This is a genomic window from Desulfobacter curvatus DSM 3379, assembly GCF_000373985.1.
Lineage (GTDB): Bacteria > Desulfobacterota > Desulfobacteria > Desulfobacterales > Desulfobacteraceae > Desulfobacter > Desulfobacter curvatus.
In genome coordinates, this window is sequence record NZ_KB893052.1 from 1 (window position 1) to 57671 (window position 57671).

The 57671-nt window shown below is 48.5% G+C and carries 47 protein-coding genes, 1 pseudogene and 1 riboswitch (1 of these 49 running past the window's edge); of the genes and pseudogenes, 27 read left to right on the plus strand and 21 right to left on the minus strand.

All coding sequences use genetic code 11. The annotated features are described in order from the left end of the window. Positions 1 to 183 precede the first annotated feature (183 nt). Positions 184 to 453, minus strand: a complete 270-nt coding sequence (locus tag B147_RS0110885; RefSeq protein ID WP_020587231.1) for a hypothetical protein — start codon at positions 451 to 453, stop codon at positions 184 to 186. Between the two features lie 535 nt (positions 454 to 988). Continuing rightward, a complete protein-coding gene (locus tag B147_RS0110895; RefSeq protein WP_020587233.1) occupies positions 989 to 1678 on the minus strand; it encodes a superoxide dismutase in 690 nt (229 codons plus the stop codon). Positions 1679 to 1899: 221 nt separating this feature from the next. On the opposite strand from B147_RS0110895, the gene B147_RS0110905 reads away from it, so the two are divergent. Beyond that, entirely contained in the window at positions 1900 to 3768 is a 1869-nt protein-coding gene (locus B147_RS0110905; protein WP_020587235.1) for a cation:proton antiporter, read from the plus strand. A 25-nt stretch (positions 3769 to 3793) separates the two neighbouring features. Here the strand turns inward: B147_RS0110905 and B147_RS0110910 are convergent, their stop codons facing one another. Together B147_RS0110910 and B147_RS0110915 are read right to left on the minus strand one after the other, a co-directional pair. Beyond that, positions 3794 to 4108 carry a hypothetical protein gene (locus B147_RS0110910; protein ID WP_020587236.1) on the minus strand — a complete coding sequence of 105 codons (315 nt, stop codon included), beginning with the start codon at positions 4106 to 4108 and terminating at the stop codon, positions 3794 to 3796. Then, positions 4095 to 4484: a type II toxin-antitoxin system RelE/ParE family toxin gene (locus B147_RS0110915; protein WP_020587237.1), complete on the minus strand. Its 390-nt coding sequence runs from the start codon at positions 4482 to 4484 to the stop codon at positions 4095 to 4097. Before B147_RS0110915 ends, B147_RS0110910 begins: the two co-directional genes overlap by 14 nt. A 396-nt stretch (positions 4485 to 4880) precedes the next feature. Here B147_RS0110915 and B147_RS0110920 point away from each other — a divergent pair, with 396 nt between their 5' ends. The 10 genes from B147_RS0110920 (at position 4881) to B147_RS0110965 (ending at position 15544) form a co-directional block, all read left to right on the plus strand. Continuing rightward, positions 4881 to 5651 (plus strand): DUF3450 domain-containing protein, encoded by a 771-nt coding sequence (locus B147_RS0110920; protein ID WP_020587238.1) that lies wholly within the window; start codon positions 4881 to 4883, stop codon positions 5649 to 5651. Further along, a complete protein-coding gene (locus tag B147_RS0110925) occupies positions 5648 to 7087 on the plus strand; it encodes a MotA/TolQ/ExbB proton channel family protein (protein WP_020587239.1) in 1440 nt (479 codons plus the stop codon). Before B147_RS0110920 ends, B147_RS0110925 begins: the two co-directional genes overlap by 4 nt. Further along, entirely contained in the window at positions 7087 to 7698 is a 612-nt protein-coding gene (locus tag B147_RS0110930) for a MotA/TolQ/ExbB proton channel family protein (protein WP_020587240.1), read from the plus strand. Before B147_RS0110925 ends, B147_RS0110930 begins: the two co-directional genes overlap by 1 nt. Before the next feature lie 11 nt (positions 7699 to 7709). Further along, positions 7710 to 8129: an ExbD/TolR family protein gene (locus B147_RS0110935; protein WP_020587241.1), complete on the plus strand. Its 420-nt coding sequence runs from the start codon at positions 7710 to 7712 to the stop codon at positions 8127 to 8129. Further along, the gene (locus B147_RS0110940) at positions 8126 to 8809 is read left to right on the plus strand and encodes an energy transducer TonB (RefSeq protein WP_020587242.1); all 684 of its coding nucleotides are present in this window, start codon (positions 8126 to 8128) and stop codon (positions 8807 to 8809) included. Before B147_RS0110935 ends, B147_RS0110940 begins: the two co-directional genes overlap by 4 nt. Positions 8810 to 8897: 88 nt before the next feature. Continuing rightward, positions 8898 to 10229: a tetratricopeptide repeat protein gene (locus B147_RS0110945; RefSeq protein ID WP_020587243.1), complete on the plus strand. Its 1332-nt coding sequence runs from the start codon at positions 8898 to 8900 to the stop codon at positions 10227 to 10229. Between the two features lie 56 nt (positions 10230 to 10285). Next, positions 10286 to 12442: a TonB-dependent receptor gene (locus B147_RS0110950; RefSeq protein ID WP_020587244.1), complete on the plus strand. Its 2157-nt coding sequence runs from the start codon at positions 10286 to 10288 to the stop codon at positions 12440 to 12442. 111 nt (positions 12443 to 12553) lie between these two features. Further along, entirely contained in the window at positions 12554 to 13555 is a 1002-nt protein-coding gene (locus B147_RS0110955; RefSeq protein WP_020587245.1) for an FmdE family protein, read from the plus strand. Between the two features lie 326 nt (positions 13556 to 13881). Then, positions 13882 to 14643 (plus strand): ABC transporter ATP-binding protein, encoded by a 762-nt coding sequence (locus tag B147_RS0110960; RefSeq protein WP_020587246.1) that lies wholly within the window; start codon positions 13882 to 13884, stop codon positions 14641 to 14643. Next, on the plus strand, positions 14624 to 15544 hold the full coding sequence (locus B147_RS0110965; RefSeq protein WP_020587247.1) for a SufB/SufD family protein: 921 nt from the start codon (positions 14624 to 14626) through the stop codon (positions 15542 to 15544). The genes B147_RS0110960 and B147_RS0110965 overlap by 20 nt, the downstream gene beginning before the upstream one ends. Before the next feature lie 262 nt (positions 15545 to 15806). Here B147_RS0110965 and B147_RS0110970 read toward each other — a convergent pair whose 3' ends face one another. The 5 genes from B147_RS0110970 to B147_RS0110990 form a co-directional block, all read right to left on the minus strand. Further along, complete coding sequence (locus B147_RS0110970; protein ID WP_020587248.1) at positions 15807 to 16505, minus strand: cytidylate kinase-like family protein; 699 nt, start codon at positions 16503 to 16505, stop codon at positions 15807 to 15809. A 306-nt stretch (positions 16506 to 16811) separates the two neighbouring features. Continuing rightward, positions 16812 to 18458, minus strand: a complete 1647-nt coding sequence (locus tag B147_RS0110975; RefSeq protein ID WP_020587249.1) for a methyl-accepting chemotaxis protein — start codon at positions 18456 to 18458, stop codon at positions 16812 to 16814. Beyond that, positions 18455 to 19387 (minus strand): hydrogenase small subunit, encoded by a 933-nt coding sequence (locus B147_RS0110980; protein WP_020587250.1) that lies wholly within the window; start codon positions 19385 to 19387, stop codon positions 18455 to 18457. The genes B147_RS0110975 and B147_RS0110980 overlap by 4 nt, the downstream gene beginning before the upstream one ends. A gap of 25 nt (positions 19388 to 19412) precedes the next feature. After that, complete coding sequence (locus tag B147_RS0110985; protein ID WP_020587251.1) at positions 19413 to 20924, minus strand: nickel-dependent hydrogenase large subunit; 1512 nt, start codon at positions 20922 to 20924, stop codon at positions 19413 to 19415. Between the two features lie 187 nt (positions 20925 to 21111). Next, on the minus strand, positions 21112 to 21552 hold the full coding sequence (locus B147_RS0110990; RefSeq protein WP_020587252.1) for an MlaD family protein: 441 nt from the start codon (positions 21550 to 21552) through the stop codon (positions 21112 to 21114). Between the two features lie 227 nt (positions 21553 to 21779). Here B147_RS0110990 and B147_RS0110995 point away from each other — a divergent pair, with 227 nt between their 5' ends. The 6 genes from B147_RS0110995 to mltF all read left to right on the plus strand — a co-directional run bounded on the left by B147_RS0110995 (position 21780) and on the right by mltF (position 27121). Next, positions 21780 to 22205 (plus strand): ApeP family dehydratase, encoded by a 426-nt coding sequence (locus tag B147_RS0110995; RefSeq protein ID WP_020587253.1) that lies wholly within the window; start codon positions 21780 to 21782, stop codon positions 22203 to 22205. A gap of 74 nt (positions 22206 to 22279) precedes the next feature. Next, positions 22280 to 23017: a 3-oxoacyl-ACP reductase FabG gene (gene fabG, locus B147_RS0111000; protein WP_020587254.1), complete on the plus strand. Its 738-nt coding sequence runs from the start codon at positions 22280 to 22282 to the stop codon at positions 23015 to 23017. Next, entirely contained in the window at positions 23017 to 23646 is a 630-nt protein-coding gene (locus B147_RS0111005; RefSeq protein ID WP_020587255.1) for an outer membrane lipoprotein carrier protein LolA, read from the plus strand. The genes fabG and B147_RS0111005 overlap by 1 nt, the downstream gene beginning before the upstream one ends. Then, complete coding sequence (locus B147_RS0111010; RefSeq protein WP_020587256.1) at positions 23643 to 24374, plus strand: hypothetical protein; 732 nt, start codon at positions 23643 to 23645, stop codon at positions 24372 to 24374. The genes B147_RS0111005 and B147_RS0111010 overlap by 4 nt, the downstream gene beginning before the upstream one ends. Continuing rightward, positions 24371 to 25642: a B12-binding domain-containing radical SAM protein gene (locus B147_RS0111015; RefSeq protein WP_020587257.1), complete on the plus strand. Its 1272-nt coding sequence runs from the start codon at positions 24371 to 24373 to the stop codon at positions 25640 to 25642. Before B147_RS0111010 ends, B147_RS0111015 begins: the two co-directional genes overlap by 4 nt. A 144-nt stretch (positions 25643 to 25786) precedes the next feature. Next, complete coding sequence (gene mltF, locus B147_RS0111020; protein ID WP_157237860.1) at positions 25787 to 27121, plus strand: membrane-bound lytic murein transglycosylase MltF; 1335 nt, start codon at positions 25787 to 25789, stop codon at positions 27119 to 27121. Here mltF and B147_RS0111025 read toward each other — a convergent pair. From B147_RS0111025 to B147_RS32895, 9 genes and pseudogenes are all read right to left on the minus strand, one after another. After that, on the minus strand, positions 27118 to 27969 hold the full coding sequence (locus B147_RS0111025; protein ID WP_020587259.1) for a sirohydrochlorin cobaltochelatase: 852 nt from the start codon (positions 27967 to 27969) through the stop codon (positions 27118 to 27120). The genes mltF and B147_RS0111025 overlap by 4 nt on opposite strands. A 24-nt stretch (positions 27970 to 27993) precedes the next feature. Continuing rightward, positions 27994 to 31896: a cobaltochelatase subunit CobN gene (locus B147_RS0111030; RefSeq protein WP_020587260.1), complete on the minus strand. Its 3903-nt coding sequence runs from the start codon at positions 31894 to 31896 to the stop codon at positions 27994 to 27996. After that, on the minus strand, positions 31883 to 32242 hold the full coding sequence (locus tag B147_RS0111035) for a DUF2149 domain-containing protein (protein ID WP_020587261.1): 360 nt from the start codon (positions 32240 to 32242) through the stop codon (positions 31883 to 31885). Before B147_RS0111035 ends, B147_RS0111030 begins: the two co-directional genes overlap by 14 nt. Further along, positions 32239 to 32886 carry a MotA/TolQ/ExbB proton channel family protein gene (locus B147_RS0111040; protein ID WP_020587262.1) on the minus strand — a complete coding sequence of 216 codons (648 nt, stop codon included), beginning with the start codon at positions 32884 to 32886 and terminating at the stop codon, positions 32239 to 32241. Before B147_RS0111040 ends, B147_RS0111035 begins: the two co-directional genes overlap by 4 nt. A gap of 5 nt (positions 32887 to 32891) precedes the next feature. After that, the gene (locus B147_RS0111045; protein WP_245568996.1) at positions 32892 to 33659 is read right to left on the minus strand and encodes a DUF2162 family putative transporter; all 768 of its coding nucleotides are present in this window, start codon (positions 33657 to 33659) and stop codon (positions 32892 to 32894) included. Between the two features lie 93 nt (positions 33660 to 33752). Continuing rightward, positions 33753 to 35846, minus strand: a complete 2094-nt coding sequence (locus tag B147_RS0111050) for a TonB-dependent receptor (protein WP_020587264.1) — start codon at positions 35844 to 35846, stop codon at positions 33753 to 33755. Positions 35847 to 36055: 209 nt separating this feature from the next. Next, a riboswitch (cobalamin riboswitch) is annotated at positions 36056 to 36236 on the minus strand. Positions 36237 to 36347: 111 nt separating this feature from the next. Continuing rightward, positions 36348 to 38234 carry a response regulator gene (locus B147_RS28185; protein ID WP_020587265.1) on the minus strand — a complete coding sequence of 629 codons (1887 nt, stop codon included), beginning with the start codon at positions 38232 to 38234 and terminating at the stop codon, positions 36348 to 36350. 443 nt (positions 38235 to 38677) lie between these two features. Beyond that, a complete protein-coding gene (locus tag B147_RS28190) occupies positions 38678 to 40636 on the minus strand; it encodes a pyruvate kinase (RefSeq protein WP_085931434.1) in 1959 nt (652 codons plus the stop codon). A 693-nt stretch (positions 40637 to 41329) separates the two neighbouring features. Then, positions 41330 to 41446 (minus strand): annotated as a pseudogene (locus B147_RS32895) (IS200/IS605 family transposase); the annotation flags it as partial. A 482-nt stretch (positions 41447 to 41928) separates the two neighbouring features. Between B147_RS32895 and B147_RS0111090 the strand changes: the two are divergent. From B147_RS0111090 to B147_RS28195, 9 genes are all read left to right on the plus strand, one after another. After that, positions 41929 to 42585, plus strand: coding sequence for a hypothetical protein (locus B147_RS0111090; protein WP_020587272.1), 657 nt, complete (start codon positions 41929 to 41931; stop codon positions 42583 to 42585). After that, positions 42582 to 43124 carry a DUF2764 family protein gene (locus B147_RS0111095; RefSeq protein WP_020587273.1) on the plus strand — a complete coding sequence of 181 codons (543 nt, stop codon included), beginning with the start codon at positions 42582 to 42584 and terminating at the stop codon, positions 43122 to 43124. Before B147_RS0111090 ends, B147_RS0111095 begins: the two co-directional genes overlap by 4 nt. 14 nt (positions 43125 to 43138) lie before the next feature. After that, positions 43139 to 45013 (plus strand): V-type ATP synthase subunit A, encoded by a 1875-nt coding sequence (locus B147_RS0111100; RefSeq protein WP_020587274.1) that lies wholly within the window; start codon positions 43139 to 43141, stop codon positions 45011 to 45013. Continuing rightward, entirely contained in the window at positions 44994 to 46295 is a 1302-nt protein-coding gene (locus tag B147_RS0111105) for a V-type ATP synthase subunit B (protein ID WP_020587275.1), read from the plus strand. The genes B147_RS0111100 and B147_RS0111105 overlap by 20 nt, the downstream gene beginning before the upstream one ends. 70 nt (positions 46296 to 46365) lie before the next feature. Then, the gene (locus B147_RS0111110) at positions 46366 to 46968 is read left to right on the plus strand and encodes a V-type ATP synthase subunit D (protein WP_020587276.1); all 603 of its coding nucleotides are present in this window, start codon (positions 46366 to 46368) and stop codon (positions 46966 to 46968) included. Further along, positions 46965 to 48782, plus strand: a complete 1818-nt coding sequence (locus tag B147_RS0111115; RefSeq protein ID WP_020587277.1) for a V-type ATP synthase subunit I — start codon at positions 46965 to 46967, stop codon at positions 48780 to 48782. Before B147_RS0111110 ends, B147_RS0111115 begins: the two co-directional genes overlap by 4 nt. A gap of 26 nt (positions 48783 to 48808) precedes the next feature. Beyond that, the gene (locus tag B147_RS0111120; protein WP_020587278.1) at positions 48809 to 49252 is read left to right on the plus strand and encodes a V-type ATP synthase subunit K; all 444 of its coding nucleotides are present in this window, start codon (positions 48809 to 48811) and stop codon (positions 49250 to 49252) included. A 14-nt stretch (positions 49253 to 49266) separates the two neighbouring features. Continuing rightward, entirely contained in the window at positions 49267 to 50760 is a 1494-nt protein-coding gene (locus B147_RS0111125) for a glycogen synthase (RefSeq protein ID WP_020587279.1), read from the plus strand. Between the two features lie 137 nt (positions 50761 to 50897). Next, a complete protein-coding gene (locus tag B147_RS28195) occupies positions 50898 to 52079 on the plus strand; it encodes an HD-GYP domain-containing protein (protein ID WP_020587280.1) in 1182 nt (393 codons plus the stop codon). 386 nt (positions 52080 to 52465) lie between these two features. On the opposite strand, the gene B147_RS0111140 is transcribed toward B147_RS28195, so the two are convergent. Then, positions 52466 to 54034 (minus strand): sigma-54 interaction domain-containing protein, encoded by a 1569-nt coding sequence (locus tag B147_RS0111140; protein ID WP_020587282.1) that lies wholly within the window; start codon positions 54032 to 54034, stop codon positions 52466 to 52468. A gap of 236 nt (positions 54035 to 54270) precedes the next feature. On the opposite strand from B147_RS0111140, the gene B147_RS0111145 reads away from it, so the two are divergent. After that, positions 54271 to 54624, plus strand: a complete 354-nt coding sequence (locus tag B147_RS0111145) for a hypothetical protein (RefSeq protein ID WP_020587283.1) — start codon at positions 54271 to 54273, stop codon at positions 54622 to 54624. A 456-nt stretch (positions 54625 to 55080) separates the two neighbouring features. Here the strand turns inward: B147_RS0111145 and B147_RS0111155 are convergent, their stop codons facing one another. Next, positions 55081 to 55683 (minus strand): hypothetical protein, encoded by a 603-nt coding sequence (locus B147_RS0111155; RefSeq protein ID WP_020587285.1) that lies wholly within the window; start codon positions 55681 to 55683, stop codon positions 55081 to 55083. 140 nt (positions 55684 to 55823) lie between these two features. After that, a protein-coding gene (locus B147_RS0111160) for a protein-arginine deiminase family protein (RefSeq protein WP_020587286.1) crosses the window boundary here: on the minus strand, positions 55824 to 57671 show its 3' portion. 186 nt of this gene lie beyond the right edge of the window; only the last 1848 of its 2034 coding nucleotides appear in the window; the start codon falls outside the window, past its right edge — the gene reads right to left on this strand; it ends in the stop codon at positions 55824 to 55826.

A 57671-nucleotide genomic window follows, 5' to 3' on the forward strand; every position in this document is an offset into this window, starting at 1 on the left:
CTAAATAGTGATACCTTTGAACCAATTCGTCCCATAAAGGTTCCAGGTCACTCCCACAAACTTGCATCAGTTCTGCCGATGGCAATTCTTTCAATGACCCAATGAATAGATTTTTATTCTCCAAGATATCAAAATTGATCTTCACAGCTTCCTCCACAGTTCTTCATGTAGGCCGGAAGTGTATCAGATAAAAAAGACTCCGTCTATAATTTTATATGTCGCTGTCGTGTTAACAGGTTCACACAAAGCGCGTTTTTCAACGGCAGCGTTCCCGCATGTGCCGCAAAAATAAGAAGGTTTCATTTTGACGGGATTGCAAATACCTTCTGCCTGACTGCTCTTGCTACCGCAGTCGTGACACATATAAACTGCCCCTATTTTGTTCTGTGCGTTACAGATCTCGTTTTTGTCTGTGGATATTTTACCACCGGTCGTACACTGAAATTTTTTCATATCATCACCTTTTTCTTTTATCCGTCACTGACAGCCTGAATAACGGCCATGGGCCGACCTGGTCTATCAACACCCAGGCTTTAACCCACAACAAAATATGAAAGTAACTTAGCAACTTATTGGCACTTTATTATAATAAACTCTCTGTAACCCACAGAGATGTTTCAATATTCGTTGTGGGTCGAACCACGATGAAAAAATTGTTCAAACCGTGGCTCTTATAGATAAAGATATGACCAATTCAGGAGCAGTCAATATTATGAGTATATAAAAATGTCAATCAAAGCTAACAAGAATGATGAATATAAATCGTATAAGCAAAGAGTTTTAAATTCCCCAGGGAATTATCGTGGCGAACACGAAAAAAAAGAACCAGGTGCAGAGAAAGAACATTCTCTAAATGAAAATTTCAAATAGGTGTCCCCTATGTCAATGGCACCAACAAAGGGGTCCTGGAAGATGCTGCCGAAGATGGATGATACGCTTAGGAGAGATATGCCCTGCTTTATGTCGAAACAGGGCATGAATTTAGCCTCTACCCGGCCAGATTGGTTTCTGCAAATTCCCAGTTGACCAGATGTTCCAGATATGCGTCGACATAGTCCGCTCTGCGGTTCTGATAATCCAGATAATATGCATGTTCCCAGACATCAACGGTAAGGAGCGGAGTCAGCCCTTGGGCAATGGGTGTATCGGCGTTTGCAGTTTTGATGATTTTCAGCTTATCGCCGTCTTTGACCAGCCATGCCCATCCGCTGCCGAACTGGGAAAGCGCCGCAGATGCAAAGGCTTTTTTGAATTCATACAAACTTCCGAAGTCCGCTTGAATTTTTTCGGCGATGGCACCGGTAGGCTCACCGCCGCCACCCGGTTTCATACTGTGCCAATAGAAGGTGTGGTTAAAAGCCTGGGCGGCATTATTAAAAATACCCTTCTCGTCGGTGCTGCCGTAGGTTTTCTGAATAATTTCTTCGATGGGAAGATCAGCGTAGGCGGTGCCGTTAATCATACCGTTCAATTTTTTTACATAGCCGGCATGGTGCTTCCCATAATGAACAAGAACTGTCCGTTCAGAAATATATGGTTCAAGGGCATCGGCTTTGTAGGGCAAAGACTCCTGAATTTTCACCCCTCCCCCAAGGCCTTTACAGCTGACACCGGTCAGCTGAAACAGTGCAAGGGCACCCGCACCGGCTGAAAGTTTTAAAAATTTTCTTCTGTCCATTCACCCTCCTTTTCTAAGTTTTGAAATGAGTATTTCGATTTCTTTGGTGCTGTCTTTTCAGGCGTACGTTTCGGAATGCTGCGCATTGATTCTGCACATTGGGGTCAGTTTAGGCTCTCGGCTTTGGCCTTGTCAATGAAAACCTGTTGGGTTACATTGAGCGGCGAACCATATGGAGTTCAGATGGATACAAAGCAACTTATAATAACGGCTAAAAACAGATGAATGAACATACGCTCATACAGATTTCCGGGATACTGGTCGCAGCCACCGCCTGTCAATGGTTGGCCTGGCGCGTAAAAATTCCGGGAATTGTTTTTCTTCTGATCACCGGCATCCTGGCCGGCCCTGTGCTGGGACTTTTGAACCCCGAAAAAATGATGGGGGATCTTTTTTTCCCCTTTGTGTCCATGTCCGTGGCCCTGATTCTGTTTGAGGGCAGCCTGACATTGAATTTTGCAGAAATTCGAGGGCTTCATATCGTAGTTCGAAACATGGTATCCTACGGTATGCTGGTCACCTGGATCATCACGGCCCTGGCCGCCCGCCTGGGGTTGGGACTGTCCTGGCAAATCAGCGTGCTTCTGGGGGCCATCACATCTGTGAGCGGCCCCACTGTGATCGTACCCATGCTGCGAACGGTCCGGCCCAACCATAACATCGCCAATATCCTCAGGTGGGAAGGCATCATTGTGGATCCCATCGGTGCAGCCATGGCGGTTCTGGCCTATGAATTCATCATATCCGGATCAGCCCAGCAGGCCATGGGCCATACCACACTTGTGTTTGTCCGGCTGGTGGCCACGGGCTCGGCCATTGGCGTGGTCTGCGGCTACGGGTTTGGTATGGCCATACGCAAACATTGGATCCCAGAATTCATGCACAACCTGTTTGCCCTCTCCCTGGTTCTTGGCGCGTTTGTATTTTCCAATTATCTGCAGCATGAATCGGGCCTGGTAACAGTCACCGTCATGGGCATTTGGCTGGCCAACATGAAGGATGTGCCCATTGGGGATATTCTTGATTTCAAGGAAAACATCAGTATTCTGCTGATTTCCGTCCTCTTTATTATGCTGGCCGCAAGGCTCTGTATTGATGAACTCATGGCCCTGGGCTGGGGGATGAGTTTTCTATTCATCGCCATTCAATTTCTGGCCCGTCCCATGAACATCATGGTGTCCAGCATCGGCTCCAGCCTTACCTGGCCGGAACGGCATATGCTGGCCTGGATTGCCCCGCGTGGAATCGTGGCAGCAGCCATTTCGGCCTTGTTCGCCACCCAGCTACAGAAGGAAGGCTGCCCGGATGCCGGGGTCCTGGTGCCCCTGACCTTTTTTATTATTATTTCCACGGTCATCGTGCAAAGCGTTACGGCACGTCCCATTGCCCTGTGGCTTAAGGTGGCCGAACCCACGCCCAACGGCTTTGTCATCTTCGGAGCCAATCAACTGGCGCGTGCCATTGGAAAAGCCTTAATGGATCTGGGGTTTCAGGTTCAACTGGCCGATACCGGGTGGGATCAGGTAATGAAGGCCAAAAACGAAGGGCTGCCCACATATTTCGGCAATCCCGTGTCGGAACATGCGGACCGGCATATTCAGCTGGTCGGCATCCGCGGAGTGCTCGCCCTGTTTCCCCATGAAGCGGCCAACCTGGCGGTAGCCATTCATTATCGTCTGGAACTGGGGGCGGATGAAATTTATATTCTGCCCTCCCGCATGGAAAATGACCGGTTGAGTGCCGATCGGATGTCCATCCAGAACCATGGAAAAATTCTGTTTGGAAAAACAGCCTCATATCCGGCTATGGCCACCGATCTGGCCCGGGGGGGACAGATTATCACCACAAAACTGACAGAAAAATTCACCTTGGAACAGTTCACGGAAAAGCACGGCTCAAAGGCCCTGCTCTTATTTGCCGTGGACAAAACCAACCGGCTTCACGTGTATGCCCACGACAGCCAAATCGTTCCCGAGCCCGGGTGGTCGCTGGTGTATATGCTGAAAGACGATACGGACAATCATTCAAAAACTGGAGGAGATAAACACATCACCAATCCCGAGCGTTTAAAAAAGGGATACAGTGTCTGAATTCAACTCATTGAATCGTTGGGTTTTATCCGGCAACGCCGGAATTCATTTCTTTGGAAAACCTTGGGCAGCGTGAAGTCACCTCGGATGCATCCATCCCGAAATGGTTGAGAAGCCGGACGACCTGTAACGGCCGGCAGTGATCACCCGCCTCAAGCGCCTCAAACTCAGCCGGATCAATACCCAGCAACGCCAATATTTCATCCCGGGTGTCTTCATTTTGAGCCATCCGGGCCACCACATTCATCGTTGCGGTACAAATGTGACATTCCTTATGATAAAGGGATAAAAAAGACTTATTCGTAAATTTTTCTTCCAGCAGTTCTTTAAAAAAGAGCACGGCTGATCTTCTCCAGTTTTTTTTCAGATACCCGGGACAAAAACTCATCCCGGTAAGCGATGACCTGATCAATATATTTTTCAGGCACTCTACGGGTGTTTTTGAAAAACACCTCATACAATACGATGAATTTCTGATAGCAAAAAAAATAGAGGACCCGGATTCGATCCTGGGACAGGGTAAACCGAAGTTCGTGAACCCCATCATGCAGCACATCAGCATAGGGTCTCGGCAGGGTTGGGCCATGCTCTTCCAACAGTCCCAGCAACCTTAGCAGCTTCACCTGATGCTTCTCAGGACGAGAATTGATAAAGTCCGTAACCGGACAAGCGTGCTCCTTACCATCGCAAAAAAGAACTCTCCATTTTGGTTTCATATTCTATCCCTTATCCCACATACCGCGCCTTGGCGCCGGTCCTTTCTTCAACTATATCTAAATGATCAGTGTCATAGGATAGGAATATACTTTTTGTCAAGAAAAGCATAAAGGATAAATAAAAAGGGACTTGATTCTAAAATTTAAGTATCAGCTATCAGTAAAACCCTCTTCAGATCACGCCTTGACAACAAAAAATCGATATGCTTTAAAGAGCAAACCGCGTCAAGAAGGCGCATGCGATAAAGCACTATATTAGTACTCATAAAATTAACTGAAGCCAAGAAGGTAGACGTGTCGAGATTTTGGACACAACGATCCTTTTTGGCTTTTTTATTTTCTATCTAATTCGTTTTAACTGAAAAGATCAGTTGAAATGAAAACACGGAGAAGAAGATGAACAAAGGCAAATTTGCCATGCAGGCCTTTTTAATACTTACAATGTCATGGTCCTATGATGCCCTGGCAGGGGATGTGAAAAAAAAGATCGAAGCCCCTGTGCATGAGGCGGTGGGAATTGAACGGAGAACTCAAGTCCAGGAGGTCCAGTGGCGCACTGAAAGAGAAAAAAAAGCATTGGAGTTTGAAGCCCTGGAAAAAGAACTGGCCATGGTTAAACAGGAACGAAACACTGAAACTGCCCGGAGAACGGCCCTGATTTCAAACATAAGCCAACAAACAAAGCAGCTGGCGGATATTGCCGATATTGAGGCCCAGATGTCTCCATTTCTTTGCGAGTTATTAGACAAAATCAAAAAATTAAACGCCCAAGATCTGCCTTTTTTACAGGCGGAGCGCGAAAAAAGGATTCAGGCCCTTGAAGAATTAAACGCTGATCCGCAAGTCCCGGTGAGCGAAAAATTCAGAAAATTGATGGAGGCCCTTTTGGTGGAAACCGAATACGGCACAACCATTGAAGTCTACCAGCAGACGATCCCCCTTTCCGGGGAAGAGACCCTGGCCAACATCTTCCGACTGGGTCGCTTGCGCCTTTTTTATCAAACCCTGGACAAACAGCAATGCGGATTCTTCAACCCGGCCCAGAAGGTATGGCAACCCCTGGAGAACATATACCTTAAAGCCATTCAGGCCGCCATAGACATGGGTTCCAAGCGCAAGCCCGTTGAGATTTTAACCCTGCCCTTAGGAAGGATCGTGGTCCAATGAAACGCACCCCTCAGTATACAATCATCGCTGCGGTTCTGGGTGTCATGCTGCTTTTCAGCCAGCCGGCATGGGCAAAGGATATGCGGGAAATCCGCATCGAAACCCGGAAAATTGAAGAGTCCATGAAACAAAAGGCGGCAGCAGAACTGTCTGCCGCCCAAAAGGCGGCCAGTGAAAGCCGCCGGCAGATTCTAGCGGACAGGTCCCGGTTGAACCGGGCCATTGCGGATTTAAAGCAGCGGATTACGGCTGTTAATGTTGAACTCAAAGCTCTTAAATCTGAAAATGAAGGGCTGGCCACCCAGGAGAGCCAACTGGCCGCAAAACTGGATGACGCCCAGGGCACGATCCAGGAATTGTCCGGTGTCATCCGCATGAACGCCAAAGACATCCGTTCCCTTCTGGATGACAGTTTTCTCACCGGGGTGTACCACCCGGATACCCAGTTTTTATCCACAATGACAGATAGTTCAGTCATTCCCGGGATGGCTCAGATTAAAGCCATGTCTGATCTGCTTTTTGACCAGATTGACCAAGGCGGATCCGTCAGCCTGGAAACCGGCACAATCGTCAATCGCAAAGGAAAAGCCCAGGAGAGCAAAATCCTGATCATCGGGGCGTTTACAGGGGCATACCGAACGGGCGGGGAATCCGGATTTCTCAACTATGCCCATGGAGAGAAAAAACTGTATGCCCTGTCCAAACTGCCGACCTCGGCCATGCAGAAACAGCTTACCCGGTATATGGAAGGTAAAAGTGATGCCGTGCCCATGGACATTTCCAGGGGTGGGGCATTGAACCAACTGATTCACGATTTAAGCCTGATGGACCAGATTCCCAAGGGCGGTCCCATTGTCTGGCCTATTATAGCCATTCTGGCATTGGGCGCGTTGATCACTCTGGAACGGATCTTTTTCATTTTACGCCGGAGAATCAGCCTTGAAACCGTGTGCAGTAAAATTGAAACCCAGGCCGGAGACCAAAACTGGAATGCGTGTGCCGCAACCTGCGACCAATACAGTAAAAATCCGGTTATCCGGGTCATCCGTTCGGGGGTTGACAGCCGTGACCTTCCCCGGGAAGACATGGAAAATGCGGTCCAGGAAGCCATTCTTAAAGAAATCCCCCCCATGGAACGGTTTTTGTCCACCATGGGCATGCTGGCAGCCATTGCGCCCCTGTTAGGGCTGTTGGGAACCGTTACCGGCATGATCGATACCTTCCATGTCATCACCATGCACGGCACAGGCGATCCGCGAATGATGTCCGGCGGCATTTCCGAGGCCCTGGTGACCACCATGTTGGGCCTGTCCGTGGCCATTCCCATCATGCTCTCCCACACCCTTTTGAGCCGGTCCGTGGAAAATAGTGTGGGAATGATGGAAGAAAAGGCCATGGCATTGATCAATATCGTCCAAAAATTCAAGGGGGCCTGATGCCGGAGTTTCTTCGGGAGAACCTTGAGCTCATGACAGACCTGATCCGGGCCGGCGGCGTGGTCATGGTGCCCCTGGTCATCTTAAGTCTTGTCATGTGGCTGCTGATTCTCGAACGGGCCTTTTTTTTCAGGCGGCTCTACAAAAAAAACATGAACAGCAGCACCGCCCTCTCCCTGGTCCGTGAAAACACCCTGCCCGACCCCAAAGTATACCGCGGGGCCGTCAGTCTCCTCGTCACGGAGTTCATTCAAAACCGCTCCGGCTCCGCCCAACTGGACCGCCACCTTCTGGATGCGGCAGTGGCCCGGATCAACCGGCGGATGACCCGGTCCCTGTCAGTGATCGGGGTCCTGGCAGCCATGGCCCCGCTCATGGGACTGCTCGGCACCGTCACCGGCATGATCACCACCTTTGACGTTCTGGCCATATTCGGCACAGGCAATGCCAAAGCCATGGCCGGCGGTATCTCAGAATCCCTCATCACCACCCAGACAGGTCTTATTGTGGCCATTCCGGGACTTTACATGAAAGGGTTTCTGGACCGGCGGGCCGAACATTTAAGCCAACGCATCCAGCGGATGGGCTTATACCTGAAAAGACATCTATAGGAGATCAATCCATGTTAAACGTTTCAACAAGCAGAAAACATAAAAAAAGCGCGGTGGAGCTGAACATGGCACCGCTCATTGATATGGTATTTATCCTGTTGATTTTTTTCCTTGTCACCACAAGCTTTGTCAAGGAAACCGGCATTGATGTCACCCGGCCCACCGCATCAACCGCAACCACCCAATCCAAAGCCACCATCCTCATTGCCGTGGACAGCCAGAACCGGGTTTTTATGGATCACCGGGAGATCGATATCCGGGCGGTCAGAGCCAATACCGAACGGGCCCTGGCCGAAAATCCCGAGGGGGCCGTGGTGGTGGTGGCGGACCAGACATCCGACACCGGTGTGGCCATCCAGGTCATGGACGGCTGCCGCCTGGCAGGCGCCTCTAATGTATCTTTGGCGGCAGCCCTTCCGGAGGGGCAATGAAAACCGTGGCACATCCCCTTGACCTGGCAGGCGGATGGCGGCCCTGGGCCGTGGCGTTGGCCGGTACCCTGGCCCTGAATCTGGTGCTTTTTTCCGTCATTCCCAACCTGATGAAGCCCCAGGAGACTCTCCCCCAGGTGGGCCCCATGATTCAACAAATCCAGCTCACCCGGCTGCGGCGTTCAACCATTGAACCGGAAAAGAAAAAAAAGACGCCCCCGCCCAAGGCCCAACCGCAAAAGCAATCGGTCAAACCCAGGATGAACCGGCAAACCACCCGGTCTCTTTCCATGCCCTTTGAGATCAATCCCCGGCTGCCCCAGGGGCCGGCCACCATTGCCGTGCCCGAAGTGATGTCAACATCCCTGGACACCCTCGGCCTTGACACGCTTTTTGATTCCGGAGACCTGGATCAGCCCCTGACGGTGATTTCCAGGGTTCCGCCGGTGTATCCCTTCCGGGCTAAGGCCAAGGCCATTGAAGGCTGGGTATCTGTGGAATTCACGGTAAATGAACAGGGCCGTGTGGAGGACATAAAAATCCTGGATGCAGAACCCCAAAAAATATTTGACGACAGCGTGATGCAGTGCGTTGCGGCTTGGCGGTTCAAACCCGGCCGGGTCAACCGGGAAATTGTAAAGACCCGGGCCAGGACACGCATCCGTTTTGAATTAAATTAACGCCCCTTGGGCGAGCTGTTAGCTGATAGCTGATAGCTGACAGCTATCAGGAAATGAAATTTCCTATGCTATTAAATTGAGGTGTTTCATGAATCCGAATTTAAAAACCGTCATCGTTATTCTGGCATTTGCTGCCACGACCTTCTTCCCGCCGGCAAAGGCCCTGGCCCAAGGAAATCAAGAAATGCCTGTGGCTGTTCAGCGTCTGCTGATCAACGTCAGGAAAGCCATGGACAAAAATGATTATGCCGCTGCTGTCAAGCTCATCCAGGCGGACCAGGCCAAATCAAAAAGCAACGCCCCGTGCAGCCATCCCATTGTCTGCCTGGCCCTGGGTAATTGCTTTTTGATGCAAAAACAAGTGGGCCATGCCGAATCGGCATATCTGACGGCCTTATCCCTGGACAAAAATTATCTGGATGCCCAGGTTAACCTGGCCAAGGTGTATACGGACACCAACCGGAACGCCAAGGCTGGCGAGGCATTTTTGGCCGCCTATCAACTATCTGATCCCCAAAATCCCAAATACCTGTACTACGCTGCAGTTATGGCGCTCACCGACGGCAAAACCCAGACCGCGATCCGCAGATTCGAATCTTTATTTTCCGCTCACCCGGGCCAGGTTACCCGGCAATGGCGGGAAAACTATGCCAATGCCCTGGTAACAGCCCAGCAATGGAAAAAAGCCGCGCCTGTGATCAGGGGCCTGATTGTCCAATCCAAGGGAGAATCCCGGATTAAATGGCAGGAGGCTCTCCTGCAGATTTACCTGACCATTAACGACACCGGCAAAGCCCTGGACCTTGCCGGCACCCTGAGCCGGCAGGCTCCGTCCGAAGCCAGGTGGTGGAAGGCCCTGGTTCATATCCGCCTGGCCAGGGGAGAGTATGCCAACGCCTTTGAGGATTTGATCATCTACAGCTTTATAAGCCCGCTGACCCGGCAGGAAAAAAAACTGTTTGCAGACCTAAGCCTGCAGTTGAACGTCCCTGCCCGGGCCGCCCGTATATATGAAACCCTGCTTACCGGTTCCAACGAAAAAAAGTCATCCCCAAATCAAAACAGGCAGATAATCAACCGGCTGGTTTGTGCCTACCGCCAAATGGGCCGGGGAGACAAGGCCCTGGCAGTGCTCAACCGATTTGATCCCCAGGCCGGGAATCCGGAACTTCTGCTGCTGAAAGGCGATGTCCTGTACGAAACAAAAAATTATAAGGCGGCGGATAAGGCGTTCAGAACCGCTGCCCGGAAAAATTGTTCCCAAAAGGGGCAGGCCTGGCTGATGGCCGGGTATGCGGCCTGGCAGTATAACGATCTTGTTGGCAGCCGCAGCGCGTTTGAACAGGCAGCACAATATAAACGCCAGCGCAAGGATGCCCTGGCTGCCATTGCCCAGCTCAACAGAAGCAGTCAGATGTAACGTTAACCTATTAAACGACCGGTGATGTGCCGGGAAACAAAAAGAAGGAGGCGGTGTTGAAAAATCACTTACTGAAAGGCTGCACGTTTGCAGCCACCCTGATGTTGTTCCTCTGTTGTATAAGCCCTTTGGAGGCGGATGAAAAAAAAGCTGACGAAGACACGGCCAACCCAAAAGTTCAGGAAATAGAAGAGATGGTTGTGGAAGACGAAGCCCGGGTCCAAGGGTATAAAACAACACCGTCCCAGACCACCATTGAACTTGAAAATATCACATTCATCGGAGAGCCCACCTTTTTGCTGGATGCAATCAAAACCAATGCCATGGTGGATTTCAGAGGCGCATCAGACCTGGACCCCGGGGTGGACAGCGTCTATTTGAACGGCTTCAGCGCCAAACGGTTCGTCACGGCCATGGACGGCGTGACCCTTCAAAAAACCGGCGGCCGAAAATCAAGCAACATTGTGGACTGGGCCCAACTGCCCGCGTTTTTGCTGGAGTCCGTTGAAATCCTTCCCGGCCCCCATTCGGCCCTGTATGATGCCAAAAGTATCGGCGGGGTATTAAACATGAAAACAAAAACACCCAAAGAATACGAGACCCGGGTGCCGCAATTGACGTATACAACGGGATACCGGTCATATGACACTTTTTCCAACACAGCCGTTATCCAGGGTGGGGTGGAAAAATTTATTTACGATATTGCATACCAGAATTATATGACCGACGGGTATCTGCGCAACAGTGAAACCGAAACCAACATCGGATTCGGACGCCTGGGATTTATACTCCCCGGGGATGGCTACATCACCTTTTCAGCTTCCTTATCAGACATTGACCGGGATTCACCGGTCAACAATCCCGGTTTGACACAAGACGATGAAACAGACTTCGATTCCGGGTACCCCGAGGTAACGGGCAGTGTCTGGGATCCTTGTCAGGACCCCACCTGGGACAGCACGGCCGAAACGTACCGTTTCAATTACGCACAGACCTTGGGGCTCAACCGAATCTCTGCCGGCGCCTATTACGGGGAGGAGACCCGGGACCGAGCCTATTTGGAATGGATAGACGCCGAAGACAGATCCAAAGGAACCGTACCAACCTCCATGGAAACGGACTGGTGGCAGCAAGGCGGAAAAATCATGGACGAAATCAAATGGGCCGGGGGTGAGACCACCGTTGGTGTCGACTTTACCCAGCTGTTTGATGAGGGTGTGGACGACAGCAAAACAGAGAGAGTTCGCAAAAAAGGCGTCTTTGTCCAGCATAAACTCGGCATTATTCCCCATGTGGACATGACCCTGGGGCTGCGGTACGAGGATGTCAACACCTGGGTCAGCAACTGGTCCAACGGCAATCTGCACAATGCATATTACGGCAAATATGTGAAACGGGACTTTGACCAGATCATCCCCAAATCCATGACAACCTGGCATATGGACCATTTAGGCGCCTGGTTCCGGGACACCACTCTTTCCGCCGGTATCAGTAAAATCTGGCACGCCCCGGACTACCACGGTGATTACAACCCCCAGGGACGGCCTGCCGGTATTACCCTGGACCCGGAACACGGGATGGGATATGACCTGATTTTAAACCGCAGGCTTTGGGGCAACATTAACCTGAAAGCCGGCTATGCGTTTTACGACATCAAGGATTTCATCGCCACCAACAGCAGCTTTGCCCAATATTCAGGCCCCACTGCCGGGGCGCTGCGGTACAGTGACTATAAAGTCAACCTGGAGGAGGTCTACCGTCATGGCACCACCCTTGAGCTGTCAGGCAATATCACGCCGGAACTCTCGTTTTATCTGAGTTGGGCCTGGCAAAAATTTGAAAACCAAGGGGATGAGCCGGCCGGGGAAACCGAACTGGACCAACGGGCCGAGCACCAGGTCGGGATTGGACTGCGCTATGCCTTTAACGAAAAAGCAACCCTGATGCTGGATTACACCTACCAGAGCGATGAAACCACAGAGGTCTCCGAAGAAATTGCCGATGATGTCTATAATTTTCACACGGTGGATATCCCGGCCCACAGTGTGGTGGACATTGGTTTTGAGTATAAATGTTTTGAACAGCTTGGCTGGCTGAAAAACGGCACCGCAAACGTCTATGTAAAGAACCTGCTGGACGAAGACTATTATGACAGCACGGGGTATCCCGCCACAGACCGGACAGTTGGCGTCACATTCACCATCAAAATATAGTGGACACCCGGTGTGTCAACGGAGAATATGTGCCGGCCGCCCACTTAAAACATACGCCCCCGGAACATCCGGGGGAATCACCCCACCATTTACAGGAAAGGAAACTTTCGCATGAAACGCTCTTTTGTTATTTTCTGTACCGCTTTAATCTTTGTTTTTACTGCAGCCCAGGGTTTTGCGGCAATGCCCTCCATTACACCCGTAATTGAAAAGGCCATGACCACCCTGCAGGTCATCCAGGCAGATCGAAATTTTCTGGTACTAACCAACGCAACGGCCGTCATGACGGACGGGAAATCAAGCCTGCCCATTCTGGAACAGGTTCAGGAGGCCACCGGTGCCATAGTAGGAAAGGGCAATCTGCTCTTTTTCCAGCGGGCACAGGATGCGCCTTTGCGCATCATGCTCTTCAAAAAATCGGACAGAAGCGCTGTAATCATCAGTGCAGACAACTCAAAATGGGCTGTCGACACCCTTGATTTTGCCCCCAAAACCGTTTCAGATCCCAATTTCTGGAAAGATGCCAAAGATAAATATGCGGCAGGCAAAGATCTCTTCACCCTGGCGACCCTGGCAAATGCCTGGGCCGAAGGGGCACCCTACGATTTTCTAAAATCCGCCGAACTTCACAACCACATCTGCCCCGGTCTGACCTCGGGCTATCTTATGGCCCATTTTATCCTGGATCACTACCCCCTGGGAAAAGGCCAGAAGTACACAATTATCAGCAGTCCGGTCTGGTGCAAGGAAGACGCCTTCCAGGTGGTCATGGACCAGACCCCGGGCAAAAGAGGTCTGGTAGTAAAACCTTTATCCGAAGAACAAAAAGAAAAAATCTCCATCCCCAATCCGGCAGGCATGGTCCTGATCTGGGATCAAAAACTCAAAAAAGGCAAAGGGGTTGCACTCAGCTTTGATTTTAACACGCTCAAAGGGCTCTACCCAAAGGAGACACCCAAGGCTGCGTCTATTCTGTATACCGCCTCATATCTGTCATCACCGGACAAATTTGTGTCTGTTGCAAAAGAATTTGATCTGGATGAAACCATGTTCAACGCAATACGAGAAGCAGGCGGCAACCCGTGGGAGCCGGCAGGCCTGACAACGCCTTAAATGTTACGTTATTGTGTTGTTATGCCTATGGTATGGCTGAATATTAGCCCCCCACCTTAAAAAACACCATCATAAAACGGCTATAATACAAAATTGTTTCATAGCCGTTTTTTTGACACAGATATGCCGCCGTTCCAACTCCTGCCCACTCAAATAAAAGACAATATTTTATCTTTTATTTTAAATGGTTACGATTAAATAATCATTTCACCCCTTATCTTTTAAAATTTCGGCATTATTTTTGCGATACATTTAATGTACAAAATAGATTGACCAAGTTAATTACGCATTCGCTTTTAATTAATTATCAGCAAGAGAGGAAAAGGATGCTGGAACTTAAAGATATATATTTTACCGTCCCTGACGAAGAAGCAGGCAACGGCCATGCCGAAAAAACCATCCTTAACGGCATCAGCTTTACCTTTGAAAAAGGAAAATTTTACGCCATTACCGGCCCCAACGGCGGCGGAAAAACCACCTTGGCCAAAACCATTATGGGGATAAACAAAGCAACCCGGGGACAGATCATATACAAGGGCAAAGATATCACGGATATGAGCATCACCGAACGAGCCAGAGAAGGGATCGCTTATGGGTTTCAGCAGTCCGCCCGGTTCAAGGGGGTGACCTTCAGGGACTTGCTGGCCATTGCCGCCGGTACCGATGACGAAGGAAAACTGATGGATATCCTGGCCCGGGTGGGATTCTGCTCCCTGGATTTTCTTGACAAGCCTGTGGATTCCAAGCTGTCCGGCGGCGAGATAAAAAAAATCGAACTTGCCACCACCATTGCCCGCAATCCCGGCCTGGCGATCTATGATGAACCGGACACGGGCATAGATCTTTGGACCATTGATCCCATGGTTGCGCTGATCAAGCGACAGATCACGGACAATGGGACAGCCACCATTGTGGTCAGTCATAACAAGGCCTTCCTCGAAGCAGCAGACTGTTTACTGCTCATAAGGCAGGGCCAGATTGCCTATACCGGTGATCTGGAAGGTGCCATGCCGCTGCTGGGCGACTTAAGTGTTTGCGGATACACAGATGTATGTGAAGGAGAGATTGATGCTAGATGCTATAGATAAAAATTTATTAAAGGCTGTGGCGGACCTGGACGGTATTCCTCTGGGCGCATTCAATATCCGAAAAAACGGACAACTTTTGTCACGTAATGTGTCGGACAATATCAACATCGAACCCAATGAAGACAACACCGGTATTGTGGTGACCGTCAAACCGGGCGTGACCAATGAATCGGTGCATATCCCGGTGATACTCAGCCAGGCCGGTCTGCATGACGTAGTATACAACACCTTTATCATTGGGGAAGGCGCCGATGTCACCATTGTTGCCGGATGCGGCATCCACTGCGCAGGCAGCAAGAATGAAGGCCATGAAGGCATCCATGAATTCCGGGTGGGCAAAAATGCCACCATCCGCTACCAGGAGAAACACGTTGCCACAGGTGACGGAAAAGGCAAACGAAGCCTGAATCCCACCACAAAGGTATATCTGGACGAAAACGCCGTGGTGGAGATGGAACTGACCCAGATCGGCGGCGTGGACGAGGCAAAACGGGTGAATGAAGCGGAACTGGCCGCGGGCAGTTCTCTTTTTGTCACAGAACGGATCTTGACCGAAGGACACCAGATCGCCGTTTCGGAAAACAATATTGTTCTCAAGGGAGATGACAGTAAGACAAACCTGGTCTCCCGATCCGTGATCAAAGAAAATTCCAAACAGGATTTCTACGCCAACGTGGAAGCAAGGGCCAAAAGTTTTGGCCATATCGAATGTGACGCCATCATCATGGACAACGGTGTGAATGAGACGGTACCCGCTCTGCGTGCCCTGCACCCGGACGCAGAGTTAACCCATGAAGCATCCATCGGGAAAATCGCCAATGATCAATTGATCAAACTGATGAGCTTGGGGCTCACTTACGATGAAGCCGTGGACAGAATCATCAGAGGTTTTTTAAAATAACAGCCATGGGCTGACCTGGTCTATCAGCACCCAGACTCAGCCCACAACAAAGATAAAAAGAATCCAGTTAGTTGCTGGAGACTTTCTTATAAAACGGCAATGGCGGTGCTGACGGCGTCTTTAGGAATGAGACCGGAATAATTTAACCTTAGGGGTAAGACGTAAAGGGGATTGGAATTTTTTCAATCCCCTACACTATAAACGCCGGTGTTTCACGGATTCTCAGGCCAGACAAGCACTTAGCGTCTCTATACGAAACAATCTAAGCCAAAGCCGCTTGGATAATGCTGATCACCTTTTCCACGGACAGGGTGCCCGTATTTAAAACCAGGTCGTAGTTTGCCGGGTCCTGGGAATCGGCATTAAAATACCGCCTGATATAGGCGGTCCTGTTGGCATCGGTGCTGACCATCATTTTCTGGGCATCTTCCGCATTCAGCCCTTCGGCCTGCTGTACCACCTTCCGGCGCATGTCATCAGGGGCAACGAGTCTCACCCTTAGGGCGTTAATGTCTTTTAAGGCAAAGTTGCCTCCTCTTCCTAGAATAACGGCATTGCCGTGGCTGCCGATTGTATTGAGCACCCGAAGCAAAATTTTTGAATACTCGTCCGGCCAGAGATGGTGTCTGTGGACCAGCGCGGCAACCAGGTCCTCCACAATATTCATTTTCTTCTCATCAAGGGTGTCAAGCAGAGTCTTAGCCCCATCAGTTTCAACCAGAGTCTTAGCCCTATCAGAAGAATCCCGGGTCTCCTTGACCATACCTTCAAGGATTTCATGGTGAAATAGGTCAAAGCCCAACGCCTTGGCAAGCGCTTCAGCCACCTCCTGTCCACGGCTTCCACGTTCCCTCGAAATGGTAATCACATTGCAGGCATCCCCCGGGCTTACACCCTGCTTCTTTTGCCTTTCCCACCGTTTTACCTGCTCATCAATAATTTTATGAATGGACCTGTTCATGGAAACCTCCTTTCCCGGGCATACCGGGGTTAATTAGATCTACACATTCGTGCTTGGCTTTAATTTCACCCAGAAAGCCTATAAATTTTGACGGATCAACTTGGATATATTTGTATTTTATCAAACTTAATCTTTCATTTTATGAAATGACTAATAATGGGCGAAAATAGAACCAAGAACCACGCCCCTACATCCTAATGACTACTATACATATAATAATCCTTGTTCAACTATAAAATCAAATCAATTCTGGTTTCAGTAATTCTAATTTTATTCTCGCACAACGCCTCAAAGGCGCACAAAAAATCAAATTTTAAATTGATCCACGGATGTTTTCAAGGTTTTGGATATCTGGCTTAGCCGGTCCGCACTGACGTTTATCTCCGAACTTCTGTCCGACATGCCAAGGGCAGCCTGGTGAACATCGTCAATATCACTTGCAATTTTTTGAACTTTTTTCGAACTTTCCATCACATTACGGGAAACTTCCTGGATTCCCGAGGCTGCCTGGCTGACATTGCCGGCAATTTCACGCGTTGTGCCGGACTGTTCTTCCACGCAGGTGGTGATGGTGTCGATCATGGAATTGACACTGTCAATGGCATTGCTGATTTCTACAATTTCAGAAATGGCCTGGCGGGTCGAATCCTGAATACGAAGGACTTTTCCCTGAATTTCATGAGTGGCATCTGCTGTTTGCTGTGCCAGGCATTTGATTTCATTGGCCACCACGGCAAAACCTTTGCCGCTTTCACCGGCACGCGCGGCTTCAATGGTCGCGTTCAAGGAGAGCAGATTGGTTTGTTCGGAAATATCGTTAATGGTTTCAACCACATCTCCGATTTCCTGGGCACTTAGCTCAAGAGTTTTAATGCTGTCGGTTGCTTTCTGGGTTTTGGAGACAGCATAGTGGCTGTTTTTGCGGGTTTCTTCAGTGTTCTTGGCGATTGCGCCAATCATGGTACTCATCTCTTCAGCCGCAGAAGAGACCATTTCAATATTATTGGAGGATTGCTCAGCCGCTGCGGCCGTTGACGTCATGTTGTCGCTTACCTCCACAGCTGCTGCGGCCACGGCATCGAACTTTTCAGTCATCATACCGACAGCATCTGACATTTTCTTTGAAATTCCAAGAAGTTCGTCTGATGAGGTGTTCTGCTTTTCGGAATTGTTTGCAATATCCCGGATAATCCCCTGCAGTTTTTCAACAAAGGTATTGAACCACTTGGAAAGCGTGCCCAGTTCATCTGCGGAAGTGATGTTTAGCCGTTTGGTCAGGTCTCCTTCGCCTTCGGCCGCATCCTTCAGTCCGCTGAGAACGCTGAAGATTGGTTTTTTGACCATTTTCTGGATGGCAATAAAAACCATGCAACTCATAATAAAAAGAAGAGTGGCTGATCCGGCAGTGGTAAAATACTTGAGTTTGGAGATAACCGTATTTAGTGCGCTAAGATCGTATGCAAGGGAGAGGATACCGCCGATTTCTCCTTTTTTCCAGGTCGGATGGCACCGGATACAGTCTGCAACAACGGGCTGGGGCCCGAAAATAACGAGCCTGTTGTCATCTTTTTGCATGATTTGCGCCTTTTCTTCCCAGATTCGGGACAACAGTCCCTCGGGAAGGGGTTCTGCCTTGTCCAGGGTATTAGACGACAAATTAACCGCGCCTTTCCGGTCATAGAGATTGACCTCAATGACCCCGTTGATTTGCTTCTGGTGAAGGAGCAGTTTTTGGAAATTTTTCATCTGGCCCCGTTCAAGCGATCCTTTCACGCCGTCTTCAAAAGAGTTGAACAAGGTGTAAACGGACTGATTGTAGGTCAGCCGCATCTGGTTATCCACAAACCGGTTTAACAGGGCGACGGAAGCAGCAAGACAGATCAACAATACAATAACCACCGTGAGAATGATTTTATAGGTGATGGAGAGTCGGCCGAACAGATGGGATTTCATAACTCTTCTCCTAAGTTTCCGGGAATGGCGGTTTCAGCGTTTCGGTAAAACGGAAACGCCTTTTTCGCTGCAAACATGGGGGATGCACAGCCGATACAAGGGGCATTGGCATCAATGCACCAGGTCTGCCCACTGTTCCACCACCGGGTGGGGCAATCTGAAAACGTGTCCGGCCCCAGACAGCCGAGTTTAAAAAGACAGCCTTTATCTCCCAGTTTTTCAGCAAAAATTTCCTGCTGAAAATCATGGTACCGGGGGCACAATTCATGGACCTTCCGGCTGAAAAAAGCAGCCGGCCGGGTATCCGTAAGTTCCGGGAGGCCTATTTTTACCAGGTGGATAATGGTTTTCCAGACCCAGTCCGGGTGCACCGGGCATCCTGGGATGGAAATCAGGAGAGGTTTTTTATTTATTGTTTTGTAAAAATCATTCAGGCTGACAGCGCCGGTCAGGTTGCCTTCAGCCGCCGGGATACCTCCGTAAGAACTGCAAGTGCCGATGGCAACAGCACCACTCATGGTTTTGGCGGCAGCACTCAGATAGTCGGCAATGGGTTTTTCGCCGATGACGCAGGCTTCGGGCATCCTTAGGGGGATGGCCCCTTCGACAGCCAGAAAATAATCCCCGGCGTCCCCTTTGATATAAGCGTCTATCAAATCCAGCACCTGTTTTCCGGATGCGGCAGACAGATCCTGATGAAAAACCAGCTTGGAATAATGGGTGATCATGGAGACCGCATCGGGCGCTTCGGCCTGCAGCAGGGATACGGAGCACCCGGTACAAGATTGTGCCTGAAGATAGATCAATTTGGGCACGGATTTTGGATCAACGGCTTTCAAAGCGGCTCTGACCGCTGACGGAAGCCCGGCAATGGGAAGGGAGGCACCGAGACAGGCAGCCAGTTTTAAAAAATCGCGTCTGTTTATCATGGGGTTTTTCCTCCGAAGTTAGACCTCAATGAACTGCACAGGCCAGGCATGGATCGAAAGAGTGCACAATCCGGTTGGCCTCGATTTGCTGCGCAGGATCTTCAACCCGGGTGCCGATAAGGGCGGACTCCAATGCGCCGGGCGTGCCTTTGTCATCTCTGGGAGAACAGTTCCATGTGGTCGGCACCACACATTCATAATGGTCGATTTTATAATTTTTGATCCGGATATAATGAAGCAGGGCGCCCCTTGATGCTTCGGTGAGGCCGAACCCTTCTCCGGTTTCCGGTATTTTTATCTCAGGTATAAATGGCGCAGACGGATTGATTTGTTCGGTCTGCTCCAGCAGGAAATCCGCAATTACGACGGCAGACACGGCGCGGCACAGGTGCCGCCCCAGGACCGAATTGAGTTGTTCCGGCCCAATGTCCGCCAGGCCGGCGAACCGGTCCACCAGCTGCTTGACGGTTTTATTGCCGTCCTGTAAATAATCCACCAATATCCTTGCCGCCGGTCCGACTTCCAGCATATGCCCGTCATACCGGGGTGCCTTTACCCAGGAATAGGCGCCTTTTTTGTGCGGAGCCGGGGTCAGGCTGCCCTGGGAGACCTTTCGGCCGGATGGGGAGCTGTATTTGGAAAATTTAACATCTTCAGTAATGGCATCTGATTTCACCGCTTCAACTTTTCCGTCAAGAAACACGCCGGGCGACAGGAGTCTGGGACTGTCCGGTTCCGGCCCAAAGGGAAGCAAGCCGTAAGACATAAAGCCGCCTTTGCTTTGGCCGATATTCCAGTATTCCGGAAATGCGCCGGCAACGGCCAGAAGATCGGGCAGATACTTGTGATGGATAAAATACTTAACGTCACGAATCAGTGCCTGATAAGACGAAATGGCGTCAATGTCGGGCGGCCGGGTGCAGCCGCCGGGAAAAATCCCCGTGGCATGGGGAAACCTGCCGCCGAAAATGGCAGAGGCCCGGTTGGCTTTTTTCTGGATTTCAAGAGATTCCACATAATGCTTTAAAGCGGTGATATTGATGTCCGTATCCGTTACATAGGTTCCGGAGAGCCGGGGCAAAAAAGGCGCTGCCGGATAGGATTCTCCGCTGCCCAGCGCGTGGTTGACCCAGTCTCTCAAATGGACCAGATCAGCATCTTTGCCGGTATAACCCGTAATAGCCGTAACATCTATAAAATCAAGGGCAGAAAGCTGATAAAAATGCAAAAGATAATCGTATAAATGGTTGGCACCCTGGATAAGGTTGTGAAGAATTCTGCCGTTTGGTGGTGTCCTAAGCCGGTAGGCTGCTTCCTGGGCATAAGAAGAGGCAATGGCATGGGCATACGGGCATACGCCGCAGATCCTCTGGGTAATCTGCTGGGCGTCAAGCGGGTCACGTCCCAAAAGGAAAATTTCAAAACCTCTGAACATTTCCCCCATGCTTTTTGCATCGGTGATGATATTGTTTTCTACTGTTGTATTAATATTGAGGTGGCCCTCAAGCCGGGTGACAGGCCCAATATCGATTTTCATGCTGTTCCTCTTTAAGTAAGCGCTTGTTCGTTTATGGTTGCCTGGTGTAACGACGATGAATCAATTATCGCCCCTTGACGGGCTGTTAGGTGTTAGGAAATGGTAATTCCTATCCTATTGAATTACTTTAATGTTTTGTCGTTGGCCGAAGCCTGGGTGTAGATAGACCAAGGACGGCCCGTGGCCGTTATTTAAAAGATTCTATTATTTTTTGGATCTCTTTTTGCGCGGCTGTTGAAAAATCTTTCAATTTATTTTTTGCTTTAAACCAGACAAGTTTCGGCTGCGATGCAAATCCGAGGATAAATGATTTCTCGGGCAGGGCCTGGGTATCCGCATCCGACACTTGAATTAAAAGAGAATTTTCATCAGCATAAAAGACAGTGTCGGTTTTAATTAAATCTTTATAATCACTGTTTATGGCTATTGTTAAAATCAGTTTATTTTCTTTGCTAAGGTCTTGATCCAGAATTTTCCCGATTTCTATGCCTTTGGAATAAATCTTCATATTTTCAATATGGGGATTCTCTTCAAATACAACGTAATAGAAATTTTTAGGCGAAAACATCGCGCTGTTTAGAAAAAAAGAGAGTGCCGCCATAAAAATAAAAATTGATTTTTTATACATGAAAACCTCTCGAACTGTTTTGTTTGGGGGAATTAAAATCGATTAATAGCGATTATCCTACAAAATCAAATGAAGAAAAACAACTAAAAATGAAGAAAGGCGCTTTGATTATGGATCAGAGCATTTTTTGTAACTTTACACTAACATAAAAAGCCGGTATAGTTTTATCCTTTTTCAGGTCAACAAAGCGAGTTAGGGTTGCAGATAATGAACAGACAGGACACAGGATGAATCCCACGGAATTTCCCATTAAAGACCTTCTTCCCCACAGGAACCGGATGCTTCTTGTTGAACGGATTCTTGAGGTGAATGAATTCTTAAGCGTGTCAAGTGCCGTGGTGGGGGATCACTGGCCCCTTGTCTGCGCGGGATCGGCAAGCCCCATTGTCATGGTGGAACTGGCTGCCCAGACCGCCGGAATCAACAACAGTATCAAGCGGTTGAAGACCCGGGGAAAAGAAGACGGCAACATGGGATGGATTGCCGGTGTTAAATCCGCTGTTTTCCATATGGATAGCCTTCCTGTGGGTGCAACCCTTATCACCCGGACCCAAAATAGCTTCGCCTTTGAAGATTTCAGGGAGGTTACCGCAACGGTAACATTAGATGAAACCGTTGCCGCAGAAATCACGTTACAACTCGTGTCGGCATAAAAAGGCCGGACCAGTTAAAAGAATCATTAGACGATGAAACAATGACAAACAATCATACTTAGGATAGTCTTTCCATGTCCCAGAAAATAAATACAAAAACCGCCGTCATTACGGGGGCAAGCCGGGGGATCGGCCGGGCCATCGCCATTGAACTTGCAGGACAGGGGTATTACACCTTTATCAATTACCACTCGGATAAAGACGGTGCCGGACAGACCCTTGAACAGGTCCGGGCAGCCGGTTCCAACGGTGAAATCATGCAGTTTGATGTGGCGGACAAAAATCAGTCCAAAGCCGCAATTGACCATATCGTGGACCGATGCGAAACCATTGATGTGTTGGTAAACAATGCAGGTATTGTTGATGACGGCCTGTTCATCATGATGAAGGAAGAGAGCTGGGACAAGGTGATCCGAACCAGCCTTGACGGTTTTTATAATATGACAAAACCGATCCTGAAAAAAATGGTTCGCCAGAAGCAGGGAGCTGTTGTCTCCATCGCATCGTTGTCCGGCCTGACAGGCAACCGGGGACAGGCCAATTACAGTGCGGCCAAGGCAGGACTCATCGGTGCCAGCCGCAGTATCGCATCCGAAGTGGCACGCATCGGCATTCGAGTTAATGTTGTGGCACCGGGACTTATTGAGACTGATATGACCAAGGATTTGCCCATGGCTAATGTCAAAACCATGATTCCCATGGCACGGGTGGGCCAACCCGAAGAGGTGGCACGGGTGGTAAAATTTCTGTGTTCCGAGGATGCTTCTTACGTGACCGGCCAGGTAATTTCAGTCAACGGCGGCATGTTCTAATGCCGATGGTAAAAAGACTTTTCCTGGGGGCTGCGGCCACCGTCCTGATGGCGGCCTTGGTTTTATCAAGTGCACACGCAACGTCCCTGGCGCAGATCCAGAAAGCAGCCGGCAGCATCCGGTCAATCAGTGCCGATTTTATCCAGGAAAAACACATGAAAATCCTGGTAAAGCCGCTGATTTCCAAAGGGATTATCCGTTTCCAAAGCCCGGATGCGCTGAGGTTTGAATACCGGGAACCCATTCAAAACATCCTGATTATGCAGGGACAACGCGTTTCGCGATATATACGCAAAGATACCACCTTTGTCCGGGATAATGCGGCTGCCATGGGTGCCATGACGGTTGTCATGGATGAAATCAGCCAATGGCTCAAAGGAAATTTCAGCACCAGCGTTTTCAATGCGACCATTGAGGAGACGCCGGAGCCCGGCAGAATCATCCTGGCACCCAAAGATAAGGCCATGACCCATTTTATCCAGGACATTGTCTTGGTGTTGTCCGAACAGCCGGGGGTTTTTAAAGAGGTCGTGATTCGCGAAAACCAAGATTCTTACACCCGTCTTCGATTTGATAAGGTCCAACTCAACGAAGGCATTGCCCCTGATCTGTTTGCAGCCCCAAAATGAGACAGAAAACCGCGATAGGATATCTCGTTGCATTTATTCTTTTAATTGGCGCAGGGTGCGCTGATCTGCCGCCCATTATCCCCCTGGACAATTCCCCTGCCCCTGATGAGCAAATTCTTTCCCAGGAGTTGAACCAGCTGTTCCCGGCCAATTCCTTTCAGTTTGTCCACGCCATAGAGTTGACCATGCCGGGCAGCCATTCGGCCATGCTCATGGGCGTTGTCAATATCCACCCCCGATGCCGGGCCATCCATTGTGTGATCATGACCCTGGAAGGACTGGTTCTTTTTGAAGCGGATCACACCAGTGAGAGGCTCACAATTCACCGGGCTATCCCGCCCTTTGACAGCCATGCCCTTGCCCGGGGACTGGTATCGGACATTGAGCTTATTTTTTTCAGCCCCCGGGGCAGACTTAATGCCTGGGGAACGCTTGAAAATAAAAATACGATCTTACGGTTTTCAGAACCCGACGGTGGGACAATAGACATTATTACATCCCCGGACAGGAGTGTTTGGACCCAGAACTTAAGAACCGGCAGACATCGGATTAGGCGCAGTGTTACGTATATATTTCCTCAATCCCAGACAGACACAAACAGCCGGACACATGTTTTTCCAAAGTCTATAACCTTGACAGCGGCATTTCCATCACGATACACGTTAACCATGACCCTGACAGACGCAAATTTAATATCTGATACCAACCCCTGCGGTGACAATAAATGAAGCTGAAACTGATTTATCCCAAATGGACAAAACTTGACCGGCAGACAGAATTCCACCTCCCCCCCCATGGACCTGTTGTGTTTGCAGCAGCCCTGCCCGATTATATCGAGGTTGAGTTTATTGATGAGAATGTCCAGACCATTGACTATGACGAACAAGTGGATGTGGTTGCGCTCTCCATGATGCTCACCATCCAGGTGAACCGCGGCATCGCCATTGCAAAAAAGTTCAGGGCCAAAGGCATTCCGGTCATTGCCGGGGGCATTGCCACCATGCTTCATTCAGAACAGATGATCGGCCAGGTAGACAGTTTGTTTCTTGGCGAGGCTGAAGGCCGCATGGAAAAGGTCTTTGATGATCTTAGAAAAAATCGCCTGGCTCCTGTGTATGATTATCTGTCATCACAGCCGCCCATTGAAATGGTGGGACCGGCCAGACGGGATATTCTTGACCGGGATCTGTACAACTACAAAGGCGTTCAGATGGTGGACCTGGTCCATGCCTCCCGGGGATGCCGGTTTAACTGCTACCCCTGCGCCGTGGCCTACCTTGGGGGGCGCAAGTTCAGACCCAGACCCATTGACAAAACCATTGAAGAACTGGCCGGCATTGACAACAACCGGCTTTTTATCGTGGACAATTCCCTGGCCCAGGATAAGCAGTGGGAGCTGGATCTTTTCCGGGAGATGATCCCCTTAAAGAAAAAATGGTGCTGCCACCCCATTGAAAACGACCCCAAGGTGCTGGACCTGGCAGCCCAGGCAGGCGCCTGGTATGTTTACCAGGCCGTGTTCGATACTTCGGATTTAATCCGGGACCGCATTAAGCGTTACCATGACCACGGCATCGGTGTGGAGGGGACGATCCTCTTAGGCCTTGACCACCACACCGAAGACTCCATTAAAAAACTGATTGATTTTCTGTTGGAAATTGATCTTGATCTGGCTGAATTTACGGTGCTGACGCCGTTTCCCCACACCCGGGCATGGGAAGAACTGAACCGACAGAAAAGAATTTTATCCTATGACTGGGATGAGTATTCGGCGGACAAGGTGGTGTTTCAGCCCAAAAACATGGCCCCGGAGCGTCTCCAGAGACTACTCCAATATGCCTGGGATTCCTTTTATCAGGATGAACCCCAGAATATCAAAATGTATAAATTGCTAAAGACGGTCATTCAGAAGGAAAAAGAGGATAACACCTATCGTCCCAGAAATCGAAACCTTGTAGGTTCCGCGTTTGGAAAACCCGCAGGTCAACAAAGCTGATTCCGTTACAGGAAAACCAAAGCAATCTCATGTAGATATGATTAAAGAAAAAGACCGCCCCATTAATCTGTGCTGTATTAACCCCGACATCAACAGGAGGCGATTATTTTCAATCAGAAAAACAAATTATATGCGGTCATCCTCGTGGCGTTGGCTGCGGCAGGAATCGGTATATACCTGTTGTTCGATCAAATGGGGATTGGATTCAAAGCGCCCCTGAAACAAATTCAGGAACGCGGTACGATTCGCATGATCACGGCCAATACGGCCACATCCTATTACACATACCGGGATTCCCCCATGGGATTTGAGTATGACCTTGCCAAAGCATTTGCAGATCATCTTGGGGTGGCCCTTGAAGTAATCGTTCCGGAGTGGAACACAATGTTTGACGTGCTCAATTCCGGACAGGGAGATTTCATCGCCGCCGGCATCACCATAACAGAATCAAGGAAGCGGATCGCATTATTTTCAGATCCCTACATGCCTGTACAGCAAAAATTCATTCACCACAAACTAAAATTCGGCATAAAAAATCTTGAGCAGCTGGCAGGCAGAACCATTTATGTCAGAAAAGGCTCCTCCTACCAGGAACGCTTAAAGGAACTCAAAGCATCAGGGATTGATCTGAAGATTCAGCCGCTTATGTATGTGTCCACCGAAGAATTCATCAGACTGGTTTCTGAAAAAAAAATCAAATATACCATTGCGGATTCAAACATTGCCCTGTTAAACCGCAGATACTACCCGGACATTAAAATCGGGCTGCCTATTCAAGAAGAAGAGTACTTAGGATGGGCCGTAAAAAAAACAAATGAAGGTCTGCGGGACCAAATCAATCAGTTTCTTGAGGTGGCTGAAGAAACCGGCATTCTTGCTAAACTATATGAAAAGTATTATGGCAACGTAAAAATTTTTAACTATTTTGAATTAAAAAAATTCCATGAACGGATCAAAACACGGCTGCCCGAATATAAAAAGATGATTAAAACAGAATCTGAAAAATACGGATTCGACTGGCGACTGATCGCTGCAATGGTCTACCAGGAATCCCACTTCAATGCCAAGGCCAAAAGCCGTACCGGCGTCCGGGGGCTGATGCAGGTGACACAGGACACAGCCAGATTGATGGGGATCAAAAACCGGCTGGATCCAAAACAGAGCGTGAAAGCCGGCGTCAAATTTTTCAACATAATGCACAAGCGGTTTGATGATATTCCAGACCCGCGACAAAAAAACCGCTTTGCCCTTGCCGCTTATAACGTGGGATACGGCCATGTCAGAGACGCCCAGGCAATTGCCCGGCAACAAGGCATGGATATCAATAAGTGGACATCCCTGAAAAAAGCCCTGCCCCTTCTAACCCAACGCAAATACTATGAAAAAACCCAGCATGGATATGCCCGGGGACAGGAACCGGTTCATTATGTAGAACGGATCTTCACCTATTACGATATTCTCAGGCAAAAAGGACATTAATAGCAGCGCATAATCTTCAACGCACGTTCCAACCGTTGACAAAAAAACCGGATACATTCTTTCCGGAATGCCAGGCCCTTGAAATATTCACTGTCACCGAGGAAGATTTTGGGGCAGTCCACCTCCATGCCCATATCTTCAAACATGCAGCGCCAACTGTCTTTGGGGCCCATCAGGTCATCTTCTACATGAATGCCGGCCAGAAACATCATGGGGATCAGGCGGATGCGGGTAAAGCCCTGTTGGGCACGGGCCTTGCGGATTTGCCCGGCAACACTGTTGATATTAGGGATGCCTTCGACCGTGGCCGTGTACACATTGTCATAAAGGCCTGATACAAGATGATTGATGCCCATATAAATCATGTTCACCGGATCTGCTGCCAGGGGTGTGCCGTGCAAGGCCAGCAGATTAATTTCCTTTTCCCCGGTCAAAAAATCCTTTGACACCTCTTCAAGCACCTGCTCAACAAAATCCCACCGGTGGCAAAGTGTTTCGCCCATGACCACCCGCAGCCCCGGAAAGTATAAAGAAGATTCCCTGACTTGCTGATATTCCGTACCCGGAAATACATGCAGCGGCTGAACCACCGCTTTTCGATATCCGTCGGCTTCTACCTTTCCCAATATTTCCAAAAGACTTGGCAGCCCCTTTTTTCTGCGGATAATCTCCGAGGTATAGGCCCAGTAAATGTCGTAACCGGTAAATTGTTCGGCCAGCTGCGCCTGGACCCTGTCCATGGCGTCCTGGCCCCGGGATGATGACCCGAATGCCGCAATAACAATTGCCGGCTGTTCCTTAAGTCTTGGCTGGCGCATTTTCCGGCCTATATAACCATGTTGATGCATAATAGATCACTCCTTTATCTTTGTTCAGACACGATTCAATTTATATCCTGCAACCAAGAGCACCAGGAGCCCTGCGGCAATCACCATGACCTGCCAGGCCGAGCCCGAAGTAGTTACGGTAGTTTGCGTTGCCTTTTCTTCCACCATTTCAAACCCTTCGATATTTTCTTCTTTGGTGCGGGCACGGGCATTCTCAGGCTGCTGAATCTCTTTAATGATCTTTTCAAGGCCCTGCCGGGTTCTCTGGTGCTCGGCAATTCGTTCTTCCAGAGGCTTTCCCGCGGCCTTGGCCAGGGTCATTTTAAAGGCGTCCATCTGTTTGGGGGTTAAAAGGCCGGCCAGTGAGAGATAATTGGTGACATATTGCTGGAACATGGGATTGTTGCAGGTGTGCTCACAGCAGGCCACCCCTTTTTCAATCACGTTGACGGCAAAGGTCCGGGCAATGTTTTTTTTCATCTCTTCCGGTGCCTGCCAGTACTTTTTCCGGTCGGCTTCAAGCATGCGTGCCGTGATGGACTGAATTGCCCAGGGGTTATTTTTATCGAAAAATTCTTTGAGGTTTTCGCCGTATTTGTCCTGGACATAGACATCATGAATCTGTTCCCAGTATTTGCCGTCCACGGCCCAGGGGGAGGTGACCTGAAATCCCCACAAGTTCTCCACGAATTCGCCCATGGCCTTGGCACCGGAATATCCTTGCTTTTTCATGCCTTCAATCCATTTGGGATTCAGGTACCGGGTCCTCAGGGCCTTGCCGATGGCCTTGGGAAGATCGTCAAGTGTTACGGTTTTTCCATCTTTCATATCTGCCACAACGGTTTCGGGAAAGCTGCCGGTCTGCTGCTTCACCGCCAGGGAAAGCCCGCCTAAAAAGGCAAACACATCGTCATTGTCCAGAAGATTATAAACATTGGAAGAGGTGGTATGCATGGCCATTTTTACATCTTTAAGATTGGACAGATAGGCGCTTTTCAAGGATTTACCCCAAATGTTGTTGCCATAGGCATAAGCGTAATGATGAATAAATACATCGGCGATCTCCTTTTCATTCTCCCATACCCCGCTGTTGGGGATCAGTTCCTGCATGGCATGGGAATAGGCCCCGGGCATGGGTGCAAACACCCTGGCCCGGCTTAGATCTTTGGCTTCCTTAGGAGAATATCCGTTTTTGATCAAGGCGGCTTCAATGGTCCGGTTATGGACGGCCACAAAATTTTCCACATCCTTAAGTTCGGATGCCATGCGAACAGCCCGGTCCATAAGCTTGATCAATTTTGCGTAACTGTCTCTGAAAAGTCCTGAAGACTGAATCAGCACATCAATCCGGGGCCGGTTCAGCAGCCGGCCCGGTATGGGAACAATGTCCACCACCTGATTCTTTTTATCCCACACCGGCGATACGCCTAAAAGATACAGCACGGCAGCCACGCTTGCGCCTTCGTTTCTCTGCAGTTCCGTGCTCCAGAGAATCAGCCCCAGTTTGTCCGGATAAGACCCATGCTTTTTCCGGTAGGCGGCAATCATGTCGTCGGCCAGTTTTTTGCCCATGCGCCAGGCTTCCTTTGACGGGACTTTATCAATGTTAAATCCGAAAAAGTTTTTCCCCGTGGGTACTGCATCGGGATTTCGAATGGGATCATTGCCTTCGGCTGGGGCAATGTATCCGCCGTTCAGGGCCTTGATAAGGGACGTCAGCTCATTTTCCCCACAGGCGCGAAGCTGCGTTTTCATATCAGCCGGCTCTATTTCCGGGCTTGCGTCACAAACGGCATCTGTCAGGGACAAAAGCGCCTCGCCCTCGGGGGAGACGCCGAATGTGTGAAGGCCATAGGGAATCATGGTCTCCTGGAGTTCAAGAATATAGTGCTCAACGGTTTCAATGGTTTCGGCGTCGTAGGTTTTTAGATCCAGGTCATTATGGAGCCCCAGCTTTTTAATCAGAGATTCAACGCTTTTCAGCTTTTCCCGGGCCAGCATTTCATCGGTTTCAAGGGCAATGTGATATGCATCGATCAACGCAGTCAGTTTGCGGTATTCCATGTAGGTTCCGCCTTTTTTGAGGGGCGGAATTAAATGGTCGATGACAACGCCCCGGCCCCGTCGTTTGGCCTGGATGCCTTCACCAACATTATCCACAATATAGGGATAGATATTTGGAATATCCTGAAGGAGTATGTCGGGCGGGTCCGTGATGGAAAGCCCCACCTGTTTGCCGGGCAGCCACTCGTGGGTGCCGTGCTTGCCAAGGCTGATGATCGCATCGGCTTTGAACTCTTTTTTCAGCCACATGTAAAAGGCGATGTATTGATGATGGGGATACAGTTTGGGATCATGATATAATTTTTCCGGGTCCTCCCCAAATCCCCGGGAAGGCTGGGGCATGAGCCACAGATGCCCCAAACGGATGCACGGAATGAGGAATGCGTTATTTTCCATCATAATATCGGTGGATTCAGGAGGGCCCCACTGTGCCAGAACATGGGATTGAAACTCTTCGGGAAGCTGTGCAAACCACGTTTTATACTTCGATAAATGGATCTTTATCACGCTATGGTTTGCAATGAGATTGGCAAGTTCCCCCGGGGCCCACGAACCAACGTTTCTGCCGCCTAAAAGAATTCGTTTTTTGACAACATCTTCAGTGAGATCGTTGTCTTCAATAGTATACCCCTGGGCTTTGAGCGTTGAAACGATCTGGGCAATGGATCTGAAACAGTTCATGTAACTGCCTCCGATATTCTGCTTGCCCGGTGGGTGGTTCCAGTAAAGCATGGCAACCTTTTTGTCACAGTTGGGTGTTATTTTCAGGTGATGCCAGGCCTGGATTCGTTTAACCAGAAGCTCAACCTGCCCGGGTATGGGCACCCTGTCGTACAGAATATCGGCCATACCCTTGAGCCGGACAGCTGTCTTTCCCCCTACCACCGTGGGTTCAATCCCACCGTTCTCTTCGGGTATGCAGACCTGCCAGGCGGTGCGAACTGTGGAAATGCCTTGATCTGATTTTTCCCACTGGTTTATGGTGATGCCGTGGGCTTCCAAGGGGATAAATACAGGTGCGTTAATCCGGGATAAAATCCGGGTGGTCTCCTGGGGGAATCCTCTTAAAAACCGGAAGGAAAACCCAACAAGCGCATCCACACGGGGCTTGCCGTTCGGATCCAAAAAACAGGACTGAAGGGATTTATGGTAAGGTGGTTTTCCAAACGCCGGCAGCACATTGATACCATTTTTTTCAAGGGTTGAAATGATGCCTGCCTCAAGTTTACCGCTCTCTTTGACCACCGAGGTTCGGAATGTATGAATCCCCACCCAGAACCCTTTGTCGTTAAATCTGCCCTCTTTTTTGTACCAGTTCAGATAATCGTTAAAATTTGCAAACAAGTTCGGGGCATCCGGGTGAAAGAGTCCTTCATCCGGCAGGACAAAGGGTTTTTCATAGGCCGTTTTAATCCCATTATCACAAAGCACCATAAAAACCATATTTTTTAAATTTTCCACAGTGGGCGGCTGGAAATAGGCTTCGCTGTCAAGATGCGGCAGAAACCCTTTTTTCTTTAATTTATCGGCCAGGTAGCTGCAGCGAAGGCTGTAGATTTTTATGGTTTTATTTTCCAAAGTTGCAGATAAGAACTCATCCATTTCCCGCTTCATGAAATCGGCCAAAATGATGTCAGCGCTGTTGACATCTTCCGGTTCAACCCGGTTGTTACCGATCTCTTTGTCCGTATAAAATCTGAAACGACATTTTTCGCTGATGCCGGGCATGGCGGATAATTCCCTGATGACCCGGGCGGTCATAATGCTGTCTCTGGTACTGACGGCAAAAATAATGGTCAGCTTGTCCGGGGCACAGGGGGAGACGGATGGAAGCAAAAGTGTTGCGGCAAAAATAAGCAACCAGAGCCGTTTAATCGATTTCATCAATTTTTTCCTCCGGGATGTAAACGATCCTGCCGTTTTTTAACTGATAGGCCGTGCCGAGCCGGAAGCCTTCATTCCCGCCGATTTTATGGTTTGTCACCTTTTTGACTTTGATCTCTTTTCCCTTTTTGGTGATGATCTGCCACTGGTCTTTGACCTTTTTCATGATGGTGATTTCACTGTCCGGATTGAAAAAATCGAGAACCTGGAAGGTGGACATCAAGGTTAAAAGCAGGGCCACAATAAATACAAGTGCCACATCGAACAGATTGGCCACCCCATTGAGCGGTTCTTCATACCTGGATTTGAGTAATTGGTCCGGCCGGCTTTGTTTTATAAATTTCATGGCGTATCCGTTGGTGCGGTCTCTTTGGAAAGGCCGTTTGCCATGGCCTCGGTGATCAGGTTGATCCTGCGCATATCTTCAAGCATCCACTGCTCCTTGACCACTGTAAAAAAATAACTGCTGAGACCTAAGGCAATGCCCACCACCGTGGTAGTAAACGCCAAAATCAAACTGGAGGAGAGCTGGGCCATATTGCCCTGGGTCAGGCCGGAGAGTCCTGTGCCCATGGGAATCAGGGTGCCCATCAAGCCTAAACTGGGCCCTGTGCGCACAACAATACGGATTTTATCCACACTTTTTAAAAGCGTGTGTTGTTTTTTCTGGTTCAAATCTTCAATTTTTTCAGCTTTCAAAATTCCCGGCTGTTTTAAGATGTTTTCCAGGTCCCGGGCATATGCCGTAATATGTGCCGGCAGCATGGATTGGACTTCTTCGGGCAACATCCCAGCCCGGCTGATCTCTTCCAGAAATGCGGACAAGGGCTTTTTTGAGCGTTTTTGCCTGCGCTTAATCCATTCACCGAAAAAACCACCGGTATAGATGAACAGACACAGACACAGAATGATAAGCAACGACGCAACTGGTACCAACAATGCCGTCGAGATGGTGTATAAAATAGTTTGGAATACAGCGAAAAGATTCATGGATGTTATACCTTGTAAAAATAGGACCGGTAAAACCCTGATATGCCAAGAACAACTGCACTTCCGGCCAGTATCAAGAATGGGGTCGTTGCAAACTGCCCCACAGGATTATTAGACTCCGCCATTTGATAAGCCGCCTTGATTTCAGGATAAATGGGGGCAATGAGAACGGTCAGTACAAAATAGAGGGCAATCAGCACCATGGAAAGGCCCAGAAAATCGTCCATAGAAGAGATCTGGTTTCGAAACAGGGTGATCATGGCCAAAGTCAAAAGGATACATGCCGTAAAGCATGCAAACAGCACCAAGGTTGTGATAGCCGGGGACAGGGGAAAAATAGAAAATGCCAAGGACAGGTTGAGCAGGATCACTGTGGCACAAACCGGGCAGGGAAGCACCAGTAAAAGCCCCGGGCCTAACGAGGCATGCCCGCGACCTTGCTGTAATCCAAGCAAGACCACACCCCAGGCAAACAGGCCCGACGCCAGTGCGAAATGAACGGCCATACCGTATTGAACAGCTTTGGCGATACGGTCCAGATAGTCAAACAGTTGAAAACCTGTGACCAGGGCATGCATACCAAAAAACAAAAGCATGTATGCCAGAATAGAGCTGCCCGCAAATATCCATTTTTTTGACATTGGGATGGACGGATGGTTTATCCGTGCCCCCAGCCCCACACCGATTTTGATGCCGAAAACCAGGAACGCCCCAAGGATTCCACTCATCCATAATTGCTTAAGCATGACATGCACCTGTCTTATAACGGTCACGGACCGTCCTTGGTCTTTGACCGTGGTTCGGCCCACAACGAATATTGAAACATCTCTGTGGGTTACAGAGATGTTTCTTATAAAAATAATTACTTAAAAGTGATAACTGATCCCGGCCTCAACATATGCACCGTTTTGAACATAGTAGGCGTTGTCTGGCTCACCATCGGAATCCAGCTTGCCAGATGAATTGGATACATATTCAAGATCTTCGTCAAAAATATTTTTACCCAAAATCCAGAACTTCCAGTGATTCCAGGTATAGGCAACCCGCGCGTCAAAGGTGGTCTTGTCCGGGTATTCAATCTGGTTCAGATAATCCACGTAGCGTTTGCCGATGTAATTCATGTCAACGCTGACTTTCAGATTGTCCATGGGATAAAAATCAAGGCCCACAAGGCCTGTGAATTCAGGCACCCAGTAGATCTGCTTTCCGGAGATATCGGCTGTATAGTCGCGGGTATTGGTTGGGTGAATGTATGCCAGGGCGGTGCCCGAGGTCCACTCGATATCCTGGTAAGCAGCAGCCAGCCGGTATCCAACATACCTGTTCAGTTTGCCGTCCGCCTCAAGTTCGATGCCCTTGGCCTCGGCATCGCCGATATTTCCCTGGCCACAGGAGTTGTCGGATTCGTCACGAACGGTACCGAATTTATCTTTATAATCTGAGAAATAAACTGTGGCATTGATATTGAGCATCTTGTTGAACATATGCTTATACCCCAGTTCATATGTCAGCACCTCTTCAGGCTCAAGGTCTTCAACCGGGTTCAAGGCTCCCCCCCTTTCTACGGCCCAGGCATAGTATCGCGGTGTGGGAAACCAGTAATTTCTTCCCACGGAAGCATAGACCATGGCTTTTTCATTGAAATGATAGGAAGGGGCAACAGAGTAACTGATCATATCATGGGATTCATCCACAATATTGGGCACCTTGTCCTGGAATTCCACCTGGGTCCTGTCAAAACGCGCCCCGATGTTCAATCCCCAATTTTCATTGAACATCAATTCGTTATCCCAAAAAATCCCATAGGTTTGTTCTTGTAGATCAAAATTATACACATCTGTGTCTTTAGTAGAATCATAGGGGTATACGCGGCCTACGGTATTATCAATATCTTCAAAATTGATCCCCACAGAAGGGGTGTAACCCACGGAACCCCAATTAAAATGATACCCGCCCGACATAGTCAACGCATATGTATCCTGATCTGAATTTTCATAGTAAACGCTTTCAGGACTGTCATATATGGCATAGGTTCGCCTGAAATCTTTTTCATATGTTGTCCGGGAGAACGAACCGTCAAGAAACAGGTTATTATCCTTATGGGAGAACTCCAGGGCCACCGTTGTATTCTCTTCATCTTTCTCGTTGTGCCAAAGCAGATCGGAATCGGTTTCACTTTTGGGAAAATGGATGCTGCGGCGATAGTTGTCCAGCTGCCATTGGTATTTTTTAAGTCCTTCTGCCGTCATATTGTCATAGTCCACATGGTTGACCCGAAACCCGATGCGGGTCTGGTCGGACAAATTGTACCCGATCCGCCCCAGAACAGACTTACGGTTTTCCTCTTCTTCCTCATACCCGTCTGTGTGATAGTTTTCGGCATCAACCAGAAAATCAAACTTGTTCTTCATACCGGACAAGGAGACGTTTTCGTCATGGGTGTCCCATGAACCGTAGGATGCGGAAACATCACCATGAAAACCATCCCGGGTACTCTTTTGGGTAATCACATTGATCACGCCCCTGGCCGCCCCCGGACCGTAGGCAATGCCGGCCGACCGCAGAACTTCGATACGCTCGATCTGGTTCACCGGAATAAAATCAAACTCACTGTACCGGTAATCCCCCATTTTCAAAGGCACTCCGTCAATTAAAAGGACCGGGCCGCCGGCCATGGCACTTTTGTTTCCACGAATAATAACGGATTGGCTTTTTGAACTGCTGTCAGTGACCCCGGGAATTCTGGTCAGCGCTTCGACAATGTTTTTAGCGCCCATGTCCCGGAGTTCTTCACCGGTAATGATGGAAAGGCTTGCAGGTGTGTCAACCGCCTTGGTCTTCCGGGTTGAGGTGACAACGATTTCGTCTAATTTGTGAACAGCTTCAACATCTTGTCCGGCAAATACCGCCACAGGACAAATACACAGCATTGCAACAAGAACTACTGAACCGGATTTCATCTTACCCTCCTTGCCAGACTTTGGGTTAAAATTGCGTGGAGATAGAAACGAATTTCACCCGTCTTGCATAGCTACGGCTTTGGGTCCGGAATCAGTAATTACTTAATTTTACTTAAAATAAAAAACCCCAGACCCTTTAGTTAAAAGATTGATCTGGGATTCCCTGGTTTTTTCCGCAGTCATGGTATATCAGCCTTGTCCTCGGGCGATATAAAATACATTCCCAGGCAGATATTCTGACTTTCGGATCACCCTAATAGCTGCGCCTTCCCAACATTCAGTCAGTGGCTAAATTGCAGCGTTCGTCCTCGAATACAGCGGCGGGCCCGTCCCTGATTCTCACAGGGTTCCCTTTTAAGCGCTATTGGCACCTGAAAACTGGCTGGACTATTCTCTATAACATTAAAAATGTCAATATTTTTTGAAAATTAACCGGAAGATACCGGATAATTTTAGAAATATAATAAAAGGACACGAGCACCGGCATGACACCGGTAAGTGCTACGCCTGCTTTTTTTTCGGAGAGAGCCCTTTTTTATGAGTAAAGGTTTTCATCTGGTCCTGTGAAGCGGTGACCCACTTTTCCACCATGATCATCAGTTTTTGCGGGGTGATGGGCTTGGACAGATAGTCATCCATACCGGCATCCAGGCATCTTTCCCGGTCCTCTTTCATTGCACTGGCTGTGAGTGCCACAATGGGCAGATCAGGGTTGGGAATATCCGGATCCGAGCGGATGATCCTTGTGGCTTCGAGCCCGTCCAGTTCCGGCATATGCATATCCATAAACACTATATCGTAAGGAAACTCACGTACGGCTGCCACGGCTTCTTTGCCGTTGTCGGCTATATCCGCATCATAGCCCATCTTATTCAGAGACATGACGGCCACCTTCTGATTGACCGGGTTGTCTTCCGCCACCAGGATCCTGACCTCTCTTTCCGGGTCCACCGAACAGCTGTGCCGTCCGACCAGTACCGCACCCTGATCCGGTGAATCGTCTGATGTATAACCGGGCACGCAGCACCGGGCGATACAGTGAAAAAGGTCCTGCCGCTTGATGGGCTTAACCAGGAAGGCGCTAAAACCTGTGGCTTTCATTTTTGCCCTGTCTCTTCTCTGCTCCCGGGTGGCCATCAGGACCATGTGAGTATCCTTGAAGGCAGGATCGGCCTTTATCTGCTGTCCCAGGATATCTCCCGTCATTTCAGGCATCATGTAATCAATGATGATGATACTAAACGGCAGGTTTCCCTCCGCAGCTGTCCTGATCCGGGACAGTGCCTGGCTACCGCTTTCCGCCAGGGCACATCGGCACCCCCATTTTTTCAGATATGCGCTGAGCAGGCGGCGGTTGGTGGTATTATCATCCACCACCAGCACATGGTTCCGGGCAACTGCTTCCTGTGCCACGGCTGTATCCTTATATTGGTACGGCTGCCGGGGCATCGGCAGGGTAAACCAGAACACAGCGCCTTGAGCCTTGTTACAATCCACACCAATCTCACCGTCCATCAGGTCCACCAACTGCTTTGATATGGCCAGCCCTAAACCGGTGCCGCCGTGTTTTCTCGTGGTGGAGGCGTCCAACTGGGAAAATGCCTTGAACAAATTTTCCGCACACTCAGGAGAAATGCCGGGCCCCATGTCTTGTACCGATATTCTTATCCAGGCCGTTTCTCCGGTCTCATGAATCCGTTCTACTGAAAGTGAAATGCTGCCTTTGGAGGTAAACTTGACGGCATTGTTGATCAGGTTGATCATAATCTGTTTGATCCGGCCGGGATCCCCTTTGACCAGGGAGGGAACCTCAGGCTGGATATAGTAAGCCAGTTCAAGACGTTTGCTTTCCGCGTGGAGGCTCATGACCTCCGTGGTCTCTTCAATCAAATCCCTGAGGTTGAAATCCAGTACTTCCACCTCCATTTTTCCGGCTTCAATTTTTGAAAAATCGAGAATGTCGTTGATAATGCTCAGCCTGATCAGCCGTTGATGCAGTTGAAATTTGAGCACCTGGAGGCGGCGGGTCTGTTTTTCGATTTCATCAAGCTTGTAAAGGATCAGAGTACGGTCAGCCTCTGCCTGGAGGCCCTCATCAATCAGGGACTGGGTCAGGCTGATGATTTTTGATTCCAGCTCCTGCACACTGTGTGTGCGGTTTTCAAACACGGGCATTTGATCGCGAATAGCCGCCACCGCAGATACAGCATCATCTGCGGCAAGTGTCCAGATCCGGGTGCGGGTGGTGATGGATGGACCGGTATCGGAGACCCGGACCGCGACAATGAGACTGCCGTCCCGCAATGTGATAACCAGGCGGCCCAATTCAAGGTCCCGTCGCTCCTCCCTGGAGAATATATCCTGCAGAAGCTCCCATTGGCCAACCATATCCTTTGAGACCACCTTATACCGGCCCAGGATCCATTGCAGCTGGGCGGGTACGGGACTGAACTCGAAGTGATCTGAAATGGCCAGGTATTTTTTTCCATTTCAAACACCTTGTTCCTCAGGGTAACCAGCACATCGTCCTTGATCCGCATCAATGAGTCGGTCTGGACACTGATCTGCTTTTGTGTGCGCCAGTTGCTGTAGATCAAAACCCCCATGCAGATATTCACGCTCAAAACAAGGCCAAGGCACAATTTGACGCCCACCGTCATAAATTTCCGGTACCCGGTGCCCATCCAGTCAATAATGCGGAATAATCCGAAGCAAGACAGCTTGGAAATGGCCATACGGCATGTCCCAGTCTCATTAGTTTAAAATTTTATAATACTAAAAATGCTTCCAGGATTGGGTTAGTTTTGCGTTATGATAAAAATTCATTTTTTCTATGACGGAGATCTAAGGAGACTGTCAACCATTTCCAGCCGCCGGAACATGGCGCGTTTTTTTACTTGATGCGCATGCATGCGGCTGAGGATATCCCGGAGACAACGGACTGTTCCGACGATATTAGGTCCCTTGTTGAGCATGACACATTCGGCACGGGCACTCATGGCGGCATCGGAAATTTCCGCTCTGGACGGCAATCCTCTTTTAGATAGTCCCTCAAGCACCTGGGTGGCCCATATGACCGGCATGTGCGCTGCTTCACACATCCACAGAATCTCTTCCTGCACCTCGGCAAGCCTCTCCCAACCGCATTCCACAGCAAGGTCGCCGCGGGCAATCATTACGCCGGATGCAGGACTGCGCAGCGCCATGGTCAGCAACATGGGAAGATTGTCAACTGCCTGCCGATTCTCAATTTTCAGCACAATACCGATATCTGTCCGGTTCAATCGACGTAATTCCTGCTCCAGATGTTCAACATCCTCTTTACGTCTGACAAAGGAATAATTAACGATGTCCGCATGCCGGGCGATAAACTCAAGATCTTCAATGTCCTTTGCGGTCAGGGCGGGTAAATGCAGTTCCGTGTCCGGCAGATTGATTCCCTTATCCGATTGCAGGCGGGCCCCCTGCTCCTGGGCTCTGGTGATTTCGGCAACCAGGTGGGTTTCGGCTGTTTTTACGATAACCCCGGCAATCTTTCCATCATCAAAAAGAATACGATGACCCACCTGCATGTCTTTAAATATTTCAGGAAGCGTACACCCGATGCTGGGACGATTCAAAAGTTTGCCCTGTTCGTTATAACTGGCCGGACGGCCGGGAATATCGGTATTGGTCACGGTAAGCAGGTCGCCTTTACGGAGGACAATGGAACGCTGAGAGGCCGGCACATCAGCCACTGTGAATTTTTTTTCTGTTTTTCTTTTCTTGTCCCCGGACTTAAGATACATCTGTGTTCCGGGAATGACATATGCCGTGCTGTTGGATTCAGCCCACAAACCATGATCGTTTTCAGCAGTGACGGCAAGCGCCCGGTTCCGTCCTCTGGCATCTTTAAAGCGCAATCTGTCTCCCGGTTTCAGGGTTGACAAAAGCGTGCCGGCAGCAGGAAGAAGCACGGTATCCGAATCTTGCGGGAAAAGGTCAGCCTCATCCACAGATGTCCCGGAAAAGGAGATCCTGATTCGCGCTGGCAGAATCACACGTCCCAGTGCATCCCGTTTGGGTTTCCATCGAAGCACCTTGGGACCGGATTCAATTTCACCGGTGCGCATTTTGGGGCCGCCCAGATCCATGGCCACACGGCAATGCCGCCCCAGTTCCCGCTCTGCTTTTCTCAAGTTATCAATCATGGCCAGCCAGACACCCCGGTCGTCGTGGGCACAGTTCACCCGCATGATATTCATGCCGGCATCCACAAGGTCGCGCACAAGACTGTAATCGTCTGCAGCAGTGGCAGGCATGGTGACCATGATAGCCGGCCCAATGGCTTCCGGTGGATCTCCAAGAAGCTTCCGGGTATTTTTCTCGATACAATGCCGGCCGCTGGAAAACGTAACCGGCTTAGCCGCTTCAGCGAGCAATGCCACCTCTTTTCCCGTTATTTCCTGCATGACGGACAATACCGAATCAATAGTGGCAATAACACTTGATTCACAGCGTCCAAGCGAAGAGAGCCCCAATCGGGCAAGTTTCAATTGCAGGGTAGAGATATCGCGGCTGCGTAATACAATATAGTGCAGCAGATTACGTATACTGGGCTGCCTTTCAGAAGGAATCGCTTTGAGCTGTTCAGCATAAGCGGATTCTTTTTCGAGCATCTCGGAACGGATCTGGCTTAACTCCGTGATAACCTCGTCTATCTGGTCGCTTTGCCAGCGACTTCGCTCTGTCAGACTCGTGCGGTTACTAAAGTACCTGGGGGTGCCCCTCCCATCCTTTTCTGTGCTCATATGATCGTCTCCATACATATTCATCCAGCTCTTAAGACGAAACCGGTTTTTCTGTCAACCTGCATAAATAAGTTTAACAAAAGCCTAAAATAAGGCACCGGTGGAGAGATAAAGATTTTTCAGTTTCTCAGTAAAATGTAGCCGTTTAATTGGTTATCGCTCGTACTTAGATCTAATACTCTTTTAATATTTTTCTAACACAACTCATGTAATTGATAATCATAGAAGATTTTAAAAAAAATGGCTTTGCCCTTTTTTAACGCCACAGGGAGGACGGACTTGACCATCAATCGACTGACTTCTTTTGCAGCTTCGTCAGCAAAGGAATGCTGCAGGCTCACCCTTTCCTCATATGCAGTTAGTCCATAAAAATAAGGGTATTATGGCTAAACTATTTAAACGAAAGATAGACGGGGAAGACATAGTGCTATTAAAACAGTATAGAATCAAGTGCCTCCATAACAAAATCAAGCATTATAGTGGTCTTTTGATTGCTGCCGGAGGGATAATAGCAAGTGTTTTTTTCGATCTCCCTATTATAGGAGTGGTATCTTTTAGTATTATTCCTGTAACCTTGGTGCTGTTCATATTTTCCAAATTATAATTATACTAAACAACCACCGGCTACAAGCCGGTGGGTTTAAACTCGCGGACTGAAAGTCCAGCGAGACCAGCTAATGCCGGTTGAAGGAGCTACTCAATATCAAAATGATCGTTAGGGTCTTTTTCAAAATGATGCTCAAGATACTCCTGAATCATATCTTTTGTCATTTCTCCAGAGGTTATGCAAAAATAGCCCCGTGCCGTAAAGAGCTTTGGGAGTAAAATTCAGACCTTGAAGTGTCACGACTGTTCCTCCAAGTAAGGAGTCCTGAAGTTTTTGCTCAAATGCCTTTGATGATCCCGATAAAATTCTGTTCTTTTGCTATCATAAATCCATTCCTTATAGCAAGCGCACCGTATCCGGTGTTTATATCATACAGCACCATATATGGTATTAAATTATGCCATATATGGTGCTTCACACATAAAGATTCCTACTTATCAAGGTATTATGATGTTGGTATAAATTTGGCAACTCCCAAGTATAGTTATCCCTTGAAGAAACTAAACGGTAAAGGTTGAGTTATGAAAAGAGTACACCGATTTTTACAGGAAGCGCATAACTAATGAAAGAAACAGCCAGAAGCCTGACAGAGGTGATCATAGTTCGTGTTCACAGTATCAGTGATACTCATGCCGTCCATGCCATTTTGAAAGAGATATAGATTCAGACGGGAATTATTTAAAATATGAAAGAACAAACTGAGGTTAACCTTGATTCCCTCATAAAAAGGCTTCAGGAAGAGGGAATAAAGAGAGCCGAAACCCTGGCTGAAGAAATCATCCGCAAGGCGGAAGATAGAGCCTCTCTTATCCTGAAGCAAGCCGGACAGGAGGCTCAAAAAATGATGGAGAAAGCAAAGGATGAAATAGCCCAGAGAGAAAGCACGTTCCGGAAAAACCTTGAACAGGCAGCGCGTGACGTCATGATCGGGGTCAAGACATCAATATTGGGTACGTTTTACGCCCTCCTGCAACAGGAATGTAAAGTAACCCTGTCCGAAACCACAACGTTTGAGGCGCTGTTTCTGGCAATCTTTGACGGGTTGAACAAAGGAAAAGAGGCCACCGGGGAATTTGAGATATGGGTCAGCAATGAAGACAGGGATGCCATATTTTCATTTTTACTTACCGCATTCAAGGGGAAGATGAAAACAGGCATTGACGTGAAGGCAAAGCCGGATATTGGGGCAGGATTTAAAATCGGGGTGAAGGATGAACATATATATTATGACCTCACCGATGAAGGCGTTGCCGCTCTCATCTCAGAGTATGTCACCCCCGAGCTTGAAAACCTGCTTGCGGGTGCCGGAATGAAAAAAAAGAGACCCGGTGATCAAAAATGAGGCGTGCCTATTATTATACCCTTGCCTCTTTGCCATCTCTTTTTTTTGCTTCCCCGCTGCCGTTAACCATAAAGGATTTTTTTTCACAGTGCCGGTTTGAACTCACTTCAAAAGATTTTGCCATTCTTCAGTCCGCACAACTTTCTCCCAGTGATTATGCGCCGCTGCCCTTTCTTAAAAAGTGGTATAGCCGGGAGCGGCAGATACGCAATGAACTTGTCCGGCTCAGGGCCCGGAAACTGGGCTGGGATGCCGGCAGATACCGGCGTAAAGGGGAGGAGGATGGGGAACGTGCTGTGAAATTTGCCCGGGATATCTTTTCAATGGATTCACCCGGTACTGCGGAAAAGCGCCTGGACCAGGAAAGATGGAACTATCTGAGCGAAATGGAATCAAATCATTATTTTGATCTTGAAAAACTGATCAGTTACGCTTTGAAGCTGAAAATAAATGAAAAGATATTAGGTCTTGATCCCCAAAAAGGATGGGAGAAACAAGAAGCGATTCTTGCCCGTCTACCCGACCACATTAATCTGTAAATTCTGGGTGTACCATGAAACGTACCGGTAAAATATACGGCATAAATAAGAATCTGATCACTGTTGAGTTTGAGGATAATGTCCTGCAGAACGAGATCGGCTATGCACGGATAGGCGAAAGCCACATTCGGCTCAAGGCGGAAATCATCAGAATAAAAGGAAACAAGGCCGATCTTCAGGTCTTTGAAGAGACCCGGGGGCTGCGGCAGGGGGATCTTGTGGAATTTACGGGAAGCCTTTTGTCGGCAGAACTTGGGCCTGGCCTTTTGGGGCAGTTTTTTGACGGCATGCAGAATCCCCTGGAGAAACTTGCCGGCAAATTCGGCGAATTTCTTGAAAGGGGGGAATATTTGCCCCCCCTTGACGAGGACCGGCTGTGGCAATTCACACCTGTTGTAGAAAAAGGCGAAACAGTGCAGGCCGGAGACACGCTTGGAACCGTTCCCGAGGGCATCATCATCCATAAAATCATGGTGCCGTTTTATCTGAAGGGAAGATATGAAATTGCAACCGTCTCCCCTCCCATGGCGTATCATATCAAAGACACCGTAGCCGTTTTAAAGGATCAGAAAGGAGACACCCACCCCGTCACCATGACGTTTCAATGGCCCGTTAAAAAGACTGTGAAGATCTATGAAGAGCGCCTGGAGCCGCATGAGCCTTTAATCACCCAGATCCGTATCATAGACACCCTTTTTCCGGTTGCCAAAGGAGGGACTTATTGTACGCCAGGTCCTTTTGGGGCGGGAAAAACCGTTCTGCAGCAGATAACCAGCCGGAATGCCCAAGCCGATATTGTCATCATAGCAGCTTGTGGTGAACGGGCCGGTGAAATCGTGGAAACCATCAATGAGTTCCCGAAACTTATTGATCCCAGGACGGGAAGATCCCTTCTGGAAAGAACGATCATTGTGGGCAATACCAGCTCCATGCCGGTGGCGGCCCGTGAATCCTCAATTTACACGGCTGTAACCATGGCAGAATATTACAGGCAGATGGGATATGATGTGATTTTGCTTGCAGATTCCACATCCCGCTGGGCCCAGGCCATGCGGGAAAGATCCGGCCGGCTTGAGGAGATACCGGGAGAAGAAGCTTTTCCAGCTTATCTTGAGTCCATTGTCGCAAATTTTTATGAACGTGCTGGAAGGGTGCGCATGAGGGACGGCAGTATCGGTTCCATCACCATCGGCGGCACGGTAAGCCCTGCCGGCGGCAATTTTGATGAACCTGTGACCCAGGCGACATTGAAGGCTGTGGGGGCTTTTCACGCCCTGTCCAGGGAGAGGTCGGATGCCCGCAGATATCCGGCCATAGATCCTCTGGAAAGCTGGAGCAAATATACCGGTGTGATTGAAAAAGATGCCGGCAAGAAAATAATCAGACTGTTGAACCGGGCATATGAAATCTCACAAATGATGAAAGTGGTGGGAGAAGAAGGCACTCCCATGGATGACTTTGTACTTTATTTAAAAGGTGAATTTTTTGACAGCGTCTATCTGCAGCAAAATGCCTTTGACCCCATTGACGGTGCAACATCACGGGAGCGGCAATTGAACTCCTTTGGCATTATGGAAAACATCATCAATACCCGGGTGACATTTAAGAATAAGGACCAAGCCAGATCGGTCTTCAGCAGACTTCGCTCCCTTTTCATAGAGTATAACACCTCTCAATGGGAAAGTGAGGAGATGGAAACTTATACCTGTCAAATTACAAATTACCTGGATGAATACCGGCAGGAAAACAGAGAGGACGAATTCATGCTCCATGAAAAACCCTTTATGGAAAATCATCTGGATTCCACATTTGCACGCTCCAAAGAATTTAAGAATTTAAATGACGGAATTCCCGTGCATAGGGAGGACGATGCTGAAAATACACAATAAAATTATTCAGATATCAGGCAATGTTATTGTCCTGAATGCCCGAAATATCACATACGGAGAGCTGGCAGTCATCTCTTCAAAGGAGCAGACATCCCTTGCAGAAGTCATACGGATCGATGGAGACCGGATTTATCTTCAAGTGTTTGCCGGCAGCAGCGGCATCTCCACCAATGATGAGGTCCGTTTCACAGGCGCTCCCATGAGGACCTCTTTTTCAGAAAATCTTCTTGGAAGGGTGTTTAATGGTATCGGGAAACCCAGGGACAACGGTCCTGATCTCAGGGAAAATCCGGTGGACGTCGGGGGACCCACGGTAAACCCTGCAAAGCGGATTGTGCCCTCCAGGATGATACATACCGGAATCCCCATGATTGATCTCTTTAATTCCCTGGTTGAGTCCCAGAAGATTTCAATCTTCACCACCTCAGGAGAGCCGTATAATGAACTGCTGGTAAGGATCGCCATGCAGGCGGAGGTTGACATCATTGTCCTTGGCGGCATGGGCCTGCGGTTTGACGACTATCTGTTTTTCAGACACACCCTTGCCGAACATGGGGCGTTGAACCGGTCTGTTCTTTATATCCATACAGCCGCAGACCCCACGGTTGAATGTCTCACGGTGCCGGACCTGTGCCTTGCGGTGTCTGAACGGTTTGCCCTTGAGGGCAAAAAAGTCCTGGTCCTGTTGACGGATATGAAAAATTTTTGTGACTCCCTCAAGGAAATCGCCATTATCATGGAGCAGGTGCCCTCCAACAGGGGCTATCCCGGAGATCTTTACAGTCAGCTGGCATGCCGGTACGAAAAAGCAGTGGATTTCAAAGATGCCGGTTCCGTGACCATTCTTTCGGTGACCACCATGCCCGGAAATGATGTCACCCATCCTGTGCCCGATAATACCGGGTACATCACCGAAGGGCAATATTACCTGAACAACGGCCGTATAGAACCCTTTGGCTCTTTGAGCCGGTTAAAACAGCTTGTCAACAAAAATACCCGGGAAGACCATAGAGCCCTGATGGACAATATGGTGCAGCTCTATGCCGATTATCAGGAGACACTGGAAAAACGCGCCATGGGATTTCGCATGTCATCATGGGATGAAAAGCTTTTAAAATACGGCACTGCCTTTGAAGCTCAATTAATGGATCTTTCGGTGAATATCCATTTGTTTGAGGCCCTCGACAGGGGGTGGCAGATTCTGGCCGATTGTTTTGCGCCTAATGAAACAGGCCTTAAAAAAGAACTGGTTACCCGGTTCTGGCCCGGGGCGAAAAAATAACATGACGGGTTTGATCCGTCTCTGGTCATTGGGCCCCCATCCCCGGCCCATGGGAGGCCGGAGCTAAAAAATGAAAAAAATCAAACTGACAAAACCTGAGCTGAAAAAGCAAAAGGACAGCCTGAAACGATTTCAGAGATATCTGCCCACGTTGCAGATAAAAAAACAGCTTCTGCAGCTTGAGATGGGAAGGATATTAAGAGATATCAAAGAGATAAATGGGGGAATCTCCGGGATAAAAGACAGTATGAAATCTTGGGCCGGGTATCTTGCCCAAGAGATAGATCTTTCTCAATTATTGGTTATTGATGGGATTGAGATAAAAAAGGTCAATGTCACAGGCGTGGATATTCCCATGTTTGTGGCGGCACAGATACATATTGAAGAATATGATCTTTTTGAATATCCCCTGTGGGTGGACAAGGCATTGGAAACGCTACAGGCGATTGTGATCCTGACCGCCCGGCGCATCATCCTTGAGGAGCAGTTTCGTCTGCTTTCAGTGGAACTTCAAATCACTTCCCAACGTGTAAATCTTTTTGAAAAGGTGAAAATTCCGGAAGCAGAAAACGCCATAAAAAAAATATCCATCCACATGGCAGAGCAGATGGCAACCGCAGTGGGCTGGGCACGCATCGCAAGAAAGAAAATTCAGGCGCAGGAGGGCAAATGATAGAGCCCATGAAAAAAATCACCCTGCTGGCCGGTGCTTTGTGGGAAGATGAAACCTTGAATGCCCTGAGAGAAACAGGGATTTTCCACATCCGGCCGCCAGAAAATGCCGGCCCCCCTGATGTGACTATAAAAAAGGACGTGACCGTAAAAAACAGGCTGTGGAATAATATTTTGTTGATTCAGGAGGCGCTTGCTCTCATCCCCCAGACAGTGAAAGCGCAACCCTGTAAAGGAGATGAAGACGGAACTGCCCTGGCCCGGGAGTTGTGCAGTAAAATCAAAGAAACATCCTCCCTGGAAGCGGATATTCAGGAATTGGAAAAGGCGTATGAGGACCAAAAGGTATGGGGGCAATTTGATCCCCATGACATTGACCAGTTGAAAAATCACTCAATTTTCATCCGCCTTTTTAAGGCCCGTAAAAAAGAGCTGGGGCAGCTTCCCGCTGATATTGCAAGTGTGGTTATCCATACCCGGGGTGCAATGGTATATTTTGCGGTTGTGACCTGTCATGAGCCGCCCTGCCCCATTCCTTTCCATGAAATCAGTATGCCAAAGCAGAGCCTTTCCCATTTAGCGCATATGCTTGAACAAAAAAGAGAAGCGCTTGAAACCATCCAAAAAAGAATTTTAGAACTTTATGGTACTGCCCCATATATGACTCGTTCTCTGAACGAATTTAAATCGCTTTTAGCCTATGAGAATGCGCGGAACGCCATAGTCAGAAAAAAAGACATTATATATCTGCAAGGGTATTGTCCCACCTGCTTTATCGGGAAGCTCAAAGAACGTGCAGATATTGAAAAATGGGGGATTGTGATTGAAAATCCAGGACCGGAAGAAACAGTTCCCTCTCTGGTCCGGTATTCAAAACTGACCCGTCTTTTCAGGCCGGTCATGGCATTCATAGGGGTTCTGCCCGGATATCGGGAATATGATGCCAATGGGCCTTTCCTGTTTTTTTTCACCTTGTTTTTCGCGATGATAATAGGTGACGCAGGCTATGGGTTCATGATACTGGCTGCCACGTTTTTCCATGCAAAACGCTCTGCCGCGCCTCACAAGGATCTCATTCCCCTTTTGTATCTGCTCTCTTTATCCACCATGGTCTGGGGCGCGTTGACCGGCAGCTGGTTCGGCGTGGAAGCCCTAAGAAATTTACCTTTATTTAAAGCCATGATAATTCCTTGCATGGACACGTTCTCCGGCACAAGCCAGCCTTTTATCATACATCTGTGTTTTCTCATCGGCGCTGTCCAGCTCTCCTTTGCCCATTGCCGGCGCATTCTCAATATTTTTCCCCATATCAGATTCCTGGCGGAAACAGGCTGGTTCTTTTTAATATGGGCAATTTATTTCATTGTTCGTGTTCTTGTGCTCAATCAGCCTTTTTCTCCATTGGGGTATTATTGCCTTATTGCGGCACTCTTCCTTATCATCTGTTTCGGGCAACAGAAAGAGGACGGTTTTTTCAAAGGGCTGGCAAGGAGTATGGTCCGGCTGCCCCTGGATATCATTACATGGATAGGCAACCTTTCCGATCTTGTTTCCTATGTGCGGCTCTTTGCCGTGGGCATGTCCACAAAAGAGGTAGCTGTGGCCTTTAACAATATGGCTTTTAATATCGGTTTTGACACGCTGCCGGGGATGTCTGTGGCGGTTCTCGTCCTTTTGGGCGGCCACTCGGTGAATCTTCTTCTGGGTGCCATGGCCATCCTGGTTCATGGCATTCGCCTCAATTTACTGGAATTTTCAAAGCATTTGAATATCGAATGGTCAGGGATGCCCTATGACCCCTTCCGGGAACCGTAACCATAAAAATCAAAAGGAGAATATACATGGAATTTCTAAACAGTATTGGTGACACCGGTTTTGTTCTTGTTCTTTTTGCTGCTGCCGTTGGCTCGGCGTTCGGCACGATGGCCGCGGGTATGGGAGCACTCGGTGCATGGAAAAAATGCTATCAGCAGAATAAAACAGCTCCATTTATCCTGGTGACCTTTGTGGGAGCGCCCCTGTCCCAGACAATTTACGGTATGATTTTAATGAACGCTTTAATAGCGGCGCCTTCCACCGTGTCCGGTATTGTAAAACTCACTGTGGGGCTGGCCGGTGGAATTGCAATGGGCCTTTCGGCCTGGTTGCAGGGCAGAGCCGGCGCCATGGCTTCAGATGCATTGGCTGAAACACAAAAAGGGTTTGGTAATTATATGATGGTGCTCGGCATTATTGAAACCGTGGCCCTCTTTGTCATGGTTTTCCTGATGACCGGTTTGAAATAAGGAAGGAGGTGCTTATGCCTGATAGAGCAAGAATTCTTATCGTCACCCCGGAGGTGACTTATCTTCCTGAAGAAATGGGATCATGCGCAGGTTACTCCGCCAAGGCTGGCGGATTGGCCGATGTTTCAGCGGCCCTGATCAGTGCCCTGTTTGATCTGAACTGCGATGTCCATGTCGCCATACCTGATTATCGTTCCATCTATCATGCTTATTCCACCCAAAAGCATGACCTGGAGGTGGAAAAAATCAGGCAATGCCTGAACGAGAAGCGGATTCATTTTGCCGCGGACCGGGCGTTTCTTTATAAAGAAAAAGTATATTCCGGTAGTTATAAAACAAATCTAAAGGTGTCCCTGGCATTTCAACGGGAGGTTATCAATAATATCATTCCCAGGGTAAAACCGGACATTATCCACTGCAACGACTGGATGACAGGCCTGATCCCGGCCATGGCAAGGCAGTATGGAGTTCCCTGCCTGTTTTCCATTCACAATATCCATACCATGACCTCCACCATGGCTGAGATAGAGGACCGGGGGATTGACGCCGCTTCCTTCTGGCAATGGCTTTATTTTAAACGGCCGCCTGAAAGTTATGAGGAAAGCCGGGAAGTTAACCGGGTGGATTTTCTTTGCTCCGGCGTGTTTTCATCCCATTATGTTAATACAGTCAGCCCGACGTTTTTGCAGGAGATCGTTGAAAACAGGCATCCTTTTGTGGAACCCAGGCTTCAGGCCGAACTTGCTCACAAATGGGAGGCCGGCTGTGCTGCGGGTATTTTGAATGCGCCGGAGCCAGAATTTAACCCGGCAGTGGATGAAATGATCCGGTTTAATTACGGCCCGAAAAATCACTGCGGGATGAAACAGAAAAACAAGGCTTTTCTCCAGAAAGCCGTCGGCCTTGAACAAAATCCGGATGCCCCTTTATTTTTCTGGCCTTCACGCCTGGATCCGGTCCAAAAAGGATGCCAGCTGCTGGCCCAGATCATGTACGAAACCATATCACGCTACTGGGAGACCGGGATTCAGATTGTCTCGGTGGCAGACGGAGAATATTATAAGCACTTTAAAGATATTGCCGGATTCCACGACTTAAGGCATCGAATAAGCGTTCTAAGGTTTGACGAACAATTTTCCCACCAGGCATTTGCCGGAAGTGATTTTGTTTTCATGCCCTCTTCCTTTGAACCTTGCGGCCTTCCCCAAATCATCGGGGCCATTTACGGTACCCTGCCCATTGTATTTGACACAGGCGGCCTCCATGACACGGTAAGGCCCCTTGACACAGAAAGCGCCTGCGGCAACGGTTTTGTTTTCACCGTATACGATGCCTGGGGACTGAGCTGTGCGGTTGACAGGGCCATGGACTTTTTTGCCCTTGATCCGGATGAAAGAGAAGTCCAGATCCGGCGGATCATGATTGAATCTGTCATGGAATTCAACCACAGCCGTTGTGCTGAAAGCTATATTGGCCTGTATGAAAAAATGCTTAAAAGGGCTTTTTAAAAGCTTAGAGCCGTCCAACTGCTGATAAAACTATTGATCATTCTATGAAAAACGGCACTGTCAGTAAAAAATTACTCTCTATCTTCTTTTGGCGCATAACGGGTTGCACGATCTTACTACTTCTATTTTGGGGAGGGGTGGTCTATATCTATCAAACCCGCCAAATTAAACAGGAGTTGTTTCTGCAAGCGAAAAAAGCAGGCCGTAGCTTTATTGAAGAGCGAATCCGGCCTTTAAGTAAAAAGGACTCCAGGCTTTTTGAGCATATAATTAATCTATTACACCAAAAGCTAACCCACTTTCGTGTTGTGATGCTGGATGTTTACGATACAAGCAAGCGTGACATCTTTCACTATGTCAGCGAGCCGGACTTTCCGGCTGTAAGTAAGGGAAAAAAAATTTTGGGGAAGGTGTTTTCCCTGGTCGATGATGAGGAATATATTTTCATTGAGTTTCAGGATGATCTTTATCTCCGGATTTTCAGCCCGCTTTATCATGACCAAACACTGCTCGGGTTTATGGACATCATGGTTGAGGTTGATCCGAATATATTGGCTCGATTAAAGAAAACACGGACCATGGCATTGATAATGACCATCAGTACTATATTGACTATGACTATAGTCTTCTATCCGCTGACCTACAATTTCTACCGAAAGCTTCAGGGAATCAGTCGTGAATTGCGTGAGAGCCACCTTCACACCATTCTTGCCCTTGGCAACGCTATTGCCAAACGGGACAGCGATACCGATGAACATAACTACCGGGTCACCTACTATAGTCTCTGCTTGGCTGAGCATGTAAAAATGTCCCCGGCATCCATCCGAACCCTTGTTAAAGGCGCTTTTCTTCATGATGTGGGAAAAATCGGGATCAGTGATAATATTCTACTCAAGCACGGCAAACTCACGGAAGAAGAGTTCAAAGTGATGCAGACCCACGTGGAATTGGGAGGGCAGATCGTCAAAGATATTCGCTGGCTGGCAGACGCCAGGGAAGTCATCCTGTTTCACCATGAAAGATATGACGGCAGTGGATACCCTTTGGGTACGGCCGGAGAACAGATACCACTGACAGCTCGAATTTTTGCAGTGGTGGATGTATTTGATGCTCTCACCTCCCAGCGCCCTTATAAGCAAGCATTTTCTTATGGGGATGCCATTAAAATTTTGACCAAAGAGTCACAGGGATTTGATCCAAAAATACTGAATGCTTTTATAAAAATCTCTAAAGTGATTTACAATGAGACTGCCCCCGCTGGTAAGATGGAATTGATAAAACGCATAGAGGTAAAACTTTTCCATTATTTCGAGAACTAATGCTTTTTTATATGCCAGAATTGCCTCGCCATGGAGCTGGCTCTGGTCGGATTGGAATGGCTTTATATCCGCAGGATAAAGAAGGAAGCCTGTTTCAAATACCCTATATATGACCAAGGCCGGGAATAGCCCGATGACCAGGACGATGGGATTCAAAGAGGAAGCGGGGCCATGGAGACTGTCCGTCGGTGGGGAGAATCCCGTGGTCATGTGGGTGTGGGTGTTGGACTGCACCCGGCCTTGGTCGAAGCAAGCGTCGTAATAATATCTTGTGCATACAGTCTATATTCAAATATAGCAAAATGCATGCCTGAGAAACTAAAGTTAAAGCACTATAGCGATTTTATGGTATTAATCTTCGAATCATGCCGGGACCAGTTGATTTTTTACCGGCCCTTTCTTGCCTTTCCATAGATTACGCCTAACTTACGCATCCGATTGCGCAGCGTGCTGGGGGGTAATCCCAACAGAGAGGCTGCGCCGTGATCCCCCTGGATTTTTCCGTTGGTCAGATTGAGAACGGACTCGATATGATTTTTCATGGCTGCATCCATCTTCAAAACCGGGGGGGAGGCCAATGAGACAGCTGGTGCGGCAACGTTTTGACCGGAAGAGCGGTCTGGTTCATCAAAGCGCAGATATTTTTCCCCCGGATTGGCCGAACTTCGGATCAATGCCCGTTCCACAATATTTTCCAATTCCCTGACATTGCCGGGCCAATGGTATTTTTGAAGCTTTTCCATACACCCCGGTTCCAGCTTATTCGTTACGAGAAAATTCATCTCTTTTGATTTCCGGAGTACAAAAAAATTGATCAAGGCTGGGATATCCATCTTCCTATGCCGTAGGGGCGGGATGGTAATAGGAAATACATTCAGCCGGAACCAAAGATCTTCCCTGAATGTTCCTTTGCGGACCATTGCAGGCAAATCCCGGTGGGTGGCGGTAATGATACGGATATCCACGGGAACCGGACGGGCTCCTCCAATCCGCTCAATTTCCCGCATCTGGAGGACACGCAAAAGCCTGACCTGGACTTTAAAGGGAAGCTCACCGATTTCATCCAGGAAGATTGTTCCGCCGTGGGCCCTTTCAAAGCATCCGCGTCTTTGCTTGACCGCACCGGTAAATGCCCCTTTTTCATGGCCGAATAATTCGCTGTCCACAAGGGATTCGGGAATTGCCCCGCAGTTGACCTTAATGAACGGACCATTCGATCTTGCAGACGTGTGGTGAATGGTGTTGGCAATCACTTCCTTTCCAACACCTGTTTCCCCAAGCAACAATACTTGACTGGAAAGGGGGGCAACCTGTCTGACCATCTCCATGACATCCCGAAGGCCAAAGTCTTTCCCGATGATCTCGTCTCCGACTGCTTTTGACATCTGCCTTGTTAAATACCTGTTGTCATCGGCCAATATCTCTTTCAGGCGAATCACTTCCTGGTGTTTCTGTGCATTTGCCATGGCAATCGCAAACGGTCCCCTTAACAGGCTGAACAATTCGAGATCATGCCTTGAGTACCTATTATATCCCTTTGCGACCAAGGCTACGAGGCCCATTTTTTCTTCCCCCACTTTCAGCAGGGAGAATATATAGGATACTTCCTTTTTTCCCAAAGCCTCCCAGCCAATTTTACCCACCGGATCTTCCCAGGGATTATTAATAATAAAATTGGAATGCATGGGGTCTTCTTTTTCAAGGTTCTTAAAGTGAGTGATGGCTTCCGATGTCAATGGCAGGGTTTTCATGTTCAGGGCCAATTCCGGATCTGCAACGATTGAGAGCGCCTCTGAGATTTTGGCTTCCAGATTATAAAGCGCCATGATTAAAGCGTTTGTCGGAATGATTTTTTCAATGAACGCATAACAGTCGGAGAGCATTGCATCCAGATTGAGGTTGCCACAAATCCGCATGGTTGCCTGGTAAAAAAAATCCTGTTCTTTTGATGTCATAAATCCCTCCTTTAACAAGAGCCCCATATCCGGTGTTTTATATCATAAGACACCATATATGGCATAAAATTATGCCTTATACGGTGCCATACACCTAAAAAGGCCTGCTCACAAGGGTATTACGATATTGGTATGAATTTGGCAACGCCCAAGTATAGTTATGACTTGAAAAGACTAACAGTAAAGGTTTGGTTATGAAAAGGGCACACCGGTTTTTACAGGAGAGCGCATAAACAATGAAAGAAACAGCCGAAAACCAGACAGAGATGATTATAGTTCGTGTATACAATATTGGTGATACTCATGCCGTCCATGACATTTTGAAAGAGATATCCGAACTTTCCAAGAGAAAGGAAAACCGCCACCGTGCTATTTTTCTTTGCAAAAATGAACATGTGGAAAGTGACTGGGCGGTATGTTTTCAAAATTCGGCAATAGAGGAGCACAGGAAATCAGTCCTGGCAACCTATGTGGCAGAAATGCTCCGCAGTGTGGGGCTCGTAAACCATACGGTATGGAAACTCTATGATGCCCGGGATGACCAGGCCGTTGAGGAATTAATTAAAACCGGTCCTAAAAATTATTATTAAAGGATCTGAATATAAAACAGATGGTTACTTTTCCTGTGGAAGAGGGACAGAAGGTCCAAAAAGGGGAACTTATCGCTCGCATCGACCCAAGAGATTTTGGAACAAATATCAAAGAAATTACAAGTACTCTTTCGGGAAAAAAACAAAACCCTGCATAAAGTGGCTACTATTTTTTGCTTGGATGACTTATTACTACCGCCGGTTGCTATGTTTTTGAAAATCCACCCGCATAGCTCAAAAGATTTTAGCTCATTCACGGTATATAAGGGCATGGAAATTTGCCTGGTTCCGCATGTGGTTCAACGTTCAAAAGTTCTTTTTTTGTATAACGGTCACGGACCGTCCTTGGTCTATCTACCCCCAGGCTTCAGCCCACAACAAAGATAAAAAGAATCCAGTTACTTGCTGGAGACTTTCATATAAAAGCCGAGGCCAATTACCTTTGGCGTTATTGAGTTATTCCCCCATCTCGTACAAGGTGTTATCAATCACCTGAAGAATATGAACTGATTTTTCCGACAACTGCTGCATCTGGCCGGTGACCTCTTCTTTGGGAAGCTTTGCCAGGGTTTTTCCTGCAATCTGGCGAATGAGGCTGCTGTCTGTTCGTTCCAGCACCCATACCATAGGGTCAATTGACTGCACATCCGGGACAGCACCGATCATGTAAAAAAAGGTGATGACCTTCCAATCGGGCCAGGAGCTTTCAAATTTGAGGATCACTTCCCATGCAAGCGGTAGAACTGCGCTGCCATATTTTTCCTTGGCCCTTAATGCATAGGCGTCCCAAATTCTGGAAATGCCGACAACGGTTTTGCTCTCCATTTCAACATCGACTGCATCCAATTCCTTCAGGATTGACAAATACATGTCCCGGTGCTGTGACCAGCCGTTCAGGATGCCGGCATGGATTCGATCAGGCCACTGGGTACTTGATGCATTCGTTTTTATGACGTTTGTCAGCTCTTTTGGCTGATCCAGGAGCTCGTTCCTCATGGATTCATACGCCTGTGTGTTGATCCGGGTGAATATTTCAAACTGCCGGGAGATATCCATCATTACAAACTCCTTTGTAAAACTATGATTGGATGAATTGATCGTATTTTGCTGTGCATGTAAATTTACAGCAGGCATTTTCAGCAGGACTAATGACAACAATAATCCGATCAGAAAACAATGCTTAATTATCGAATAAATGCTCATATCCAATCCATTTCCCACCACCACTGGTCGTCGGGAGGTGTGCGCTGACTGTTGGTGCCACAGTGAATTTCCCCAAAAAGCATATGATAGGTTGTAAAGTCATCAATAAACTTAAAATCGTTTGGATAGTTGAGGCCTTCAGCTTTCAGCTTGGTTTTAATGTCCTCTTCGAATTGACATTTCCCACCCACAATCGGACCAAAGGGTTTGGGAATACAAAGCTTGACACTGCCGGCTGATTTGGTGACCACAAGCATGTTTACAACACCGGGAGTGTACGCCACATATCGTCCGCCGTCCTCCATGAACAATACAGGCAAGTGAACAAAGTCCGTATCTTCCAGGCCAAGCTCGGTTTTTAAAACTTTACGCAGGCCTTCAATATTTTTTTGAACATCGGTCTGCACCTTCTTAAAGTTGGCATCCTTTGTGATATCGTCGACAGTATCGAATTTGTATTTGGCATCAACGTTGGCTTGTGTCGTGCCGGAGGGAAAATCAATGCCCTGCAATAATTTTGCAGTACCGGCATTTTTATTCACGATATCCATGGCCACCTTGGTGCTTGCCAGCAGCACCTTGTATTTGTTACCCGGCAGTGGCAGAAAAGAGAATACTTCGTCCACATGCCCGACGATCAACCAGTCTGTATCTACTTCAAAAGGCTCCTGGACTTTTTGTTTTTCCAAAAATTCACGGACCTTTTTTTCCATAGTACGGCTCCCGCCGCCGCCATAGACGATACGTCCGAATTTGTATTCCCGTTTGGTGGTTTTGTGGGTAAAAGGCGGTGAGCATTCCAGATTGCCGAATGAATCCAGAGAGTTACCCATCCCCGGGGGAGCTGCCTGGAGAAAACCATATCCAGGCCCGAGCAGTTCGTTTTTGGGATAACCATCAATCGGCCCCCACCCCATCCCGGGCCGGTCATTGAACGTACGCAGGGTTGCCGGCACATTCCATTTGTCTTTGGCCGAACTATTAGGCATACTTGCAAATCCCGGTTCCATGGCATCCTGCATCCACCGGTCTGTACCATAGACAGCCTTGGAAGCTGTTTCTATTGTGACACCGCTTGGTATCTCATTGGCTAACTTGCTACGGAAATTAACATTATCTGTAGTTTCAACCACATAAACTTTCGTTGTTACGTAGGCATGGTTGAACATCAGCCAGGGGGCAACCCTGACTTTGGCTTCTTCGGTATGTACGATAGTGCCTTTGTCGTCTATCAGGGAGAGTTTCAAAGTGATTATTCCATCAAACCCAACTTCCGGATAGGTGGTTGCTTCCATACACAGCTCGTGTTCGTCGGGCGTTAAATCTTTAATTTCATATGCCTTTTTTCCCGTATCAGGGCCTATTTTCTCTACACCCCCGTCAGCGCGTTTGTCAAATACCCGGATCTTTTTTTCATCAGATACTTCCAGTTTGGCTTTCCATCCGGCAGGGAACTTCTTTCCTTTGGGTTTTTTACGTAAAACCAGCGGTGCCAGGTCAGGCAGGTCAGTTGCCGTATCCACCTTCTGGTTTTTATTGTCTTCTTTTTTATCACTGTCTTCATCATCATTGTTGCAGAGGATCACAGCACCTTTTTTACCCTTACCCGGTTCCCATTTTTTATTATCCTCCCAGTCATTATCCACTTTCCCATCACGGTCGGCATCCACGTGCATGTGAAGTTCCAGAAGCTCAAGCTCAAGCGTGATCTCCTTTTTGCTGTTTTCGGCAAGTTCCACATTGGTCTCGGCAGAATCCGGGATGTGACCATCCTTACGTGCTTTTACCTCGTATTTGCCGGGGTTTATCTTTTCAAAGGTTGCTTTGCCGTCTTTTTGGGTTAA

Coding starts and splice junctions, on each gene's coding strand:
- B147_RS0110885 (WP_020587231.1), bottom strand. CDS start 453: ATGAAAAAATTTCAGTGTACGACCGGTGGTAAAATATCCACAGACAAA.
- B147_RS0110895 (WP_020587233.1), bottom strand. CDS start 1,678: ATGGACAGAAGAAAATTTTTAAAACTTTCAGCCGGTGCGGGTGCCCTT.
- B147_RS0110905 (WP_020587235.1), top strand. CDS start 1,900: ATGAATGAACATACGCTCATACAGATTTCCGGGATACTGGTCGCAGCC.
- B147_RS0110915 (WP_020587237.1), bottom strand. CDS start 4,484: ATGAAACCAAAATGGAGAGTTCTTTTTTGCGATGGTAAGGAGCACGCT.
- B147_RS0110920 (WP_020587238.1), top strand. CDS start 4,881: ATGAACAAAGGCAAATTTGCCATGCAGGCCTTTTTAATACTTACAATG.
- B147_RS0110925 (WP_020587239.1), top strand. CDS start 5,648: ATGAAACGCACCCCTCAGTATACAATCATCGCTGCGGTTCTGGGTGTC.
- B147_RS0110930 (WP_020587240.1), top strand. CDS start 7,087: ATGCCGGAGTTTCTTCGGGAGAACCTTGAGCTCATGACAGACCTGATC.
- B147_RS0110935 (WP_020587241.1), top strand. CDS start 7,710: ATGTTAAACGTTTCAACAAGCAGAAAACATAAAAAAAGCGCGGTGGAG.
- B147_RS0110940 (WP_020587242.1), top strand. CDS start 8,126: ATGAAAACCGTGGCACATCCCCTTGACCTGGCAGGCGGATGGCGGCCC.
- B147_RS0110945 (WP_020587243.1), top strand. CDS start 8,898: ATGAATCCGAATTTAAAAACCGTCATCGTTATTCTGGCATTTGCTGCC.
- B147_RS0110955 (WP_020587245.1), top strand. CDS start 12,554: ATGAAACGCTCTTTTGTTATTTTCTGTACCGCTTTAATCTTTGTTTTT.
- B147_RS0110960 (WP_020587246.1), top strand. CDS start 13,882: ATGCTGGAACTTAAAGATATATATTTTACCGTCCCTGACGAAGAAGCA.
- B147_RS0110965 (WP_020587247.1), top strand. CDS start 14,624: ATGCTAGATGCTATAGATAAAAATTTATTAAAGGCTGTGGCGGACCTG.
- B147_RS0110970 (WP_020587248.1), bottom strand. CDS start 16,505: ATGAACAGGTCCATTCATAAAATTATTGATGAGCAGGTAAAACGGTGG.
- B147_RS0110975 (WP_020587249.1), bottom strand. CDS start 18,458: ATGAAATCCCATCTGTTCGGCCGACTCTCCATCACCTATAAAATCATT.
- B147_RS0110980 (WP_020587250.1), bottom strand. CDS start 19,387: ATGATAAACAGACGCGATTTTTTAAAACTGGCTGCCTGTCTCGGTGCC.
- B147_RS0110985 (WP_020587251.1), bottom strand. CDS start 20,924: ATGAAAATCGATATTGGGCCTGTCACCCGGCTTGAGGGCCACCTCAAT.
- B147_RS0110990 (WP_020587252.1), bottom strand. CDS start 21,552: ATGTATAAAAAATCAATTTTTATTTTTATGGCGGCACTCTCTTTTTTT.
- B147_RS0110995 (WP_020587253.1), top strand. CDS start 21,780: ATGAATCCCACGGAATTTCCCATTAAAGACCTTCTTCCCCACAGGAAC.
- fabG (WP_020587254.1), top strand. CDS start 22,280: ATGTCCCAGAAAATAAATACAAAAACCGCCGTCATTACGGGGGCAAGC.
- B147_RS0111005 (WP_020587255.1), top strand. CDS start 23,017: ATGCCGATGGTAAAAAGACTTTTCCTGGGGGCTGCGGCCACCGTCCTG.
- B147_RS0111010 (WP_020587256.1), top strand. CDS start 23,643: ATGAGACAGAAAACCGCGATAGGATATCTCGTTGCATTTATTCTTTTA.
- B147_RS0111015 (WP_020587257.1), top strand. CDS start 24,371: ATGAAGCTGAAACTGATTTATCCCAAATGGACAAAACTTGACCGGCAG.
- B147_RS0111025 (WP_020587259.1), bottom strand. CDS start 27,969: ATGCATCAACATGGTTATATAGGCCGGAAAATGCGCCAGCCAAGACTT.
- B147_RS0111030 (WP_020587260.1), bottom strand. CDS start 31,896: ATGAAATCGATTAAACGGCTCTGGTTGCTTATTTTTGCCGCAACACTT.
- B147_RS0111035 (WP_020587261.1), bottom strand. CDS start 32,242: ATGAAATTTATAAAACAAAGCCGGCCGGACCAATTACTCAAATCCAGG.
- B147_RS0111040 (WP_020587262.1), bottom strand. CDS start 32,886: ATGAATCTTTTCGCTGTATTCCAAACTATTTTATACACCATCTCGACG.
- B147_RS0111050 (WP_020587264.1), bottom strand. CDS start 35,846: ATGAAATCCGGTTCAGTAGTTCTTGTTGCAATGCTGTGTATTTGTCCT.
- B147_RS28185 (WP_020587265.1), bottom strand. CDS start 38,234: ATGGTTGGCCAATGGGAGCTTCTGCAGGATATATTCTCCAGGGAGGAG.
- B147_RS28190 (WP_085931434.1), bottom strand. CDS start 40,636: ATGAGCACAGAAAAGGATGGGAGGGGCACCCCCAGGTACTTTAGTAAC.
- B147_RS0111090 (WP_020587272.1), top strand. CDS start 41,929: ATGAAAGAACAAACTGAGGTTAACCTTGATTCCCTCATAAAAAGGCTT.
- B147_RS0111095 (WP_020587273.1), top strand. CDS start 42,582: ATGAGGCGTGCCTATTATTATACCCTTGCCTCTTTGCCATCTCTTTTT.
- B147_RS0111100 (WP_020587274.1), top strand. CDS start 43,139: ATGAAACGTACCGGTAAAATATACGGCATAAATAAGAATCTGATCACT.
- B147_RS0111105 (WP_020587275.1), top strand. CDS start 44,994: ATGCTGAAAATACACAATAAAATTATTCAGATATCAGGCAATGTTATT.
- B147_RS0111110 (WP_020587276.1), top strand. CDS start 46,366: ATGAAAAAAATCAAACTGACAAAACCTGAGCTGAAAAAGCAAAAGGAC.
- B147_RS0111115 (WP_020587277.1), top strand. CDS start 46,965: ATGATAGAGCCCATGAAAAAAATCACCCTGCTGGCCGGTGCTTTGTGG.
- B147_RS0111120 (WP_020587278.1), top strand. CDS start 48,809: ATGGAATTTCTAAACAGTATTGGTGACACCGGTTTTGTTCTTGTTCTT.
- B147_RS0111125 (WP_020587279.1), top strand. CDS start 49,267: ATGCCTGATAGAGCAAGAATTCTTATCGTCACCCCGGAGGTGACTTAT.
- B147_RS0111140 (WP_020587282.1), bottom strand. CDS start 54,034: ATGACATCAAAAGAACAGGATTTTTTTTACCAGGCAACCATGCGGATT.
- B147_RS0111145 (WP_020587283.1), top strand. CDS start 54,271: ATGAAAGAAACAGCCGAAAACCAGACAGAGATGATTATAGTTCGTGTA.
- B147_RS0111155 (WP_020587285.1), bottom strand. CDS start 55,683: ATGATGGATATCTCCCGGCAGTTTGAAATATTCACCCGGATCAACACA.